Source organism: Spirulina major PCC 6313, assembly GCF_001890765.1.
Classification (GTDB): Bacteria; Cyanobacteriota; Cyanobacteriia; order Cyanobacteriales; family Spirulinaceae; genus Spirulina; species Spirulina major.
Genome location: NZ_KV878783.1, coordinates 4,421,667 through 4,479,337 on the forward strand (window position 1 = coordinate 4,421,667; position 57,671 = coordinate 4,479,337).

Below are 57,671 nucleotides of genomic sequence, written 5' to 3' on the forward strand. Positions count from 1 at the left end.
TTGCGCTTTTGGTATTTCTTCGCGATCGAGACCACGAGGCGCAAGTTAGCTTCGATCATCGCCCGCTTGGCTAGTTTGCCTTGGTTCAGTTGATCTTGCAGTTCCGTCTCGTTGAGTTGGGCGCGGTCTGCCCATTCAGCCAGGCTCGGCTCGCGATCGCACTCTTCGACCAACTGTTCTTGGTGGGCAAGCAGTTCCATCATCTGCTGAACTTGCTTCCCGTAACGGATTTCTTGCTCGTGGGTGAGCAAAGGAACACGCCCAATTTCTTGGAGGTAGGTACGCACCAGATCCGTGGAGACCGCTTTGGGTGCAGTTGAGAGGTTTGCTGTTGGCATGGTTGGCACAAGACTCCTTTGGTTGGGTCAGTAACTTCTATGGTGGGGGATAACGGCGATTTCTGGCGAGGGGGGGAATGGCGAGATCCCCGAACTTCAACCTTTAAGCCATCCCTAGGATTTCCGGGGTTAAGGGATGGGGAGGGCCAGCAATTAAGTCAAGACATCAAGACATCAAGCCAGCAATTTCCTCACTTAAGTTGACAGACTCAAAACCATTCGTTATTCTAATTATTGTGTGAGGAGCGAACAAGAAAAGGAACCGAGACGAAACACGGCAAGTCGTCGGTTCCTTTTCTGATCTCAACACTTTTCGGCATCGCTTCCATATCCTTAATTACTTGATTCATTGATTTTGCTTGGCAGTAGGGCGGCGGTGTGTCCCTCTGTTGACGCTCGTTTCATCCAGGGTAAATTGATAAGCTACCAGCCTACTCGGTATTGACGAGAACTCTTTCAACTCTTTATATTTTCTTCCACCTTGCTGAGACCTCACAACCTCCTTTTGGCAGATATTCTTCAACGACTGAGGGCAGATCAACGCCAGAGCACGTTGTGGAAATTTGCCGCTGTTAGGATCTGCTTTGGGGTTCAAATGCTTTATAGACAAGCCATTCACGCAAGCAAACTATCCTAATCAGGTCGGAAACTCACCAGACATCTACACCGTTAAAACGGCAAAACCCTTTTAGATCGAAATGTGACCTCTAGACGGCCGGCCCCCCATTATCGCGTTAACGGCGACGTTCGGCAAGTTTTTCGAGGACGGCGCGGAAGGGGACATTGTGGTGCGCAAGGGCAACGAGGGTGTGATAGAGCAGATCGGCGGCTTCCCCCGCGATCGCATCCGGGTCATCATCTTTACAGGCCATCACCACTTCGGCAGATTCTTCACCGATTTTCTTGAGGATTTTGTTATCGCCCCCGGCCAGGAGTGTGCAGGTGTAGGAGTCGGGGTTGGGGTGGTCACGGCGATCGCAAATCACGTCATAGAGTTCTGACACCATATTTGCCCCCGGTGCTTGTTTATCCCCACCCACTTGGTGGAAACAACTCCGTTCCCCGGTATGACAGGCGATATCTCCCACCTGTTCAATGGATAGGAGCAGCGCGTCGCTGTCGCAGTCGTAGCGCATTGACTGCACCCGTTGGAGATGGCCAGAGGTTGCGCCTTTGTGCCAGAGTTCTTGGCGGGAACGGCTCCAATACCAAGCCTCACCCGTTTCCAGGGTTTTGGCCAATGACGCTTGATTCATCCAGGCCAGCATCAACACCGTGCCGTCGAGGTGGTCTTGGGCGATCGCCGGCACAAGGCCCTGGTCATTAAACCGGATCTGATCGAGGGGGATAGCAGCGGAAAGGTGGGATGCGATCGTCATAGGTCAGCGGGAACGAGAAAGCCATGTATACATGGCGAGATTGCCTTTTTAATTGTCCCCTATTCCGGCCCCGGTGCAAGGCCAAACGATCCTAAGAGTGACGTTGGGGCTGGCGATCTAGGATGCCTGTTGGTTGAAAGCGGGACGGGGGATGGCGAAGTTCATGGAGCAGCGTGTAAAAGCAGGGGACAATCAGCAACGTTAACACCGTGGCGAGGGATAGTCCGGAAAAGACGACAACCCCCAGGGGTTGCAGAAATTCCGACCCCTCACCAATCCCCAGGGCGAGGGGAAAGAGGCCGAGGACGGTGGTGAGGGTGGTCATTAAAATCGGGCGGAGGCGTTGGGGGGCGGCGATCAGCATCGCGGCGCGGTGGGTGATGCGATCGCGCTCCCGGATTTGGTTCGCCAACTCCACCATAATAATCGCGTTATTCACCACAATCCCCACCAACAGCACCGCCCCGACGATCACCGTCGCCCCCACGGCCGTTTCAGTGACAAAAAGCCCCAAAATCCCCCCCGCCAACGCCAGCGGCACCGTAAGCATAATCACCAAGGGATCAAGGAGCGAATTATATTGCACCGCCATCACCACAAACACCAAGAACGCCGCCAGGCTGCCCAGCAGTTTTAACGAGGCTTGCAATTGTTGATTTGTCCCCGCAGCGGCACTGGGTAAGCGACTCACCCCCTCCGGTAATTGAACCTGACTCGCGATCGCCTCCAATTCATCCAGAGCCGCGCTCAAACTCGTGCCCTCCGTTAAACTGCCTTCAATGAGCAGAATTTGCCGCTGATTAATCCGTTGAATTTCTCCCGGTGCGGGGCCGATTGCAATGTCCGCCAGGTCGCCCAGTTGCACGGCTTGGGCATTGTCGGTAAAGAGGGGAAGGCTGCTGAGTTGGTTCGCCTGTTGAATGATGCCGGGTTGCAGTTGGACGCGAATATCCACAAGGCGATCGCCCCGCTGCAATTGGGTCGGCACTGAACCATCGAGGGCCGTTTGGATCGTCTCGCCGATTTCCTCCGCCGTTAACCCCAATTCCGTCGCCCGCTGCCAATCGGGGCGAATCTGGACTTCGGGGCGGGGTGGGACGGCATCGGGTTCGTAGCGAGCGAGGATGGCTTGCTGATCGAGGGCGGCGAGAATTTGCTCGCCGGCCGTGGCTAAGGATTGAGCATCTAAGCCCTGCAACACCACATCAATATCATCGCGGGTGGGGGAGTTACTGAGAATCAAGCCCCGCACCGAATCCGGGCGCATCCGAATCGATGCGCCAATTAAGCGAATTTGCTGGTTAATGAGGCCATTGACGCGATCGACATAGGCCCCCACGGCGGTATTGGGCTTGAGGGTGATCGTGCTCGACCCGCGCAGGGCATCGTTAACGGTGATATTGCCAAAGAGTGACCCCCCGGCGGTGGTGAATACATAGTCGGTTTCGGGTTGTTCGAGGAGGATTTGGTCAATGGCGGCCATGACTTGGCGGTTGGCTTCGATGGTGGTGCCGGTGGGAAATTGGGCGGAGAGACTGACTTGGCCGGTATTAATGCGGGGCAGGATTTCCTGGGGCAATTGCGGAGCCATCCACAGACTGCCACCGCCGAAAATGGCGATCGCGCCTAAAATCACCCAAACCCGATGGCGCAACACCCAGCGCAACACCCCCTGATAACTCCGGGTAAACCGTTCGACCCCCTGCTGAAACCCCTGAATGGGGCCGGTTTGCTGCACCCAGTTATTACTATTCGTCGCCAGCAAACGAGAGGAAAACGCCGGAACGACGGTCAGCGCAATGATTAACGACGCAGCCACGGCAAAACTCACCGTCAGCACCAATTCACTAAAAATCAGCGACAAAAAGCCGCCAATCAACAGGAACGGCAACACCGCCACTAAGTTGGTCAAGGTTGAAGCGAGCAGGGCCGATTCTAAGGATTGGCTGCTGCTTTCCACGGTGCGGCGAATCCAGCGGGGGGAGCGGCGCTGACGATTGGGGGGACGTGGGGTGTCGCGATCGGCGGTGAGTCCCTTGGCGATGGTTTCGAGCATCACAATCGAGTTATCCACCACAATCCCCACCCCCAACGCTAACCCCCCCAAGCTGAACACGTTCAAGGACAGGTTAAACATCCGCATCAGGATCAAGGCGGTGAGGGTGGCCAGGGGAATCGCGGCCACGATAATCAGGGTTTGACGGAAGGAGCCGAGGAAGAGGAGGACGACGATCGCGGCCAAAATTGACCCCGATAGACCTGCGATCGCCACATTTTGAATCGAATTGCGAATGAATTTCGACTCATCTAACGTCGCCGTCATCTCTAGATCCGCTGGCATCAGGTTCGAGGCTTGGAGATCCGCCAGCTTCGCCTTCACCGCGTCGATCACCTCAACGGTGTTCGCTTCGGGCTGCTTTTGAATGCTCACCTTCACCGCCGGGCTGCGGTTCAGGGTCACAAAAATGCGCTGCTCTTCGATGTCATCCCGAATCTCAGCCACATCCCGGAGGGTCACGGTGCGCGGCGTGTCGGCACTGCCCACATTAATCGCCAAATCCCGCACCTCATCCGCCGTTTGGAACTGCCCCACCACCCGCGTTAAGGATTCCGCATCGCCCCCCCGGAGCAAGCCCCCCGATGTGTCTACATTGCGTTCCCGCAAGGCATCGAGCACATCCACCACATCCAACCCAAAGGACTGCAAGCGTTTCAGATCTAAATTCACCTGAATTTCTTCCTGCACGCCCCCGGTCACATCCACATTGGCCACCCCCGGCACGCGAATCAATTCCCGCGCCAATTCCTCATCGGCAAAAATCCGCAAATCCACCGCTGTCAACGCGGGCGATGTGATTGCCAATTCATATACCGGCAGTTGAGACGGGTCAAATTTAAACAGGCGGGGTTGTTCGATCGTGTCCGGTAGGGTGCTGCGGGCACGGTTAAGGGTAGCGGTGGCATCGTTTAACGCCTGATCCACATCCGCACCGGGTTGAAAAAAGAGATCAATACTGATCCGCCCTTCGCGGGTTTGGGAAAAAATTTGCGTCACGCCTTCGGTGGCGGCGAGGGCTTCTTCGAGGGGGCGCGTCACTTCATTGACTGCTACTTCCGGCACTAGTCCCGGCGCATCGGCTCGCACCCCAATCCGAGGATAGGTAATGGAGGGGAGCAAGTCCACGGGCAACTGGCCGAGGGCAAAGGCTCCGAGGACGAGGAGTGCGATCGTCAACATCAGCGTGGCGATGTGACGGCGAATGGCAAGGATGCTCAGGCTGCTGGGGGGTGGGGAGGTCGTCATGGTGAGGAGTGGGAGCAGAGATGAGTTGATACAGTCGAGGGCTGAAAGTTACCGAGGGCTGAGCGGAGTCGAGGGCTGAGCGGAGTCGAGGGCTGAGCGGAGTCGAAGCCCGGCCGCTTACCCTAATCCCTACGGGAGGCTTCGCCAACGACTCCGCTCAGGGTGCGCTAGGTTCAGGGTGCGCTAGGTTCAGGGTGCCCTAGGTTCAGGGTGCGTTTTGCCCGGATCTGAACGGTCGGGATCACTGGGAGAGGAAACTGCGCTGGACGGTTTCGCCGCCGCTCAAGGGGCGATCGCTCTTCACGACAAAGGCTTCCCCCGGTTCGAGTCCCGATAAAATTTCCACCTCGCCATTGTTGCGCTGCCCCACCTGTACCGGGCGGGCTTCGACAACGGTGTCCGCCGTCTCCGTGCGCGGCACAAAGACTGTTCCCTCATCCCCCGCCGCTGACCAGTTCAACGCTGTTTCAGGAATGCGTAAGATCCCGCGATCGGGGGTGTTCACGGTGACGCGGGCGAGGAGACCGCTGCCGATGCCGCCGCCGGGATTAGCGATCGCAATTTCCACGGGGACAAGCCGCGCTGCGGGGTCAGTCACCGGGGAAATGGTGGTGATCTGGCCGGTAATCGTGCGACCCGGCAGCGCATCGAGCGTCACTTGCACGCCTTGCCCAACCCGGAACTGGGCTAAGTCGCGATCGGACACCTGGATCGTGATCTGAATCTGGCTGAGGTTGCCGATTTCTAAAATGGGTTGCCCCGGCTGCATAAAGTCCCCCGCTTCCACGGCGCGAGTCATCACCACCCCGGAAATTGGAGCATTGAGGCGCGTATCGTCGGAACGTTCGAGGCTTTGGGCAATCAGGGCGGCTTGGACATTAACGCGACGGTTGGCGGCATCCACGGCGCGGGATTGGGCTTGGACTTGGGCGGTGGCGGCTTTGTAGACTTGTTCGGTGGTGCGGCGTTCGGTGTCGGCGAGTTCGGCGGTTTGGAGGGAAACGACCTGATCCGCTGCCAGGGATTTGTAGCGTTCGGCATCAACTTTCGCCTGCTCCCAAGCGGCTTTAGCTTGTTCCACTTGAGTTTGAACGGCGGCGAGTTCGGCTTTGGCTTGCTCCACTTCAAACTGACGGGCGGCGAGTTCGGATTGGGCTTCGCTGATGTCGAGGCGTTGGACGGCGTTGTCAAGTTGGGCAATGAGTGCGCCTTGGGCAACGGTGTCCCCCACGTCAGCGGTGAGGCGAAGAATTTGTCCGGCACTGCGCGATCGCACCACCACCGTCTGAGTCGGCGCAGTGGTTCCGGAATAGGCCAAGGTGGATGGGGTGGAACTCGGAGCCGCGATCGCCACATCCACAAGGGGCAGTTGATTCTGTTCCTCACCAGGGCCTTGGGGTTGGGCTTGGCTACTGCGTTCCCACTGACAGCCGACGATCGCAACGGCCCACGGTAAAACAAGCCATACTTTCCACTGGAGTTTCAGTGTTTGCAACATGGATCATGACAGGAGGTTTTTCACAGTCTGACACATTTTTTAATATTAGCTGCATGGCGGAAGACTGAGCCGATCGAAGTCCAAGATTGGCAGAGTTCGACAGGCTCACCCCTCGATTTTGTGTTTGTGCGATCGCATCCTAACGCCGATACTCATCCCCACAATCACCAATCAAGGCAAACAGATCATCGCCTTGGGACAATACCGCCTCCAGTTGCCGATCATCGTCATCGTCCAGTTGAAACGTGAAGACGCGCAGATTTTCCGCAATATGTTCGGCAATACTCAACCGTGCGCCCACGATCGCCCCAGCTACCGCCTCTTGCTCCAACACATAGCGCACGGCAATATTGGCAATACTGACCTGATGTTTCGTTGCGATTTTTGCCAGGGTTTGCAACAGGTCTTGAAACAGTTGCCAACCATACCCCACATCCACCATCTGTTTATATTTGCCCAAACTGGCGGTTTTCAGTGACCAGCGGCTCGGCTCCCCTGCATTGAGAAATTGCTCCGTCAACAAACCACCGCCCAAGGTTCCGTAGGCCAACAACTTCACCCCCCGCGCCGCGCAAAATGGGGCCATTTTCACCAAAGGACGGCGATCGATGAGGGAAAATTGCACTTGATTGGAAGCGATCGCAATCCCCGCATCAAGAACTGCTTGTAAATGTTCGGTGTCGAAATTCGTCAGGGCCAGGTGTTTGATTTTCCCCGCTGTTTGTAGATCCGCAAGATGCCCCAAAGCATCGAAGTAGCGGCGATCGCCATAGTCCCACCAGTGAAACTGCATCAAATCCAAACAGTCCACATCCATCCGTTCCAGGGCGCGATCGACATTGCGTTCCACCACCTCACGGGACATCTCCCCCGGTCGAGGCACCCACTTCGTCAACGCCTGTACACCAGTCCAAGCCTCTGCCCCCCGTTGCGCGATCAGTTGCCGCCGAAATTCCCCGATTAAGTCTTCCGCTGGCCCGTAATGATCCGCCAAATCCCAGGTCGTCAACCCCGCATCCACATAGTCAAACATCTGGGCCACAGCTTGTTTGGGGTTAATCTTGCCATGGCCCCCGGACACTTGCCACATCCCATTCAGCAACGGACAGATGGCAAGGTCTTCGGTAAACTGGAATCGGTTCAAGGTAGGGTGTTGACTCATGGTGGATGCGGGCGACAATTTAATCGATTTTGATTCTTTATTTAACCAGATTGCTGAATTAGTGCTCTGTCATTCCCCCAGCGGCTTAGAGGGTGAGGTAGACCAGTACATTCTCAACAGGTTGCGGGCCTTGGGGGTGGACTATTGGCAAGACTCAGCGGGCAACATTATTGCCAAGTTTGCGGGGCGAGAACCGGGTTCGGTGGCGATTACGGCCCATAAGGATGAAATTGGTGCGATCGTCAAGGCGATTCAACCCAACGGTCGGCTAGCCGTGCGGAAGTTGGGCGGCTCGTTTCCCTGGATTTATGGGGAAGGGGTGATGGATATTTTGGGGGATCACCAAACGATTAGCGGCATTCTTTCTTTTGGCTCGCGCCATGTATCCCACGAATCCCCCCAAAAGGCGCAACAGGATCACGCCCCGGTGCAGTGGGAACAGGCTTGGATCGAGACGAAGCTTATGGTGGATCAATTGGCTGTGGCAGGGGTGCGGCCAGGCAGTCGCGTCGTGGTGGGGAAGCATCGCAAACACCCGATCCGTCTTCAGGATCACATTGCCAGCTACACCCTCGATAATAAGGCTTCCGTGGCGATTCTTTTGGCTCTGGCCCAGCGATTACGAGACAAAACACCCCGCCATGACACCTATCTCGTGGCATCGGCGAAGGAGGAAGTGGGGGCGGTGGGGGCGTTGTATTTTTCCCAACGGCAGCAGCTTGATGCGTTGATTGCCTTGGAGATTTGCCCCTTGGCGCGGGAATATGCGATCGCCGACAGCACCGCCCCGATCCTGCTCAACCAAGACGGCTACGGCATCTATGACGAAGGCTTGACCCAAGACCTCGCCGACCGGGCACGACGGGCTAACATCCCGATTCAACAGGCGGTGATTGCCGGGTTTGGCAGTGATGCGTCGATCGCGATGAAATTTGGCCATGTGGCACGGGGCGCTTGCCTAGGGTTTGCGACGGAAAACACCCACGGCTATGAAATTGCGCCCTTGGGTGCGATCGCCCACTGCATCACCCTCCTCGAACAGTACCTCACCTAAAATCAGGATCAAACGTGAGGCGCATCCCGGCGATCATCCCAGCCGCATCTCCCCCCAAACTATTCACCCTCCGGCAGTTCCAAGATTTCCGTTTCCATCGTAAACGCTCCCAAACGGCCAATCAGGTCTTCCTGGGCTTGGATGGCATTGGCGAAACTTTGTTCAAACGTGGCAAACTTTTTCCGCATCGCATCAAACTGCTTTTGGGCATTTTTTTGGCGCGTGATCACATGTTCTAATTGGTTCGCAAAATCGGCACCATTAACATAAGTCCAAAGATCAAGAGCATAGCGGTTACCAATCTCAATGGATTGACTTTTCTCTTGAATCTTGATCATCTGATTGCGCAACATTGACACCGCCAAACGGTACGAAAACCAATCCACAATCAAAATATTATCTTCAAATTTAAACCCTGCCTCTACTCCATCCGGCATCGTTTTCGTCAGGAGGACAGCACAGGTCGCTTTTTTTTCAACAATGTCTTTTTTGAGCTTGGGAATCCAATCTTTTTGATAGTTCTTCGTGTTTTTGATTTCGTGGACAATTAAACCGCAATTTTGACCGTTGTACATCACAGATTGATATAAATCAACACCGTGAGCACCCTTGGTGGTTTTGTCGATTTTGTCCGTGGGAAAGGTGGATTTAATCGTCTTGAGAGCAAGGTTTTCGAGGGCTTCACCTTCGAGTTCAGTGGAACCTTGGGTAGATTTTTGCTGAGCGTCTTCGAGGGATTTCTGTGTGCGAGTGAGTTGTTCAGTTAGTTCTTCGATTTTGAGATCTTTGCTGAGAGATTTTTGTTTATAGTCTTCTTGTACTTCGAGGTACGCCTGTTCTTTCCAGTTTGCAAGCTGCTTCACCCGTTCTTGTTCAAGAATTTCGCTCACTTGTTTTTGAATGGTGAGAGCCTGTTCTTCTTTTTCGGCTTGGAGTTGCCGTTTTTGTACTTCGAGGGCGGCTTGTGCTTGGGTCAGTTCTTGAGATTTTTGGCGTTGTTCAGCTTGACTTTTATCGAGCTTTTCCTGATACTCTTGTTCTAGCTTTTTTTGTTTGGCAAGCTGCTTCACCCGTTCTTGTTCAAGAATTTCGCTCACTTGTTTTTGAATGGTGAAAGCCTGTTCGTCTTTTTCGGCTTGGAGTTGCCGTTTTTGCACTTCGAGGGCGGCTTGTGCTTGGGTCAGTTCTTGGGATTTTTGGCGTTGTTCAGCTTGACTTTTATCGAGCTTTTCTTGATACTCTTGTTCTATCTTTTTCTGCTGCTTTTCGTTTTCTTTGTCCAGTTTTTTCTGTAATTCGACTTTTTCTCGGCTTAAAAAGTCTTGGACGGTTTCGCTCAAATCAAAGGTGTGGGAGCAGCTTGGGCAGGTGACTTTTGGCGTTTTGGCTGGCATGACGACTTTTCTGTACCATCTTGACTGGTTGAGATTATTATCTACCCCCTGAAGCGATTGGGTGAAATATTTTCAAGCTGTGTTTGAATGACTCGCATGTTCAGAGGGAGACGGAGCGCGATCGCATCCGTTCCTCTGGTGTGGGCCGCAATTACCACCAACGCAGGGTAAGGTAACCCCGTTCGGGTTCGTTGGTTTCTTGGTCTGTGGGCCATTCCACAACTTTGTAGGTGCCGAAGATGTGATCCCACCAGTCAACGCCGAGGCCAAAATTGTGGTGCCACATATTATGTTTGTGGTGAACGTAGTGGACGGGCATTTTCATCCAGAAGCATTTGGTGGGGTTTTCGTGTTGTAACTGGTGGGCGTAGGCGGAAAAGGCGGCGTAGGCGATCGCCCCCAGGAGCCAACCGAGACCCGCTTCGACGGAGACGAGAAAGACGGGAAGCATGGCCGCGAACGCGCCTTTAACATAGTCAAGAAATTCCCACAGCACTCCTTGGCCTTCGTTGCGGCGGTGGTGGTCGCGGTGGCGTTGACCGATGCGGGCGTTGGCGTGCATGAGGCGGTGAATCCAGTATTCAACAAAGCTTGAAAAGACGAATGCCGCGATGAATAGGAGAATAAAAACCATAGAATTTTTGTGTTCGGATGATACGAGGGGTTGCAAGTCTTGATTAAAGGAGTTGTAACCGAGGAGGATTGCGAGACTGAGGACAGTCTGAAGCCTGTCACGCCCTGAGTGAATCATTGCAACTAAAGTCTGCTATGATCCTAGCTCAAAGATTGTTACAAATTTTAACTAGGAGTATAGGATGGAACTGGCTCCAACGTTAACCGGTCAGACCGTGCAAAATCAGGTCAGGGAAGCGGGGATAAATCCAAATTATTGGTATCCGGTGGCCTGGTCAACGCGGCTCAAGGCAGGAGAAGTCATGCCAGTCAAGATTTGGGGGCAAGCGATCGCTGTCTTTCGTGATACCCAAGGTCAGCTACAGGCGTTAGAAGATGCTTGCCCCCACAAAGGGGTGGCCCTTCATAAGGGGGAGGTGAGCGGCGATCGCCTCCTCTGTCCCTACCATGGCTGGGAATTTAACGGTGCGGGCCAGTGCGTCAATATCCCCTATTTTCCATCCGATCAAAAGCTTCCCTGTGCCCAGGCCCGTAGTTATCCAGTGCAAGAGCAACTTAGCATCATTTGGGTGTTTCCCGGCGATCCGAGCGAGGCGGAACAGGTTCCCTTGCCCACCGTGCCGGAATATGATGACCCTAATTGGCTAATGGTCCCGATTCCGGGAAAATTCAACGCCCATTTTTCCATCTGTAATGAAAATACGATGGATGTCTTCCATGGGTTTCTCCATCGGAATTTGCAAGGTTGGTTCGATCCCAAACTTTTGCATTTGCATCAAACGGATACGGACGTAGAAGCCGATTACCAAGTATCTTATCAGGGGCGACTCAGCCAATTTTTAGGCATGAGCGATCGCGGCGATCGCGTGACGACTCGAATCATTTCGATTCGGTATCGTTATCCGCACTACTCGAACACACTAGAGGGGGTGTCTCGGATGTATTTAATGCGTTTGCCCGTTTCGCCGACAGAAACTCGGTCATTCACATTATTATTTTTGAAAATTCGCTTACCTCAAACCCTTGTAACCGTGGTTCGACCTTTACTGTCTCGCGTCATTTGGCGATTTTTATTAAAGCCATTTCTCGATCAAGATGTCGAAATGATCGAGAGCGAGCAGCGAACCTATGAAGGCGATCGCCAACGTCGTTATGTCGAAGTGAATCCGGCGATCATTGCCCTTCAGCGGGTCATTCTCAAACAGGATGGTGTTCAGTCATCTCACCCAACGTCGCAGTCTCCGCACGTTGATGATTCTGAACTCGCCTCCATCCCATGATTTCCATCATCCAAGTCATCCCACCTAGATCTAAAGCTAAGGAGTGAACGGTGCAAGTCGTTAAAGAATATATGCAGGGGCTACAGAGCCATAGCCTCTATCCCGAAAAGTTTATCTGCCACCAAAAGCACGGCAACATCATCGAAGTGGAGGAAGGGTCTACCGGAATCCGCCGCACGGTGCTCACGTTCTGCACCAACGATGTGCTGGGTCTGGTCCAGTCTGACGCTGTACGCCAAGCCTCCATTGATGCAATCTATCAGTATGGCACATCCAATAGTTCCTGCTCGGTGCTCAGTGGTCGTATTGATCTCCATCGCCAACTCGAAAACGAAATTTCCGCGTTTAAAGATCTGCCCCATACCCAACTGTTCCTCAATGCATGGATGGCGATGCAGGCGTTGATGGATGGGTTCTGTCATTTGGCAATGCCGGTGCCGGGGTTCCAAAATACCCGCGAAACCTTGATTCTCACCGATGTGCTCAACCACGGCTGCATTGTGTCGGCGGTGGTCAATGCGGATAATCGGTCGGGGAAGGTATTTAGCTACAGTCCGGATGTGCGGGTCAAGCCCTATCGCCATTGCGATATGAATGACTTGGCGCGGAAGTTGCGCCGCTATGCGAAGCCGGGCGATCGCATCCTCGTGGTGTCCGATGCGGTATTCTCCATGGATGGCGATCTCGTCCCCCTGCCGGATATGATCGATGTGATGGAAAACTACCCCGGTAGTGTCATCGTCATGGATGAAGCCCATGCCAGCGGAGCCCTCGGTCCCACCGGTCGCGGCATTTACGAGCATTTCGGGATCACCCCTCAATCGGTGATTGATCGGGGCATGGTGCCGTTGATCATGACCACGTTTTCCAAATTTGCTGCCTCTGCGGGGGCGGCGATCAGTAGCCACAGCCGCGAACTGATTGATCTTCTCGATGTGTCTCCCACGTCGATCGGCACAATCTCCCTGCCGCCACCGGTGACGGCTGCGGCCCTTGAAAGTATTCGTCAGGTGCGCAAATATCCGGAACTGGTGCAACGCCTCCAAGCCAATACTCGCTATCTGCGATCGCGCCTCGTCGAACATGAATTCGATGCGATCGGCGAAACCAACGTGGTTCCTGTCATCCTCCCCAGCGATTGTGACCCGAAAGCCTTTGCCCAACACTTGATGGTGGAACATGGCATTTGGGTATCACCCATTTGGTTCATCGCCAAGCCTCGACTCCGGATTACCGCCAATGCTCTCCACACCACCGAGGACATTGACAGCCTTGTGGCGGCAATGGTAGAAACCCGTGAAGCTCTCTATCCCGTCAAGGCCGCGACGCTCACAGCCTAGGTTCAAAATCACAGGTCAATCTCCCCACTGTGGAGATAGTCTACTTTACCGACAGGGTTACACCACCGTAACCCTGTTTCTCTTTGCACCACCGGCAACAGTCGGCAACGGGCGAGCCTCATCTCGTCGGAACGGGGAAGATCTTCCCCGTGGTGAACAATGAAGAATCCCCCCTAATTCTAAGGACGAGGAAAGGGTGCTGTTATAGTTGTAATAACAAAGAACACTTGGACTCAAACCTGTGTTGTGGAATCCATTGACGTGCAATGGGGGTAGCGCAAGCAACACAACCTTCATGATCACAGCCTGAGACTGGAAGCGATCTAGTCCTTGATTCTGTGCATCCTCCAACAATCTCGGTTTCCGAAATCCTTGCCATTCTTGTGCTGAAGTGGAAAAGACTATGTTTTCGCAACTGCTCCCAATTCAACCCGTCCTTGCTCAAGAGGCAGCGCCACCACCCGCCGCCCCTGCCGCTCCTGTTCCCCCCGCAGCGGAAGGGGGTGGCTTACCGATCCTGTGGATCGCCATTACGCTGGTTCTCTGCGGAGCCTTAGCCGGTGGAGCCGCTTACACGAAGTTCAAAATTTACGACAAGTTGCAAAAAGACCTCAAGTTTGAGCGGTATAAATCACAGGATTTACAAAAGCGACTGAAATTAGCCCTCAAGACCATCCAGAAAATGGAGGCAAACCCCGACCTCATCCACTCGCGGGAATTCAACCTGGATTATTTGCGGTTGCGGATGGATGAAGAGGTTTTCCACTATGCCATTGTGAACCAAATTAAGATTCGCGTGAAGCAGTTAATTAGTGTCGCCTTGCGTCCGAGCACCGCGAACCATCAAGTGGGGGTGGCGGCTACGGGGGGGCGGCAAGTGGATGAAATGTTTGATGTCACCTACGAAACTGAAACCCGAGGCAAGCGCACCAAGCGGGTTCTATTTCGTACCCAAATTAAACTCACTAAACTCCCCACCCAGTCCACATCGACAACGATCAACCAAATTATTGACTGTATTGAGAAGTTTCTCAGCCCCAACGAAGATCACGACACTTGGCAGCCGACGATTCAAGGGCGGGTGGTGTTGATGGATTGGGATCAAAAGGCTAAACCCACGCCGTTACTGGTGCTTGAACAGTCTGGTGAAGGGGTGAACGTGAGTTTCCGCACCAATCCTAATCGTCGAGCGGGAGGGGCTGGGGAAGAAGAGGACGGGATGGATATGGCGGTGGCTCCGAAGCCAAAATCTCCAGGGAGAACGCGCGATCGCAAACCTCCCGCTCCCCCCAACGGCGCGAAAGCTCGTCCCCGTGCAGCCGGTGGCAAAACGCCCCCCCGCCCCCCCTCTGCTGCTCGTCGCCGATCGTCATCAACAAAACCGCATTAATCCTGCATCTGGATTCCATCATTGCATAATGCAGAATCCTGGTGATGGGGGGCGATCGCTGCTAGCCATTAGCTCGAAACGAGGGTCGCTGAGGGATGGATTTCTGTCAGACGGCCATCTTCGAGGTGAACGAGGCGATCGGCCACATCAAGGATGCGGTTGTCGTGGGTGACGATCAGACTGGCGCAGCCCTGTTCTTTGGAGAGTTGTTGAATCAGTTCGACGACGGCGCGACCGGATTTACTGTCGAGGGCGGCGGTGGGTTCGTCGGCGAGGATCATTTTGGGGTGGCTGACGAGGGCGCGGGCGATCGCAACCCGTTGTTTTTGGCCGCCGGACATTTGGGCGGGGTAATAGTCGATGTGGTCTGCCAAGCCCACAGCGGTAAGCATTTGTTCAGAGCGTTGTTTCGCCACGGCTGATCGCAACGGTTGAAGTTCGGCGGACATTTGCACATTTTGCCGGGCGGTGAGGGAATGCAGCAGGTTATGGCCTTGGAAAATATAGCCAATATTGCGCCGAATATTGACGAGCTTCGCCTTGGGGGCGTTGACTAATTCTTGACCCAAAACCTGGAGGCTGCCGGTTTGGCACGATCGCAACGCCCCCATTAGGGTGAGGAGCGTAGTTTTCCCTGACCCAGATGGGCCTTTGAGTAACACCACTTCCCCGGCGTTGAGGGTGAGGGTGATGTCAAAGAGGATTTGTTTGCGGAGTTCGCCGCTGCCGTAGTAGTGGTTGAGGTCGTGAATGGCAACAATTGCAGACATCAGCGTTTTAGGGGGAATAACGTTGCGAAAGGGGGTTAAAAAATATCGGCAGGGTCGGCGGCGCTGAGTTTGCGGACGGCGATCGCGCCCGACCCCATACACATCACTACGGTCAAAAACAAGACGGTGAGGGCCTTACTAGCGGTCATCGCCATCGGTAAGCTGGTTCCCTGGGCTGTGAGGACGTAGAGCAGGCTGGAAATCCCCAGGCCCGGCGCATAGCCGATCAACGCGAGGATGATCGCCTGTTGAAACACCACCGTCAGCAGGTAGCGATCGCCATAGCCCATCGCCTTCAGCGTTGCATATTCCGGCAGATGATCCGCCACATCAGAATAGAGAATTTGATAGACAATCACCACCCCGACAATAAACCCCATCCCTGCCCCCAGGGTGAAGATAAACCCGATCGCTGTCCCCGTCTCCCAATAGTCTTTCTCAAAGGCAATAAATTCTGCGCGGGACAACACCAACACATCTTCCGGAAGGTGTTGTTTTAAGCGACGGATCACCGCCTCCGGATTCGCCGTCTCGGCTAACTCAATCACCCCAATTTCAATCTGGCCCGCGTCCCGATTGGTAAAAATATTGAGGAAGGTCGTTTCACTCGCAATCACATTGCCATCCGCCCCAAAGGAGGCCCCAAGATCAAACAAGCCCACCACCGTCAGACGTTTTTCATTGGCTTCGGTCGTGACGCTTTCTGCGGTGGCAAAGAGGTCGGGAATCGGGCCAAACTCCGGGCGAGAGAGGCGATCGAACAGCACCGCATCTTCCCGCTGGATCTGGTGTTTCGCGTCGGCCAGTCCCGGTAAATCTAGAAAATCATCCATGGGGTTGATGCCCAACACCATAATGCCCCGCGTTGCCTTAGTTTCAGGGTTTTTCCAGAGGGCAAAATCAATGTACAGGGGGTAAATCGCCTCCACTCCGGCTACCCCGGCACTTTGGTACAAACGACGATTGGAAAAGGAATCCATGGCGATCAGGGCGGTGCTTTCCGGGCTGAGGAGAAAAACATCGCCTTGGATGCGGCGATGGAGCACCACCGCACTTTCAAAGAGGGCATCTCGAAACCCAAACTGCATGAACATCAGGAGATTGGCAAAACCAATGCCCGCCATCGCAATCAGGAGCCGCATCCGCTCATGGGTGAGTTGGAGCCAAGCGAGGGGGATCTTCATGGCGCGGATTGATCAATTTCAACAAGGACTTTGGCGTTGGTGAGTCCGGCGACGGTGCGGCTATCGGCGGGATCGAGGCGAATTTCGACTTCGACGACGCGCACATCGATGTCGGCTTGGGGGTCGGTGTCGAGGACATCTTTTTTGCCGACTTGGAGGCCGATTTGGGAGACACGACCTTGTAATTCATCGGTGAAGGCGTTGTTTTCGCTGGTGATGCGGGCGGTTTGGTCGAGGGCGATGTTGGCGATGTCGCTTTCGTAGATTTCGGCGATGACCACCATTTGATCGGTGCGGCCAATGTCGAGGATTCCTGATCCACTGTCGATCGCTTCTCCCGGATAGACATTAATTTGCAGCACTTGACCGATGATGGGCGATCGCACCACCCCCAATTCTAAATCCGTAATCGCCTGCCGGACGACCGCTTGCGCTTGATCCACACGGGCGCGGGCTTGGTTCAAATCCACCGGGCGAATTTCGGCGATGCGATCGCGATCGGCTTGGGCCTCTTGAATTTGTCGCTCCAGGGTTGCATCGGTTTCCTGGGCTTGGGCTTCTGCCTCCCGCAAGGCTTTTTCCATCGTGGTCAGGGTCAACTGTCGCTGATCGCGCTCCGATGCTGACACCACCCCATCATCAAATAGCTGTTGATAGCGATTGTATTCCGTGCGGGCGTGATTCACTTCAGCTTGGCGGCGTTCGAGGATGGCTTGATTCGTCACTTCCTCCCCCTGACGCTGGGCCTGCAAACGCTCGATCCGCGCTGTGGCCGCCCGAATTTCCCCCACCTGCGCCCCGGCTGCCACCCGCGCTAGCTCGGATTCCGCCACTTTGACATCCTGCCGGGCTTTATCAAGGGCAGCTTGGAGGCGATCGTAGTTGTCAAGCTGGGCCACCACTTGATTCGCGATCACCGTCTGACCTTCTTCGACCAAGAGCCGCTCAACCTTGGCTCCCCCTAGGGCCGGTGGGGGCGATAGTTGAATCACTTCCCCCAGGGGTTCAATCCGACCGAGGGCGGTGATGGATTCGAGGGGGGCGATCGCTGCTTCTTCCCCCGCTCCCGCCTCGGTGTCCGGTTGACGCAGCAATTGGAGGCCATAAAACACAGTCAAGCCCAGGGTCAACAATCCCAGCAAAACCAAGCTGATTAGACCGTTGCGCCCCTTCAGACGCTTCACCCATTGTTCAACATTCACAAACACAGCTTTTGATCATCCATGGCGTTTCCCTTGCCTATTGTATCCAGATGCGATCCCCAGCGGGGATCTGGGGTGGGGCCTCACAAACGAAGAGCGATCGCTTCAGTGAAGCGATCGCTCTGCTCATCCCACAACCCTAGGCTGCGCCCGTTCTACGCATCGTAATAGAGCGCAAACTCATAGGGATGGGGCCGCAAGCGCATCGGGTTGATCTCCGTATCGATCTTGTAGGCGATCCAGTTTTCGATGAACTCCGGCGTAAAGACCCCCGTGCCCGTCAAAAACTCATGATCATTCTTCAAGCATTCCAACGCCTCTTCCAACGACCCCGGCGTACTCGGAATCTTGCTCAACTCCTCAGGGCTGAGATCATAAATATCCACATCCAAGGGAGAACCCGGATCAATTTGATTCTTGATCCCATCAATCCCCGCCAGCAGCATCGCCGCAAACGCCGTATAGGGGTTCGCCGTCGCATCGGGACAGCGGAACTCTAACCGTTTCGCCTTCGGACTCGGCCCAGACAGAGGAATTCGCACCGAAGCCGAACGATTCCCCTGGGAATAAGCCAAGTTCACCGGCGCTTCAAACCCAGGCACCAACCGCTTATAGGAGTTGATCGACGGGTTCGTAAATGCCAACAAAGCAGGCGCGTGCTTCAGAATCCCCCCGATGTACCACAGCGCCGTTTGGCTGAGGTTGGCATAGCCATCGGCACTAAAGAAGGTCGGCTCACCATTTTTCCAGATCGACTGGTGGGTGTGCATCCCAGAACCATTGTCATTAAACAGCGGCTTCGGCATAAACGTCGCCGTCTTGCCGTATTTCTTCGCCACATTTTTGACCACATACTTATAGGTCATCAGGTCATCCGCTGCTTGGATCAGCGTATTGAACCGAATGCCCAATTCGTTTTGTCCACCGGTCGCCACTTCATGGTGATGCTTCTCGATGGGAACCCCACAGGCTTTCATCGTCAGCAACATTTCGGTGCGGATATCCTGCTGAGTATCCGTCGGGCCAACGGGGAAATAGCCTTGTTTGTAACCGGGCTTATGTCCTAAGTTCCCTCCCGCTTCGATGCGGCCGGAGTTCCAACGACCCTCGACGCTATCAACGTGGTAGTAACCTTCATGTTCATTTTGGTCGAAACGCACATCATCGAAGAGGAAAAATTCCGCTTCAGGGCCAAAAAATGCTGTGTCTCCGATCCCGGTTGAACTGAGGTAGTCAACGGCTTTCATGGCGATGCTGCGGGGATCACGGGAGTACCATTCTCCCGTGCGCGGCTCCTTGATGCTGCAAATCATGCTCAAGGTTTTTTCTTTGTAGAACGGATCAATCCAGGCGGTTTTCGGGTCGGGAACCATGGACATATCCGATTCGTTAATCGCTTTCCAGCCGCGAATACTGGAGCCATCGAACGCCACACCATCGACAAAGGAATCTTCGTCGATTTGGTTTTGATAGAACGAGCAATGCTGCCACGTTCCGGGCAAGTCAATGAACTTGAGGTCAATGATCTGGATGTCTTCATCCTTGATCATCTGCAATACGTCTTGAGGGGTCTCTGGCATAGGGATAATCCTTCCTTCAGGAGTTTCAGCCGGTATTAAATCATCGAGAGTTATCCTAGAAAGCACGTCGATTGACTTTTGTATCAAAAATTACGGAATTTCATGGGATTCCCCGAAGTCATCCTAAAGCTTTGGCTATGGGCTGTAACTGATTCACCAACGCAATATACGTTGACAGTCTGTAATATTTTGCAAAGGTTGGGGGCAATATGTTACGAAACGTATCAATTGTGAGTCAATTTGGCGATCTTCTTAAATTCAACGACTCAGAGCGGTCTTCCCTATGGGATGATGGGGCGTTAGATTAGTGCCAGATTCCGAGCCTGTGATCGGCTACCTTTACCAAAAAAAATTTAGTGATTGGGAGCGCAGTTTAAATGAGAGATGCAGTCACCAGCTTAATCAGAAACTATGATGTCAGCGGCCGGTACTTTGATCGGGATGCGATGGATCGGTTGCAGTCCTATTTCGCCTCTGGGACGGATCGGATTGCTGTGGCGACGATGATTACGGCCAATGCGGCGGCGATCGTGAAGGCGGCGGGGGCACAATTGTTTGAGACCGTGCCTGAATTATTACGTCCGGGCGGTAATGCCTATACCACTCGTCGGTATTCTGCTTGCCTGCGGGATATGGATTATTACTTGCGGTATGCCAGCTATGCGTTGGTGGCAGATGATACCAATGTTCTTGATGAACGGGTGTTGCAGGGCTTGCGAGAAACCTATAACTCGTTGGGTGTGCCCATTGGCCCGACGGTGATGGGGATTCAAATCATGAAGGATGTGGTGAAAGAGTTGGCCACGGAAGCCGGGATTGTGGATGTGAGCTTTATCGATGCGCCGTTTGATCATTTGGCGCGTGATTTTAGTGAGCAGGATCTCTAGTGCGATGATTTAAGCGCCGTCACCGGATCGTCGCCCTAGGAACCGGAAGGGTTTTGGTCTTCGGGGGGCGATGGTGATGGGGCAGGGGCGATCGCTTTCTCCAGAGGGCGATCGCATTTTTTATGGCAATGACAGGAGCGGGGAAATGAGCGGCTTGAACCTCTGGCAATCGTTAGTGAGTTGTAGCACCAATGCCCTAAAAAGTGGGGCGTTACAACCCATCAGTACCCATCATGAGTTTTTGACGGCGGCGGGGCTGACGTTTTTGGTCCATGTGTCGGATAATTTGCAGCGCAAGACGGCTCTTGATACGTTGCTGCGATCGCGTGCTCCCGATTTCAATCCGTTTTTGCCCTACGAGGAGGCGCTCTTTGTGGCGGATCTCTCGCCGACCCACCTCTGCTTGTTGAATAAATTCAATGTGGTGGAGCACCATAGCTTGATTGTGACGCGGGCCTTTGAGGCGCAGGAAACCTGGTTGACGGTGGCGGATTTTGCGGCGATCGCTCACGCCCTCTCGGAAATAGAGGGGTTGGCCTTTTATAACGGGGGTCGCGATGCCGGGGCCAGTCAACGCCATAAACACCTTCAGCTCGTGCCCTATCCGCTTTTGCCGCCGGGGTACGACCTGCCCCTAGAGGCGGCGATCGCCGCCATGCCCGACCCCCACGCCCCGAATCCAATTCCCGCCTTCCGCTTTCGCCACGCCTTCGCCTCCCTCACGCGCACCATGACCCCGGCCGATCTTCATCGCTGTTATGGCGAATTACTGAGCACCGCTGGTCTTCACTATCAGGGCCAACAACAGACGGCCCCCTATAATTTTCTGATGACCCGCGCTTGGATGGTGATTGTGCCGCGATCGCGCGATCGTTATCAAGGCATTTCCGTTAATTCCCTTGGGTTTGCAGGCACGCTCTTTGTCGCCACCCCCGAACAACGCGCCACCTTAACCACCCTTGGCCCCCTCTCCCTCCTGGAACAGGTCGCGATTCCCCTGCCATAACCTCAGCATTCCCACTCAGTTTTTCCCCAACCTGTGGAAAACCCGATCGGGTTTTCCACAGGTTTTCCACATTGGGAACAATTGCTCTCTATTATCAATCCTGTCATGAAATCCAATCACATCAGTCTGTAATCAACATTAGATTTTGCTAAAGTGATAAGGAATGTAATAAAATTAAACCTTTTTGCAAAACTGCATCACAGGTGACTGAGTGGCATTTTTCGTAGCGGATGGACTTCTGTATGACACAGGCCTTAACATTGACAACCACGGCACAGGACACCCAGACCCTGAAGCAAGTGTGGCAGACTCTCGACGCTGAAAGCTGTCCCCATCACTACAACTTCCACCTGCACAGCCAGAGTTCCGACGGGCAACTGATTCCCGAAAGCATTATTGACCAAGCCCTCCGCATTGGCCTGAACGGCATGGCGTTGACGGATCATCACACCGTTGAGGGATATTATCGTGCTCAACAGTGGCTAGATGCCCAGGTTCCAGACTGTCGGCTTCATCTGTGGACGGGGGTTGAAATCACTGCCCGCATCCATGACACTGATGTTCATATTTTGGGCTACGGCTTCAATCCTGAACATCCGGCACTTCAATCGTATTTACAGGGCGAGGCCCCACGGGGCACAGCCGCCGAAGCGGCCTTTGTGATCGCGGCGATCCATGCAGCGGGGGGGTTAGCGGTATTGGCTCACCCCGAACGGTATCGTCGTTCGGCTCAGGAATTGATCCCGATGGTGGCCCAGTGGGGCATTGATGGTGTGGAAGCCTATTACAACTACCGGCGCACCAACCCTTGGCAGGCCAGCCCCAAGGAAACAGAGCGGGTGAAAGCCTTGGGCGATCGCTTCAACCTTTTCCAAACCTGCGGCACGGATACTCACGGTTTAGATTTGCTGCTGCGTTTGTAGGTGCTTTTGCGCGATCGCGGGGTGCTGGGGGTGCTTTTCGGACGTTGGCGGCGTTGCCATCGTTTATAGGCGGAACCCGTCCAATCTGCGAGGCTGTGGCTCATCGCCCCCAACTCTAAGCCGATAAACAGCGCCACACCGCCGAGGGCATGGGTTTGGGCGAAGGCTTGGCTCTGCTGCCAGGCTTGCCCCCAATCCCACGGCAGGTCAAAGAGGAGATGAGCGATCGCACCTCCCACCCCCACCCCAGCCCCCACAATCACCAAGAGATACACCACCCGAATCGCAGTGCCAATCAGAAACCCGTGGGAGTAACGGGAACGATGGCGCATTTTCTTTTGGTAGGGAAGCCAAATCCCCCGCAACAGCCCCCACCGCTTAAACTGCACCGAATGAATATCCAAATCGGGGCCGAACATCAGACCACTAAAGAGATACCCGCTAGCGAGTAGCAGCGTGATCTTCGCGTTGCGGGTCGCCAACATCGACAGGCCGACGATAACGGGCAAACTCCAGAGGGTGATGCGATCGTGGGTGCGGCCAGAGGGCATGTTGGATCTTGGTAAATTTTATGATAGTGTTATACATCGTATCGGACGGTTAGCTCAGTTGGTAGAGCTCCTGCCTTACAAGCAGGCTGTCACTGGTTCGAGTCCAGTACCGTCCACTTTTGAGAACTCCGATCAAAACCCGACCTAGGATGAGGTGGGGATGATGGTGCGATAGGCGGCGATCATTTGGGTGGCGATCGCATCCCAACTATAATCCTGCTGCACTAATTGCAAGGCATTGCGACCCCGGCGGGCCTGTTCGGTGCGATCGCTCAAGGCGGTGCGCAGGGAATCCGTGAGCGCCTCCACCTCCGGGCGCGTCACCCAGCCCGCCTCGGCCCGCTCCACGGCGGGCCAGAGGTCTACCCCATTGGACACCACAACGGACGTACCCACCGCCATCGCCTCCGCCACCGCAATCCCAAAATTTTCATAGTAGGACGGCAACACAAACAGATCCGCATCCTGGAGTAAAGCTGTTTTTTCAATGCCTTGGACAAAGCCTGCGATCGTGGTCTGGGGCAGGATGCCCGCTGCTGCGATTCGCTGCCGTAGTTCCTGTTCATAGCCGGGATCTTGGCTATTGGAACCCGCGAGGACGAAGTGAAACGGCACACCTTCGGCCTGGAGTCGCGCCAGAGCGGTGACTAATAATTCAATCCCTTTTTTGCGATCAAGGCGGGACATATAGACCAGAAGGGGCAGATCCGGAGCGATGTGCCAGTGCGATCGCGCCCGCCCCCGTTCCGGCAAGTCCGGCAGCGTCACCCCCAAGGGAATCACCCAATCTTGGGTCTTCACCCCGTAGCGATGGGAGGTTTTCGCCTCGGTGGTACTGGTGAAATGCACCGCCGCCGCCCCGGCTAAATTGGGCCGCTCAATCCCATAGCCATAGAGAGCTTTGAGCCAGCGTTTTTTTTGGAGATCTTGGGGGTCGAGGGTTCCCAAGGGTCGCAAAATATAGGGGCAGCCTTGCCAGCGGAGAATCGTCGCAGCGGCACTGCTGACCGGGGAAAAAAGAGCGTGAACATGGGCGAGATCATACTGATGGGCGTGGTGGTACAGCCATTGCAGCAGATCCCAGGAAAATTTGTAACGGCGAAAAGGGGCGCAGCGAAAATAGCGCACGGTGTAGCCATCTTCCGCTACGGGTTGATTGATGGGCACATCAAGGGGCGCTTGACCCACATCGCCATTGGCATCGGTGGTCAGAATCTCCACTTCAACCCCCTGCCGACTCAGGGCCGCCGATAGCCCCCGCACCATCTGACTCGGCCCCCCATACACCAGGGAAATGGAAGGGACAATGTGCAGAACTTTCATAGCAGGTGGGGGGTAGGCGTGGGGATTACCAGCCGGAGAGGGCAGGTAGGGGAGCGATCGCGGTGTTGGATTCCGGCGGCGGCACAGGTTCAGCGGTGCGGGCTTCAGCGCAGAAGGTGGCGGTGTTGAAGCCACCAAAGCGTTTCACAGTGCTGGTGCGGAGGCGGAGGTCAGGGGTGGCGAACCAAAAGCGTTCGATGACGCTCATGGTTTCGTATTCGGTGATCAGGTTGAGGGCATCATCGTCGTCCATTTCAAAGCGGCCGGCGACGGGGACGATTTCGGCGTAGCCCCGTTCGCGGAGGAGTTTGCCGTTGCGGGGGTTGTCGGGGTCGGGGATGAGGGCGAAAACGGTTTCGCCTTTGTGGTCTTCGCCTTCTTTATCCCAGGCCATGGCTCCGTTCCAGGTGACGAAGGAGCCGCCGACGCTTTGGGCGGGGTCTTCGTTGTGCATTTTACAGATTTCGATGATGCGGGGATCATCGGCGGGGAGGGTTTCGACGGTGATCATTGACCCACCGTTTTCAGCGCGGCGAAAGGGCAGGTGATGGGTGGTGCGTTGCGATCGCCACTGTCCTGCACTCTGCCGAAAAAATTCCATTGCATCCATAGTTTTTGCTGAATTGACTCCATCAATAAAGGGTGAACCAAGGCTAAATCCTGGCGATTCTGTTTCCCATTATGCCGTTTTCTGTTCCACGCCAAACCCAACGAGGCGCATTTCCGTCAGGGGTTCGCCTGCCGGGGGGCGGGTGTAGTTGAAAATGCGGCGGATGCGCAGGGTGGGGTTAATCAGGATAATGGAATCAACGGAGACGACGTGGGTGTATTGGGTGGTCATCAACAGTTCGCGGCTGCTGGTGTCGAAGCGAAAGTGAGAAACGATCGGGCGGGATTCTTCGTAGGCGCGATCGCGCAAATAATCCCCACTCAGATAAATACCCTCGGTTTGGGTGGGCACAAAAAGAATATTCAGGGTTTGGGAGACGCGATCGCCCTGCTCCGACACCGTTTGAAAAGACAGACTAAACCCTTCGAGTGTGGCTAGATCCGGCGGCGACTCGTAGGCATTATCGGTCAACACCTGTTGTTTCAGCTCTGGGGTGAGGCGGGCAATCTGAAAATCCGTGTGCGATCGCTCCACCTCCTGCCGCGTCAGGTAATGATAGGTACGCTCCGTACTCCAATCCCCCACGCAATGCTCAAAAAACTGATGAAAACTCCCGTAATCCACCATCCTGCTCCCTCAGCAACAACCCCCCCATTCTCTCCCATCGCACCCAATCCAAGCAATCCAAGCATTCTCACCCGTCACAGTCAACAGTAGACAGTCGTGGATGGCACAGCTAAAATAGTGCTTTATTGTAGAGTGGCTTAGGCGGCTAAAACACAGGCTATCACTGCATCTGACAATCCGCCGTAACCCACCAATGCCCTAAGTCGGGATTTCAATGCAAAACTCACTGCCCTCGCCCACCGTTGACGTGCAAGTCAGTTTACCCCCATGGCGTTCCGTCACAATGTGCTGACAAATGGACAGCCCCAAACCCGTACCTTGACTCACGGTTTTAGTGGTGAAAAACGGCTCAAAAATGTGCGATCGCACCGTATCCGTCATCCCACAGCCATTATCCTGAATCCGAATCCGAATTCGCGGCAATTGCCCCGCCAACTCATCCACAGGAACCACCTCAGTGGTAGTCGTCAATTGTCCCTGGATCGGAGTTTCGGTCATTAACCAGCGCATTTCGATCGCCTGAATCGCATTATTGATCAAGTTCATCATTGCCTGATTCAGTTGGCTAACATAGCACTGCACCTGCGGCAATTCACCGTAGTGTTTAATCACATCAATGCCCGGTGTATCGGTTTTCGCCTTGGTACGATGATGCAAAATGAGCAAAATACTCTCAATGCCCTCATGAATATCCACCGTTTTCAATTCGGACTGGTCATGATTTGCGAAGGTGATTAAGGCACGGACGACCTTATGAATGCGATCGGCCCCGGTTTGCATAGAACTAATTAAACGGGGAAAATCCGTAGACAGAAATTTTAAATCCACGGCATTTTCTTGAGCTTTAATTTCAGGACGATCGCCTGCAATTGTTTGATATACCGTGACCAAATTGATCAAGTCTTCAAAGTATTGCCGCGCATGTTTTAAATTACCGGAAATGAAATTCACAGGATTGGTAATTTCGTGACAAACCCCCGTGACTAACTGCCCCAGACCTGACATTTTTTCGGCTTGACTGAGTTGTAAATGAGTGTCTCGCAGCTTCGCCACTGTTGCCTGTAAGCTGGCTGTGCGTTCTTGTACTTGTTGTTCAAGATCACTGTTAAAGCGTCGAACGTGTTGATAGAGTTCCTGTTGGTGAATGGCGGCGGCGAATTCTTGGCCGAGGCGTTGTGCAAGTTGAAGATCGCCCTCCATCCAGGGTTGAGATTGGCCCTGTTTGGACTCTTTCCAGATGTCAAAGGAGAGGCGGGGTTGCATTTGACGCTGATCCGGGTTGAATTCCCCTGCCCATAGGGTTTCGGTGGCAATTTCAGGCCGAAAAATGGTCAGATAGCCAAAGGAATAGCGATCGCGCTTGAGTGGGAGCACGACCATGCCCCGAATCGAGGTCGCCCGGAATGACGGCTGCAGGTTACGAAATTGAGACACGGTGTAGAGATTTTCCACCGCCCAACTGGGTTGATCACAGGTTTGAAAGAGGCTATACCAGGCACTGGATTGCTCGATTTCGGTGAAGCGTTGGCCCGAAGGAATGGCGGGTTGTGTTCCTTCCGCAATCAGTTCAAACTGATCGAAGGGACAGGCCATAATTTCGGCATCGGATCGATGGGTAATGATGGCTTCAAGCATCGTGCGATTGATGAATAGACGACCGCCGCAACCGTCCAAGGCTTGCACAGTGGTGTTGAGGGCGGTTTTCAGATCAATCGTTGTGATGCTGTGGAGAGTGCGAGCCACCTGGTTGAGGATCGATTCCTGTTGAGCTTGAACGCTAGCCCGTTGCAAGAGGTGATCTTGAGCGATCGCCACCGCCAGTTGATCCACCACCATTTGAATCCCTTGCATTTGCGCGGGGGATGCCGCCCAGCGTTCAGAGTGATGCGCCACCAGCAGACCCCACAGATCATCACCCTGGGGAATGGGCACGACGAGAGAGGACTGAACCCCCATGGCCGTCAGGTAATCCTGATGACAGGGGTCAAGGGAACGAAAGCGAATGTCTTCATTAATCTCGGCCCCGGTTTCAGGATCTTGGCGAAAGCCTTGGCCAATTTGCGCCTCTGCCACATTCACCACAGACCGCATCCGAGCCGTTTTGAACAGGACACGGGCCTCTTCTGGAATATCATCGGCGGGGAAGTTTAAGCCCAGCAGAGACGGGAGACGATTTTGATCAATCGATTCAGCGATGACTTGACCGTCACCGTTGGGAGAAAAGCGATAGAGTTTGATCCGATCAACATCTAAAAATTGCCGAACTTCTGTCGCAGTCACCGCCAAAATATTGTCAAGCTCTAGGGAGCATAAAATTTGGCGACTAATCCGATTCAGTAATATTTCAATCTGGACAGAATCCTGATTTTTTAGGTCGGGATTGAAGAACTCAGTATACATAATCTGATCCGTATTTTCTTAAGGTTTGGATATATTGGGAAGACAGGACACCCCATCCACACATCGCATTAACAATTGTTTTGAAGATTTAGACGTTGAAGATTTAGACAGGTTTGATCTGGACCCTTTTTTTGAAGAACTCAAAAATTGTAGTCGGCTTTGTGGGCAATTAAGCGGCTAAATCTAGTCAAAAATCTAACTGTGGCTAGTGTTTTATCTCTCCAGTTTCCTTGATTATTCCTAGATTTGGTTCCACCATCATGGGTAGATGATCCCAAAAACAAGATTGACGATGCAGTAATGGGTAGACCAGCTTTGCTTCAGAACAGACAAGGAATTGCGACAACCTCAAAACGTGGCCACTCTTTCCCAAGGAGGTGTGACCACGTAATGTGTCTATTATTCAGTATAAACGATTGCTTTTCAGGATTATTCGTCCGATGCGTCCCTGTAGGCATCCATGCCGACGCAGGAACAAACGAGGTTGCGATCGCCGTAGGCATTGTCCACCCGGCCCACCGTGGGCCAGAATTTATGGGACTTGAGCCAGGGCGCAGGATAGGCCGCCACCTCGCGGCTATAGGCATGGTTCCAGTCACCGCAAATCACCACCGGGGCCGTGTGGGGCGCGTGCTTGAGGGGGTTGTCTTGCGGGTCGGCGTTGCCTTGGATCACGGCTTCAGCTTCGGCGCGAATCGACAACATTGCCGTACAGAACCGATCCAACTCACTTAACGACTCGCTTTCCGTGGGTTCGATCATCATCGTGCCAATCACGGGCCAGGACATGGTTGGCGCGTGGAAACCATAGTCCATCAGGCGTTTGGCGATGTCGTCCACTTCAATGCCGTGCTTTTTCAAGGGGCGGAGGTCGATGATACATTCATGGGCAACGAGGCCGGATTCTCCTTTGAACAGGATGGGATAGGCCGCGTCGAGTTGCTGGGCGATGTAGTTGGCACTGAGGATGGAGATTTTGGTGGCATCGGTGAGGCCGTCGGCTCCCATCATCGCGATATACATCCAGGAGATCACCAAAATGCTGGCACTGCCCCAGGGGGCGGCGGCGATCGCACCAATGGCCTTTGCATGGCCTAACTCTGCGATCGGATGACCCGGCAGGTAGGGCAATAAATGGGCCGCCACGCCAATCGGCCCCACCCCAGGGCCGCCGCCCCCGTGGGGAATACAGAAGGTTTTATGGAGGTTGAGATGGCACACATCCGCGCCAAAGTCGCCGGGCCGACAGAGGCCCACTTGGGCGTTCATATTTGCTCCGTCCATATAGACTTGCCCACCGGCAGCATGGATCGCCGCACAAATTTCGGTAATGCCCGCCTCAAACACGCCGTGGGTGGAGGGATAGGTGACCATCAAGGCGGCGAGGTTGTCGCGGTGTTTTTCAAGTTTTTTCGTCAAATCCGCCCGGTCAATATCGCCATTTTTGTCGCATTGCACCGAGATGACTTTCATGCCACACATGACGGCACTGGCGGGGTTCGTGCCGTGGGCGGATTCGGGAATCAGGCAGATATTGCGGTGGAAATCGCCGCGATCGCGATGGTAGGCCCGGATCACCTGTAACCCGGCATATTCCCCCTGAGATCCGGCGTTGGGCTGCAACGACACCCCGGCAAATCCGGTAATTTCCGCGAGCCAGGTTTCCAGTTGTTCAAAGAGGATTTGATAGCCTTGGGTTTGCGATCGCGGCGCAAAGGGGTGAATTTGCCCAAATTCGGGCCAAGTCACCGGGAACATCTCCGCCGCTGCATTCAGTTTCATCGTGCAGGAACCGAGGGGAATCATCGAGGTGGTGAGGGAGAGATCCTTCTGTTCGAGGTGGTGAAGATAGCGCAGCAGTTCGGTTTCGGAATGGTGACTGTTGAAGATCGGGTCTTGTAAAAAGGCACTCGTCCGCGTCAAGTCAGCGGCATAATGCCCCAAGGCTGTCACCTCAAAATCCGCAACGCTAAAGGGCAGATCGTCACGATTGGCAAAAATCCGCCACAGGGTTTCAATCTCGGCCTCGGTGGTCAATTCATCGCAGGCAATGACGATGTGGCCCGATTCCATCAAGCGCAGGTTAAAGCCTTGTTCAGCCGCTGTCTTGAGCAGAACAGGGGCACTCGCTTCCCCCACCCCTACACAGACCGCATCGAAAATGGGCAAATCGGGGATGGAATAATTGAGACGGCGAAGACCAGCAGCCAGGAGGACGGCGCGATCGTGAATGGTTTGGGCGATCGCCTTCACGCCATCGGGCCCGTGATACACCGCATACATCGACGCAATCACCGCCAACAACACCTGCGCCGTACAAATATTACTCGTCGCCTTGTCCCGGCGAATATGCTGCTCACGGGTCTGCAACGCCAAGCGCAAGGCCGGTTGACCCTGGGCATCCCGCGACACCCCAACGATCCGCCCCGGCACTTGCCGTTTATAGGCCTCTTTCGTCGCAAAATAGGCCGCGTGGGGGCCACCAAAACCGAGGGGAACCCCTAACCGCTGGGTACTCCCGACGGCAATATCAGCACCCAATTCACCGGGCGGCGTTAACAGGGCTAAGGCCAAGGGATCAGCGGCGAGGGTGACGAGTCCGCCCACCCCATGCACCTGTTCAATGCAGGGGCGATAGTCCAAGACAATGCCGTCGGTGGTGGGATATTGCAGCAACGCCCCAAATACAGGAGTTGCGGTAAAGTCCATCTCGCCATGATCGCCAATGATCACCTCAATACCCAAGGGTTCCGCTCGTGTGATCACCACGTCAATGGTTTGGGGGTGGCAGGCTTCGGAGATAAAGAAGCGGTTCGATTTGTTTTTGCTGATGCCGTAGCTCAGGGTCATGGCTTCGGCGGCGGCGGTGCCTTCGTCGAGGAGGGAGGCATTGGCAATGTCGAGACCCGTGAGGTCAATGATCATCGTTTGGAAATTGAGCAGGGCTTCGAGGCGACCTTGGGCAATTTCCGCTTGATAGGGGGTGTAGGCGGTGTACCAGCCGGGGTTTTCTAAGATGTTGCGCTGAATCACCGGGGGGGTGATGCAGGCGTGGTAGCCCATGCCGATCAAGGAGCGATAGACCTGGTTTTTCGCGGCGATCGCTTTCAAGCTCGCCAGCGCCTCATGTTCCGATTTTGCGGGGGGGAGATGGAGCGATCGCTGCAACCGAATCCCCTGGGGCACGGCATGATAAATCAACTCATCCACACTCTGATAGCCCAACGCCTTCACCATCTGGGCTTCCGTCTCTGGCGTAATCCCAATGTGACGTTTCGCAAAGCCCTGGCGGGGTGCGATCGGGCTGCTCATCCCTAGCGGATCGCCGAGCAATGGTGTTTCGAGGGTCTCAGGGGCAAGGTTGAGGTCAGGCATAGGGGCTGTTCGCTGCGGGATTGAAGATTCATAATTTGTTGTAACAAATTATCACAATCCCCTGGGTCTCGCTGCACCCATTCTCGCGATCGCCGCCCCATCTTCAGAACCACTTGGCGCGAAACAGCGATCGGTGGCCGCCCCCTGTTTTTCAGAATCCTCTGTCGTCACCAGCGAAGCAGGCTATAATCGCCACATATTCCAAATTCCCCTGTCCTCCAGATCGATGATTGCACAACCGTGATTGCCATCTACCCCGGCAGCTTTGATCCCATCACATTAGGACACCTTGACATTATTGAGCGAGGGAGTCGCCTCTTTGAGGGCATTATTGTTGCTGTCTTGTGTAATCCTCAAAAGTCGCCGCTGTTTCCTGTACCCCATCGACTTGTCCAGATCGAAGCCTGCACCCAGCATCTACCCAATGTCACGGTTGAGAGTTTCTCAGGGTTAACAGTAGACTATGCAAGGTTACGCAAGGCGGGCGCAATTTTACGGGGGCTACGGGTTCTCTCTGACTTTGAAAAAGAGTTACAAATGGCCCACACGAACACAACGCTGTGTAAAGAGTTGGAAACCATTTTTTTAGCTACGTCAACCGAGTATAGTTTTTTAAGTAGTAGCGTGGTTAAAGAGATTGCCCAGTTTGGTGGTGTTGTCGATCACCTTGTTCCTGTCAACGTTGCCCAAGATATCTACCGATGCTTCAACAAGACTCCCCCCGCAGTGACGCTGAATACAACAATCAAGTGAATCCTCAAATGCCCCTAGGTGAGTCGCATCCGCTGGGCTACGATGTGCAGACGGAGTTGAACCGCCTCGAAGAACTCATTTTAGATAATCCTCGCGTGCCGTTTACCCGCAAAACGGTGGTGGACGAGGAACAATTGCTGGATCATTTAGATGTGATCCGGGTTAATTTGCCGGCGGCGTTTGAGCAGGCGATCGCGATCATTCGCCAAAAAGAAGAAATTCTTCTCCAAGCTGAAGAATACGCCCAGGAAATTATCGCCACGGCCCAAAACCAAGCCGCCCAACTCCTCAATGACAGCGGCCTGGTGCGCCAAGCCGAAGCCGAAGCCGCCCAAATTCGCCAACAGATCCAACAGGAATACGAAGAACTGAAGCAGCAAACAGCGGCGGAAATTGAGCAAATGCGGATGCAGGCGATGCAAGAACTCGAACAAATGCGCCAAGACGTTCTCTATGAGTGCGATGACATCCAAGATGGTGCGGATGACTACGCTGACGCTGTGCTCACCCGGTTAGAGACGCAGTTAAGCGATATGCTGCGGGTAGTGCAAAACGGTCGGCAACAGTTGCGAGAAGAAATCGCCGCAGCGGATAACCCAAACATTAACTAAGCGTCTTCAGTCGGGGCAGGTGGGGTATGGCACAAGCACGGAAGCCAGGGCAGCGGCAAAGTACCGCCAAAGGTTCTGCTGATGAACAGTATATTTCGCTGTCGGATTTGATGGCGGTGTTGTCGGGGGTGGTGGGAGATGGGGCCCGCCGGGATGAGACGATCGCACCTCCGATTCAACCCACCCAACGCACCCCGCGCCGCAAGAGCAGCTTGACGGATGTCCCTACCCCCCAAGCCTCAACACCTCGAAAAAAGGCGCATCTCGTCCCCCTGCCCCATCCCAATGATCGTACCCCAGAGGAAACCCCCGCTACGCAGCATCCGGGGGCCTCTGCGTTGATGCGCCTTGCCGATGGTGAGGCGAAAACCGTCGAAGACCTCTCCCAGGATCTGTGGGAAATGAAGTTGGTGGCGTTGTCGGATTCGGACTATTACAATCGGGAAATTTTGCAATTGAAGCGGCGGTTTCTCTGGTTGGCGGGGTTGGCGGCGGGGGCGATCGCAGTCTTAGGCGGGGCGCTCGGTTGGGCGATCGTCAATCTGAAAGATGCCCAAATTGCGGCGGCTCGCTACGATGATGCGATCGCCACCAATCGCCGCCAACTCGAACAACTCGAAACCGAAACCCTCAGCACCCTCGAAGCCCGTATCGAGCAACTCCAAACCAACGTCCCGGAAGACCTCGCCCAAGACATCGACAGCGCCCGCAAAGACGTTGACGTGATCAAACTGCAACTCGACGACATGGAAAACACGATCAACGCCCACGACAAAGCACTTTCTGTCCTGGTCAATGCGATGCAGGGGTTAGTCGGTAAAGACGAAGACTAGCCCCAGCGCATCGAACCCATAGCACCCTGGTTGACTGACAAAAGTGATAGCTCTCACCCCCAATCCCTTCAATTTTTAACCCCCATCAGCGTCTTGTTTCAGCGGTTCTGAAGATCCTCACTGCTCTGCTGCACGCGAGATCATGACTTACAAGGGAGTCATCGAAGGCGAACAAGGGTCTGATTGTTTCGGTTGAACCCTAGAAATCAATGGACTGAATTGCAATTCGTTTTCAGAATTGGGCTGTTGGTGGGAGAAGAAAGACTGTGAAGAATTGCCGGAAGTAGGTTGAGATTGCATCGAAACATGAAGTAATACTGTCATTGTCATCGCAAGAATTAAGCGTTCCCACATTTTGATAATCTCCTCTCCCCACACTGTACGTTCAGTATAATTGACATTCTCTGAGCAAGGAATATTTATTATGATTCTGCAACATACTGCTGCTCATGCGCCGACGTTATAACCAAAGGCGGCTAGATCAAGGCCGGTCAATGCCATCGTGTGGCGGTTACTTTCTTGGTAGCGATCGCCCAAAACAGCATCAATATACTGTTTCATTTGCCGTTCTTTCGGTTGATGCCACGCATGGGGAATGATGCGGTCAACTCCTTTCGTGACGGTTGAGGCAAACTGCCAGCTTTTAGGTGGGCCACCGGGCCCAAAAAATCCCGTTTCACAAAAGAAGTTTAAATAGCGCCGAAACACCAATGTCCAGCCCAAATATCCCACATTCCTGGCGTTACCCCTCTGGATTTTGTTCACCTCACGCTCCCCCTTGGCATGGGCAAAGGTTTGAAAGGTTTGAAGGGAGGTGGCTAAGTCCTGTTTGAACTGTTCAAAGGGCCAAACAAGAATGCGATCGCGTCCAAAAAGATCTTGATAATAAGCAATCAAATGATGGTAGTTCAGCATTTCAAGCTGACAACCGGGCCGAAAGCCTGGCCATGCCGCTGGCAACGAGAGAAAACGCTTTAACGTCATACGTTCGCCCTTTTTAATATGCTGACGATACAGCGATAACACCATAGCCCGTTGTTCTCGGATGAGAATTAAAATCCGAGACTGGGGAAACACTTGATAAATACGGTTAGCAGCCTGACAACTCCAATCCCATTTTTGTAATGGATCACCGACTAGGATTTCATGGGAAATGACGGGCACGGTATCGGATGCAATGGCTTGCTCAATACCCGCCTGAAAATCTCGATATACTTGCTCAGGATCAAACACATATGGATTACTTAAAACAAAGTGTTCAATGGATTTTGCATTGGGCATTTCCCAAGGAGAGGAGAAGCCAAATTTTGGATCATTAAAAATATTTTTTTGCAGCCAAGTTGATGCGGTTTTTGGATAGCCTAAATGAAAAAGAGGCGTGCTTTTCATGATTTGTCTGAAGAGAGGAAATGTCAAACCACTTTAAATAGCAGCGTGAGCTTATCCCAAAACAGACCAGGCTAAACCCTCATTTTATGAATGTATTCGTTTATTTTAGCAATTGTTAGGGTTCTGGACGAAGGAAAATATTAGCGATCGCACCCTGAATCCCTGGTTGACTGACAAAATTAGCCAGATCCTGGCAAGCCCTCACCCTAGCCCTCACCCTAGGGGAGAGGGAACTGGAAAAATGGATCAGCTCCCCTCACCCAGAGGGTGAGGGGTTACAGGGCGGTGCGATCGCGGGACCTCAGGTCACAGGGTGTGAAACTGAGAACCCAGACAGGGAGAGACATCAAGCCGCGATAAACTCATTCCATTTTTGGATCAGGTAAGTTTGCTCATCCATCACGGAGTTCCAGCAAACCACGTTACCCATCCGTTCATCAAAGGAACCACCATCGCGTACACTTCCTTGGTCAGCGATTTTCTTACCGAAGGGATCAACGATATCTTCGGCGGCTTCTTTCCCTTCATACCAGTAATCCCATTCAAAGGGTTCCATGAAGGCCTTGGATTTTTCGGGGGCGGCGCTGTAGTAGCCTTGGCGACTGAGGAACGCACCCAGCCAACCATCGAGCATCCATTCGAGGTAAGCATAGGCGGCATCGAGTTCCATCCCGGAGAGACTGCGGGAAAAGCCAACGCCACCGCCCCAACCGCGATAGCCTTCCTTGAGGGGGCCATAGGTGCATTCAATCCCCTGCGATCGCACTGCCGTCACCGCTGGCGACCACATCGACTGCAACACCACTTCCCCCGATGTCATCAAGTTCACCGACTCATCAAAGGTCTTCCAGAATGCCCGGAACTGACCCGCATTTTTGCGATCGATCAGGATTTCGGTCACCTGGTCGAGTTCTGCTTTAGTCATGTTGCCCTTGTCGCCGAAGGTCATCAGCCCCGACGCTTCCAGCACCATTGCCGCGTCCATAATCCCAATCGAGGGAATATCAAGAATCGAGGTTTTACCGGCAAAGTCATCATCGAACAACTGGGCCCAGGAGTTAATCTCTTTGCCCACCAAGTCCGGCCGCCAACCGAGGGTATCCGCGTTGTATTGGAACGGAATCAGCGTCGCCCAATCCGTCGGCTCATCGGCGAATTCGCTGGATTCGGCATCTTTGAGATACATCACCTTCCGGGGGGCCGTGCCTTGGGAGGTGTTAACGGGAGCGCCATCGTAGAGATTGCCCGTGGTGAAGATCGAGACAATCTGATCAAAGGATTTGAGGCGTTTAATATCAATGGGTTGTAAATTTCCCGAAGGCACGACCAGAGGCAAGCTGAAATATTCCCCGTCGAAAATATCGTATTGTCCCGGTTGAGTGATGGCAATTTGGTTATTTTCTTCGGTACTCAGGGCCCGCATTTCCAGTTTAAAACCGAGGTCTTTTTCGGCTTGTTCGCGAATTTCGTTGATTTGCGAAACACCTGTGCCAATGAAGCGGAGGGTCACGTCTTTGCTGTTATTGGCGTTGAATTCTGGGCTTTTGGGGCCGTTGTCAGTGGTGGTGGTTTCTTCGGGGGCTGCGCCGCAGCCTTTGGCGGTGAGGAAGGCCCCGGCAGCGAGGCCGGTTTGAATGAGTTTACGCCGTGAAATGTTGGACATGATGGTTTGATGAAATAAAGGGTATTGGTGTGCGTGATGCTCAACGGAGGAGGTGAGGAGAAAGCGGGGGGCGCGATCGCTGCCTAATGGGGCAGAAAAATACAATCCGATGGGGCCCAACTGAGGGTCACGACTTGACCTTCTTGATAGTCCGTGGCAAGCCAGGCCTCGGTTTGGGCTTTGTACAGCAGTTCTTGACCGTTGTTTTCTTGCAGGAGGGAAATCCGGGTAATGTAGCCGGTGAATTCCACGGCAACGATGCGGGCGGTGAGGTGGTTCGGATGGGGAGCGGGGCTATTGGGGTCGCTGATCTGGAGTTGATCGGCGCGGATGCAACAGGCAGCGGCTTGACCCGTGGGGGAGGCATGGCCGATACAGTGGATGGGCCCCACGTCGGGGACATCGAGACCAATGCGATCGCGCCCCGTTTCCCCTGGTTCCGACTCCCGCACCGTGCCGCGAAAGATGTTGTTATCCCCGACAAACTGCGCCACGAAGGTAGAGGCGGGCTGGGTATAAATTTCCATACCGCTCCCCACTTGATCCACCCGCCCATGATCCATCACCACGATCACATCCGAGAGGGAAAAGGCCTCATCCTGGGCATGGGTGACTTGAATAAACGTCATACCAAACTTTTTTTGGAGGCGGCGCAGTTCGCTGCGGGTTTTGATCCGGAGGGATTCGTCAAGGGCGCTCAAGGGTTCGTCCAAGAGCAGCACTTGGGGACGGTTGGCGAGGGCACGGGCGAGGGCAATCCGTTGCTGTTGACCACCGCTGAGTTGGGTGGGTTTGCGGTGGGCGAAGGATTCCATGCCCACGAGGGCGAGCATTTCTTCAATGACGGGAGTGCGATCGCGCTCCGGTACGCCCCGCATTTTCAGGCCAAATCCCACATTATCCCAAACCGTTTTATGGGGAAAAAGCGCGTAGTTTTGAAACACCATGGCGGTATTTCGTTGGGCGGGCGGTTGTTCCGTTACTCGCTCAGTGCCAATGAAAATATCACCGGATGTAACCGTTTCATGACCCGCCAACATTCGGAGGGTGGTGGTTTTTCCGCAACCACTGGGGCCGAGGAGACAACAATATGATCCGGCCGGAATGTCGAGGGTGATATTTTCAACAGCAGTGAACAAGCCATACTTTTTGGTTACCGATCGCAGTTGCACTCCCTTAGCATCAGCATGCAAAGCAGTTGAGGGCGGTGATGGTTTCGTTAGGGGGGGAGTTCCCGTCATAGCAGCATCGTTTTTCAGTGGGCTGGAATTGTTCAATCGTACCTAACCCTTGTATAACGTTAGGAGTGACGGGCTTAATGTATCGGAATCTACCGTTTTTTGACGAGGTGAGAGTATTTTTATGAGCGACACAGAAATCACGCGGGTTTTTATTTGCGGTTCTGCTTTACGGGGGCAACCCGATCACGGCACGATCGCAGAAACAGAATTTCTCGGTGCGGTGAAAACCCAACCCAACTATCGACTGCATTCAGTTTATGATCAGCATCCGGGTGTGTATGAAGTCGAGACTGATGGGATTGCGATCGCGGGGGAACTCTACGCCATGACCCCGGCACAATATCAGCACCTCCTCGATAACGAACCGCCAAATCTCTATCCAGGGCCCGTCACCCTCGAAGATGGCAGCGACGCGACGGCGATGCTCTACCCCCAAGACCTGATCGAAGCCAACAACCTGCCGGATGTGTCGCAGTTTGGCGGCTGGACGGCCTATAAAGCCTCATTAGGGTAATGAAACGATGGATGCAACAAATGGTGCGATCGCTCATTGTGGGCGGTGCGCTCTTTTTCCTAGCATCCACCCTCCGCCACCATTGGCAACAGATTACCCCCCTAACCACGGCAGCAATCCAATGGCCCTGGATCGCTGCCGGATTTGTTGTGACCCTGCTCGCCCATAGTTGGTCCGGTTGGGTCTGGGGCTGGATTCTCGCCGAGCTTGCACCCCAGATTTCCCCCCGCTGGGCGATCGCCACCTATCTCCAAACCACGATCGCCAAATATATCCCCGGCAACGTCTGGCATCTCTACGGCCGCATCCACGCCGCCCAAACCCAAGGCCTTTCCCTCACTGCCGCCACCTTCTCCACCCTGATCGAACCCCTCCTGATGGCCGCCGCCGCCCTCCTCGTCGCCCTCCTCACCTGGCCCGTAGGGATCACCCTCTGGCAACCCATCGCCCTCCTGGGCATTTTGATCGCGATTCATCCCCAGGTGCTCAACCTCGGCCTGTGCTGGCTGGCCCGCTGGAAACGCAGCGACCAAGCCCCGATGCAGATCCACCGCTACCCCTGGCGGCCCTTTGGCGGTGAGGTGGTTTTTGTGGCGTTGCGATCGCTGGGCTTCTATTGCACCGTGGCGGGGTTGATGCCCGTGGCGTTGGGAGAATTACCCCGCGTGGTGAGTGCCTTTGCGATCGCTTGGGTGTTGGGGTTGGTGTTGCCCGGTGCGCCAGGGGGGTTGGGGGTGTTTGAATCGGTGGCGGTGGCTTTGTTGTCGAGTCAGTATTTTTTTGCGATCGCCCTCTATCGCCTCAGTAACACCCTCGCCGAAGCCGTCGGAGCCGGGTTAGCCTGGCTCCTGCCATCCGAACATCAATCCGGGCGATGATTGTCGTGCCATAACTTCATTACCTAGTAAATGAAGGAATACTTCACTGACTATAATAAGAAAGTCGAGCTTAAGAGAAGAGCATTAGCTATGGTTTGGCATATGCAAACAGGCGATCGAGTTCTGGAAGGATTTGAAGCGCAATTCTATTTAGAAATTTTGCAAGATTCCTTCTTGTCAACTTTAGAATTCACTAACTGGCAATATGATGACCCTAAAGATTTTCAGCTTTTTGCTGATACAGGCAATGGTTTTTTTTGTCGGGCTAGTTTCAATCAACAAATTTATTTGATCAACCTCTGCTTAAAAGCCTTACTTAAGCCAGATATTCCGATACCTCCACTAGATCACCTGCTAGAAGCGGCTGCCTTCTATCCATTTGCCTATCTTCATCAAATGATTTTGGAAGAAATTCCAGAGCAACTCAATTCAGATCAAGATAATGACACGGAGGATCATGAATATCATTACCATTATCGAAAAATTGCTTGGCAAGCCTTTGAAAAATTGATCTTGCCGGACTTGATGGAAAATGAGAAAAAGAACAAAGAATATGATGAAGACGAGGAAGAAAACGAACCAGATTTCATGGAAATATTCGTTCAGAAAAAGCACAAATCAACTAATGTAAAAGATTGGGAGTTTGCCGTTGATTGTTTGGCAGATATAATTTTTGAGGATCGAGATTGGTTTTTTACCACAGATTGGCCCCAGTATCTTGATGGTGGTATGGAGCCAGTCAGGGCTGCATCTTTGGGAATAACTGAAAATTACTTTACCAACAGATTACCAAAGGTGACTGATAAAGAAGCCATGCAGCTTCTGCACGAGATTATGGAGTGGGAGTTATAACAAAAGGAAGAAGGAAAGATGAAAAGGTGTAAGGATTCAGGTGGGGGGGGGTTGACAAATCAGAAAAAACAGCTAAGTTAGCACAATGAAGCCCATCGAGATTCCCCCAGCCGTCGAACGAGAGCAACTGAGACAAGCATCATCAGAGGTGCTGGTGGAACTGGTGTTGCGGCAACAAGAGATTATTCAGCAACTAGTCTGGGAAATAGAGCGGCTCAAGAACAACGCCAACAGCGATAGCGAGAGTTCATCGAAACCCCCATCAAGCGACATCCACAAACGCTCAGAACACCAACCCCCAGAAAAAGAGCCACCAAGCCAAGGAAAACGTAAACCCGGTGGGCAACCCGGTCATCAGGGAAAAACTCGCAAAGGGTTTGGCAGAATAGACCGCTACGAAATGGTGCGAGCACAAGTGTGTGGGTACTGTGGGAGCCAAGAGTTGAGCCTAGTCCCCCGAAAAACGCGCCGCCATGAAGTAGCCGAGTTAATCCAACCCGCCATAGAAGTAGTGGAGTATGAGCAGCAGTGCTGCTGTTGTAGCCGATGCGGACAGGAAACATGGGGAGAGTTACCGCCGCAAGTGCTGGGAGGTCAAAGCTTAGGAGTCGGGCTGCAATCCCTGTTGGTGTGGTTGGGGAACTACGCTCACATGAGCTATGAAAAGCAGCAGGAATTCCTAGAGGAACTGGGGAATATCACCGTGGGAGTAGGGACATTACAAGCGACCAACGAAAGGGCATCCCAAAGCGTTAAGCCGACAGTAGAGGAACTGGGAAACTGGGTGAAACACCAAGACTACGCCCAAGTGGATGAAACACCATGGCTAGTCAAGGGAGTGAAAGAGTGGATGTGGGTAGTGTGTGGGGTGGGTTTTTTGCCTCTTCCACGCCGCTGATACTCGTTCAAGGGCGGAATTAGAGACCCTATTAGGTCGAAGCTTTGATGGTGTACTCGTCTCTGATGACTTCAGTGTGTACAACGGTTATGAGGTGAAAGCCCAGCAGAAGTGCTTGGCTCATCTAAGGCGGCACTTCAAGAAAGTCTGCAAGCTCAGGCATGGAAAAAATCCAGAGTTGGCGAAGGCATTCCTGGATTTGATTGACACAGCCTTTGAGCAGCATCGTCAGTGGCGTGAAACCGAGGATGGGGCTGCCTATCATCAATGGGCGGCGGGCTTTATCTATGAGGTGAAGGCGGCTGTGGAGCATTGGCTCCCCCTGGCTGGGCATGAGGCGGGCTTGTTATTGCGCTCTCTACGCGATAAGGCAAATCAGTGGTGGTATTTCCTGTCCCATCCAGAAATTCCCCCGGATAATAATCGTGCGGAACGCTCGTTGCGGTTGGCTGTAACCAAGCGTAAGGTTTGTGGTGGCTCGCGTTCGATGGCAGGTTTTGCCCAGACGGCAAGGTTACTGAGTGTGATTCAGACTTGTCGGACTCAAGGGCGTTCGGTGTTGAGTTTCTTGAAACAAGCTTTGATGGCGACGGCTTCTCCTGAGCAAGTCTCCATGCCTTCCCTCATCCCTGCTACCTGAATCCTTACGAAAAGGTTTTCTGTAATGAGACTTCGGCTTAGAGTAGTGTTCTCTAACCCCTTTGCTTACTCATCAATCATTGAGGATTGCTGTTTTTCATAAATCATCAATACCTATGGACTCATAGGTGGAGTCTCGGTGAGATTCAGACCGCGATAAAGTGACTCAATGGGAAAGCTGAGGTTAATACTTTTCAGTTCAATTACATCCCCCGGTTGGTAATTCAGAATCAACCAATCACCGGCATCATTTTTGTGATATAAGTCAACTACAATGCTCGTAGAACTGACTAAGAGATAATCGATGAGGGCCGGATTTTGACGATAGCGGCGGAATTTTTCGCCTCGGTCGTAGGCTTCGGTACTGGGTGAAAGCACTTCAACAATTAAGCAAGGATAGCGAATATATTGGGTTGTGGTTTGATCGCGATCGTCACAGGTGACACTGACATCAGGATAGGTGTAATCATTGCTTTCTAAGAGGTTAATGGGTAGATCTGATGTGGCAGTATCGCACCGACTGCCTTCTAAATGAACAGAACATAACGTAATCAATCGAGCCGCGAGTAAACTATGGTTTTTACTGCCGCCGGTCATCGCATCCACTTGACCCCTTAGATGCACTCGACCGTCAATCAGTTCATGCTTTTCGAGTTGTTGTTCTTCCCAGGCGAAATATTCCTCCGGGGTGAACGTGGGAAAATTCTCTTTAGCGGCAATCATGATTGTTCCTCATCTCTAAAGCGTTGCATCGGAAAATTCTGGATAGTGGGGTGAAACATATTCGCCCTCATGCTTTCGTAGGGATTTAATCCACTCAGATTAAGCGTCCCCCCTATAGTATCCCTGAGCTAACGATGCGGTGTACAGTAGAGAGCGGCCGTTGTAACCCTTGCCATGGACATTTCCCCCCTCGCCCCTGATGTTTCCGTTGTTGTGCCGATCTATAACGAAGTGGAAAGTGTGGAGCGGTTGGTGAATGCGATCGCCGCCAGCCTCCAGCCCACCAGCCTCCGCTATGAAATCCTCTGCATTGACGACGGCTCCACCGATGGCTCTGGTGAACTCCTCCGCAAACTCGCCCAAGAACGCCGCTACCTTCGCGCCATTATCCTCCGCCGCAACTACGGCCAAACCCCCGCCATGGCCGCCGGTTTCAAACACGCCCAAGGCTTAACCATCGTCACCCTTGACGGCGACCTCCAAAATGATCCCGCCGATATCCCCATCCTCCTCGCCAAACTCGAAGAAGGCTACGACCTCGTCAGCGGGTGGCGCAAAAACCGCCAAGATGCCGCCCTCACCCGTTTATTACCGTCCAAAATTGCTAACTGGCTGATTGCCCGCATTACCGGCGTGCGCGTCCATGATTACGGCTGCTCCCTCAAGGCCTATCGCGCCGAACTCGTGGCGGATATGAACCTCTACGGTGAACTGCACCGCTTCCTCCCGGCCTTGGCCTTTATTGAAGGGGCCCGGATCGCAGAATTGCCCGTGCGCCACCAGGCCCGGCAGTTTGGTCAGAGCAAGTACGGCTTGGGGCGAACGTTTCGGGTCGTGCTGGACTTGATGACGATCTTTTTTATGAAGCGCTTTTTGACCCGGCCGATGCATGTGTTTGGCGTGGCTGGACTGGTTTCGACATTGTTGGGGGTTGCCTTGGGGCTTTATCTGACGGTGTTAAAGTTTGCCCTCGGACAACAGATTGGCGATCGCCCCCTGCTCATTCTCGTCGTGATTTTAATTTCCATTGGCGTTCAGTTCTTTAGCATCGGTCTCCTGGGGGAACTTCTGATGCGTACCTATCACGAATCCCAAGGCCGCCCCATTTACCGCATTCGAGAAATCATCTAGCGATCGCCCCTCGTTCGCTTGCTCAATTGATAGGAAATACTTATTGTTTTGATTAAAGATCGCAGTGCCTGGTTGCACGCTTGGGGGTAGATCGATGTATCCCTTTCCATTACTATTGACTTTAATCAATCCAACTCTCTAAAACATTGACATTAATCGATAGATAAGGGCGATCGCCCCCATCTCTTTCACACTCGATTTATACCCTGACTGTTTGAACGTTCCATGAAACTCCTATGATGCTACTTCCCCATCTTCCCTGGCCCAGTGCCCTCCTCCTCGAAGCCGCACCGGCTGAAGCAGACTCCTCCCTAATCTTGGCGGGTGTCCTGCTCAGTTTAGTGGTCATCTACTTCGCCAGTAAACTTGGCGGCGAACTCTCCAAACTCGTCAACCTCCCCCCCGTTTTAGGTGAACTCGTCGGCGGGGTCGTGGTCGGTGTCTCTTTTCTCCATCTCCTGATCTTCCCCGAAGGTGGAGCCACCGCCAGTGATTCCCTCTTGATCACCGTCCTTGAAACCGTTGCCGGTCTGACTCCGGAGGCCGCCGCAGGTGTGTTTCAGAGTCAAGGTGAAGTAGTTTCTGTCTTAGCAGAATTGGGAGTCATTGTCCTACTCTTTGAAATTGGCCTAGAATCTGATCTCCGCGAATTACAAAAAGTCGGGTATCAAGCCGCCCTCGTTGCGATCGTCGGCGTGGTTGCGCCCTTCGCCGGGGGAACCTTGGGCTTGATGTTCTTCTTCCATGTCACCGCCATTCCCGCCATTTTTGCCGGGGCCGCCCTCACCGCCACCAGCATCGGCATCACCTCTAAAGTCCTCTCCGAAATCGGCCGCCTCAAGTCCACCGAAGGTCAAATGATCGTCGGTGCAGCGGTGATTGACGATGTGCTGGGTATTATCGTCTTGGCCGTTGTCGCCAGTCTCGCGAAAACCGGTGAAGTAGACCTCGTTAATGTGGCTTGGTTGATCGTCAGCGCCACCGTGTTCCTCTTAGGCGCGATTTTCTTGGGTAAATTCTTTAACCGCTCCTTTGAGGCTGTGGCGCAAAGCCTGCAAACCCGTGGAAATCTCGTCATTCCGGCGTTAACCTTCGCGCTCATTATGGCGTTTTTGGCCAATGTGATTCACCTCGAAGCGATTCTAGGGGCGTTTGCCGCTGGTTTGGTGTTGGATGAAACGGATCTGCGCAAGGAGTTAGATCGTCAAATCATGCCGATCGCAGATATTCTCGTCCCGATCTTCTTCGTCTCTGTGGGGGCAAAAGCTGACCTGGGCGTGCTGAATCCCTTTGTGGCGGAAAACCGCGCCGGATTGGTGATTGCGGTGTTCTTGCTGGCGATCGCGATCGTCGGCAAACTAGTCACCGGCTGGGTCGTCTTCGGCACACCGGGGATTAATCGGTTTGCGATCGGCGTGGGCATGATCCCACGGGGTGAAGTGGGTCTCGTCTTCGCGGGCATCGGTTCAGCCAGTGGCGTGTTAGATAAACCCCTCGAAGCCGCGATCATCATCATGGTGATCCTCACCACCTTCCTCGCCCCGCCCTTCCTCCGCATCGCCTTCCAACAATCTCCACCCCTCGACCCCACCCCCGACCCCAACCCCGCAGCCTCCTAAGCACAATCACCCCCACTGCCAGGGTCTTACTCTCTCCGTCATACGATGCGATCGCCGTCCCCCTAGCTGCTCCGGCACGCTAGGGGGCATTTTTATCATCGGCTGTCCTGTGTGGAATCTGAACAGAAAGCCCTCAGACAAGATGAGGCTTTGGATGGTCGTCCCGTTCGTCCAGACGATTCTCGGTGTCTTCACTCTTAGTACAAGACAAACGTTGAAATGTGTGACAAAATCTGAAGTTTGAAGGGAGTGGGAGCATCCTGCTCCCTGTTTTATCTAAAATTCCAGCGGGCAATTTTATCTAAATTCCAGCGGGCAATTTTATCTAAATCCCAGCGGGCAATTTTATCTAAAATCCCAGCGGGCAATTTTATCTAAATCCCAGCGGGCAAGATGCCCGCACTACAGAAAATAGATTGTGATCGAATGTGTTGGGGTTCGCGATGACTCAACCCAACCGACGACATGAGCCGGGTTTCAACCTAAATCTGGTTTTTTGTCCTGTACTCAGCGCGATCGCGCATACCGCACAATTCACAAGGTCATACCGCGAAACATCGATAGGCTAGAGATATTTCCCTGGGTGACCCTCGCGTTCAGCGATCGCAAACCAGCATCCGGTTTGATCAGACCCAACCAACAAATGAGCAGAAATTGGAGAATTTTATGATCGATCAAGCAACATTATTCACATATTTAGTGATCCTGCTGGGTTTTGTTTTTATTCCGGGGCCAGCGGTATTATTGACCTTAGCCCGTTCCACCAGTTCCGGAGTCCGAGTGGGCCTCGCCACTGGATTGGGCATTGCAGTGGGGGATGTTCTGCATACTGTCTTGGCTGTGGTCGGAGTCTCGGCGGTGATCCTCACCTCTGCCTTGATTTTCAGCGTCGTCAAATATTTAGGGGCAGCCTATTTGATCTATTTGGGAATCAAGGCCATCGGCACAAAAATTGACCCGAAATTACCCATCACAACCAATACGCTCGATGCCAAAACAGCATTTCGGCAAGCGGTTTTCTTGGAAGTTTTGAACCCAAAATCGGCGATGTTTTTCTTGGCGTTTTTACCGCAATTCGTGAACCCGGAGAATGGTTTTATTGCCGTTCAACTCCTCACGCTCGGCTTGCTCTTTGTGTTGATGGGCCTGTTTAGCACCGCCACGGTCGCCTTCAGTGCGGGTCATGTGGGGACGTTTCTGCGCCGGAATCCAGTCGTCATGCGTTGGCAAAATAAAACGGTGGGGGGTATCTATTGTGGTCTGGGCATTCGGCTGGCGTTACAGGAACAATAACGGTCGTTTTTGCTCTGACGTTGCCGTCTAATCGGGTGGGCAACGGCCCACCCTGTGTTAATGAGGCAGTTAGAAACCGTCGATGATCGCTTGGGCGAATTCGGAGCATTTCAAGGGTTCGACGGGGGGGGTCAGCATCCGGGCGAGGTCGTAGGTGACTTTTTGGGAGGCGATCGCAGCATTCGTCTGAGTTAAAAAGCCGATAAAATAACTCATATCTACCCATTACCAGTACGTTGACGAGATTTGAGTTCATAGTGGATGGGCCACCTGTATCGCAACAGACTCGTAGGCGTGAGCGCCTTAGAGAGTGGCAAGGAGTGGTACGACAGGAGGCAGAAAAATATTGGCCACCAGGACAAAAAGTGGCTACACGTTCAATGATGCTACAAATAACCTACTTCTATGATACTGGTGCAATCGATGTGGACAATATCATCAAGCCGATCCAGGATGCCATAATTGGATTAGCCTACATTGACGATGATCAAGTCACTGATGTTCTCGCCAGGAAGCGGAACTTATCGGGTAACTTTAAAGTAAAAAATATGACCGTAACCTTAGCAGAAGGCTTTTCTCGTGGCAACGAATTTCTGCACATTATTGTCGCTGATGCTCCTGACCAAGAGGTATTGATCTGATGGTAACTTCAAGTGAGATCTTAGAAAGAAAGCAATTACTGAAACTAGCAGAAGAATATCGTAATCAGGGTTATGAGGTTTCTTTTCATCCAAATCCTGAAGACTTACCTGATTTTCTTGGGAATTATCGCCCTGATATGATAGCGCGCAGGGGAGATGAATCCGTAGTCATTGAGGTGAAGTCACGACGTTCACTGGACTTTTCCTCTCGACAACAACTGCGAACTTTAGCCCAATCTGTAGAGCAGCATTCCGGTTGGCGATTTGAATTCGTGATGACTAATCCAGAGGATGCTGTCTATTTTCCCGCAGCTGAACACTCTCTTCAGCAAGATGAAATAACAACAAGACTCTCAAGAGCAAGGCAACTGACAACACAACATCCAGAGTCAGCGATCCTTTATGCTTGGTCTCTTGTTGAGGCAACCTTAAGGCTTGTGACGGAATATGAGGGGCTGAGTTTGCAAAGACTGGATTCGCTTTATTTGGTGAAACAGTTAGTCACTGAAGGTGTGATTTCTCGACCTGAGTATCAGTTATTGATGAATGCCCGTTCATTACGGAATATAGTTGCTCATGGCTTTAAAACAGCTCAATTGACGCAAGAGTCTGTATCTGAGCTGATCGATATGACAGAGCAACTATTGAATGCTTTGCACTCAAACACAGCGGCAAACTAATAACTCAAATGCAGCAGACAGTTGCAAGTTATGAAGAGAATTTGGAGGGTGGGCGATCGCCCACCCTCCATTTGTTAGGCAGTTAGAAACCGTCGATGATCGCTTGGGCGAATTCGGAGCATTTCAAGGGTTCGACGGGGGGGGTCAGCATCCGGGCGAGGTCGTAGGTGACTTTTTGGGAGGCGATCGCATCCCCTAAGCCCTGCTTAATTAAGTCTGCGGCCTCTTGCCAGCCCATGAACTCCAGCATCATCACCCCAGAGAGAATCACCGAACCGGGGTTAATCCGATCCAAGCCGGCGTGTTTCGGTGCGGTGCCGTGGGTGGCTTCAAAGATGGCGCAGGTGTCGCCAATATTCGCCCCTGGGCCCATCCCAAGACCGCCCACGATCGCAGCGGCGGCATCGGATAGATAATCCCCGTTGAGGTTCATCGTGGCGAGGATGGAATATTCATCGGGGCGGGTTTGGATCTGTTGGAAGATGCTGTCAGCGATGCGATCGTTCACCATCACCTTCTCTTTCCACTGGCCATCGCCGTGGCTGTCCCAAATTGCTGCAAGGACAGATTTCACCTCTTCACAGATGACCTGTTGTTTTTCCGGGGTAAGAGAATCATAACCGGGGTCGATCTGGTGGGCGTTGGCTTCGATGGAAATATCGGGATTCGCTTCTTTGTTGCTCAAAATCCAGGATTCCCGTTCCGTGACGCATTGGTCGCGAAACTCCGTCGTGGCCAATTCATAACCCCAATCCCGAAACGCCCCTTCGGTGTATTTCATGATGTTGCCCTTGTGGACGAGGGTCACCTGTTGTTTGGCGGGGGGCAGACGCAGGGCGTGGAGGATGGCGCGGCGCACGAGGCGCTGGGTGCCGGTTTTACTGATCGGTTTAATCCCAATCCCGGCATCGAGGGGAATTTGTTTTTTGCCATGTTCGGGGGTGGCGGGGATCAGGTCGTCGTTGAGGTAGGCGATCAGTTTTTGGGCGATCGCACTGCCTTCGCGCCATTCAATGCCGAGATAAATATCTTCGGTGTTTTCCCGATAGACGATGATGTCGAGTTTTTCGGGGGTTTTGTGGGGGGACGGTGTGCCGGGGTAGTAGCGACAGGGACGGACGCAGGCGTAGAGGTCGTTGATCTGCCGCAGGGCGACGTTGAGGGAGCGAATCCCGCCGCCGACGGGGGTGGTGAGGGGGCCTTTGATCGCGATCCCGTAGTCTTTGATGGCGGTGAGGGTATCTTCGGGCAGGTATTGATAGGTGCCGTAGAGGTCACAGGCTTCATCGCCGGCGTAGACTTTGAACCAGTGGATTTTGCGATCGCCCCCATAGGCATGGGCCACCGCTGCATCAATGACTTTTTCCGTGGCGGGCCAAATATCGACCCCCGTGCCATCGCCACGAATAAAGGGGATAATCGGATCATTCGGCACAATCGGGTTGCCGTTTTCAAATGTGATGGGCGTGCCAACAGTCGGGGGAGTGATTTTTTCGTACATAACCCTAAAAACTTTGGATTCAGGTTGCGGCTCGGTGAGCCTGGGCTGATTGTCCCGAAGCTCTCATTAAAACGCTGAATCCAGGATTACGCAACTGAAAACCTTAGGCTGAATTTAAGAATTCCACCGGACTCAATCCTAGATAAGACTCGTTCACATCTTGCATAATCTGCCCGAATCATGAAACTCTGGCCAGATAAAATACGTCTGTTGGCCGTTAGGTGCGCCTGTGGTGCTCTGAACGTCTCTAGTTCCATCCATCTAAGCCCGAATCCTTCCCCCTGAAAGAGTTGAGTACTTGCCCCCTATGAAACGAATTCTCTTGGTTGATGATGACCACACGCTCCGCAACAACCTCAAAGACTATCTTGAGGAGGTGGGCTATCAAGTGGAGGGGGTGAGCGAACCTCAAGCGGCGATCGCGCTGCTGGAGAAAACCCCGCCGGACTTGATTATTTCCGATGTGATGATGCCGGCCATGAATGGCTTAGAGTTTTGTCGGCAGGTGCGGGCGATTCCGTCGGGGCAGTTGATTCCGTTTATTTTCCTGTCGGGTAAAAACGAACTCGAAGATCGGATTCGCGGCCATGAGATGGGGGCGGATGACTACATGACGAAGCCCTTTGTGCTGCGAGAATTGCTGGTGAAAATTGAGGCGCAACTGGAGCGATCGCGCCGCATCCACAGTGAAATTGTCCGGATGATGCAACAAATGAGCGGCACAGCGGGCATTCATTCCACCTCCCTCGGCATTGAAACCACTACGCCCCCGGAACCTCTCCCCCTCACCCCCGCTGAAGAGCGGGTTTTTTGGGAAGTGATCCAGGGCTTCACCAATAAACAAATCAGCGATCGCCTTTTCATCTCCCCCCGCACCGTCCAAAGCCACCTGAGCAACATCCTCAGCAAGCTCAACCTGGAAAACCGCGCCCAACTGGTAAGATTTGCTTACGAACAGGGGCATCGCGCCCCCCAGACAAACTCAGAATCCTAAGCCCGTCCTGCCCGGAATGTCATCACTTTATACGCTAGATCGGCTCCAAGCTGCGATCGCCACCCACCCCGATCACTGGCGGCCGTTGGTCTTCACCAACGGCTGTTTTGATCTCCTCCATGTGGGCCATCTCCGCTACCTCACCGCCGCCAAAACCCACGGCAAACGCCTTGTGGTCGGCCTGAATAGCGATCGCTCCGTTGCCCAACTCAAGCCCCCCCAACCCGGCCAACCTCCCCGCCCGATCATTCCCGAACAGCAACGCGCCGAACTCCTCGCCGGACTCAAACCCGTCGATGCTGTCATCCTCTTTTCCGAACTCCGCGCCACCCCCTTGATCAACGCCCTCCAACCCGATATCTACGTCAAAGGCGGCGACTACACCCCCGCCACCCTCCCCGAATATCCCGACGTGATCGCCTACGGGGGGCGCGTTGCACTGATCCAAGTCGAAATTCCCACCTCCACCACCGGGATTATTCAGCGCATCCGAGGGACAGGGCAAGATACAATCTAGAACGGGACAGCAAAAAAACGTTACATGAGCGACCAGAACAGCACCGCCTTACCCCCCAATCCTGACGAACTCGCCGCCGAACTAGAGCAAGCCTTCACCACTGGCACGCTCAAAACTCAACTTGCCACGGTGGATCGCCTCACGGCTACGGGTGAAGAGGGTTTAAACGCGCTACAGACCTACCTCCTCGATAGTGAAGACAGCCCCCCCACCCCGGCACGGGGCAAGATCTACCAACGCTTGATCCAGGCGGAGAATGGTGCGATCGCAACCCTCCTCGAAGCCACCTATCCCGACGGCATCGTCACCCCCCAATCCGAGCGCGATGTAGACTATCAAACCCTCCAAGATGCCCTGATCGTCCAAGACTACCTCACCGCCGATCGCCTCTCGATCCAACTCCTCTGCGAACTCGTTGGCCCCGCCGCCGTCCAGCGCAAATGGCTCTACTTCTCAGAAGTGGATAAAATCCCCATCCCCGACTTCCAAACCCTGGATCTCCTCTGGCAAACCTATTCCGAGGGCAAATTCGGCTTTTCCGTCCAGCGCAAACTGTGGCTCAGCCTCGGCAAAAACTTCACCAAACTCTGGGAGCGCATCGGCTGGCGACAGGACAACAACTGGACGCGCTACCCCAACAGCTTCACCTGGAATCTCACCGCCCCCCAAGGCCATCTCCCCCTTTCCAACCAACTCCGGGGTGTCCGCACCTTCGAGGCGATCTTGAATCACCCCGCCTGGCAAACCTCCGCCCCCTAAACTCCTCCCGTTCACACCATCGAGTGATCATGAATGCAAAAACAAAAACCCCTCCCCGCGATCGCTCCCGATAAAAGCATTGTCCTGTTGTTGTCATTTTTGTAGTTTCATGATTCGTTGCATTATTACCGACATTGAAGGCACAACCACATCGATTAGTTTTGTCTTTGATGTGTTGTTTCCCTACTTCCGATCGCACCTGCCCACCCTCGTCAATCGCACCCAAGAGCCGGAAATTGCTGCGGTTTTAGCAGAGGTGAAGGCGATCGTTAAAACCGAAGAAGGGCGAGAGATTGACGATCGCGCCGCCCTTGAACAGTTGGATGGGTGGGCGAAGTGCGATCGCAAAATTGCCCCCCTCAAAACCCTCCAAGGCATCCTCTGGGCCGAAGGCTTCCACAGCGGCGCATTCCAAGGCCATATCTATGACGACGTGCCCGCCAACCTCAAGGAATGGCACAGCCAAGATATTCAACTGGGCATCTATTCATCCGGCTCTGTCGGGGCGCAAAAATTATTGTTTGGCTATTCCCAATGGGGGGATTTAACGCCCTATTTTAGTCATTATTTTGACCTGGCCGTGGGGGGTAAACGGGAAACGGGGTCCTATCAAGCGATCGCCGCTGCGGTGCAATGTTTACCCGACGCGATCCTCTTCCTCTCCGATGTGGAAGCCGAACTCGATGCAGCGGCAGCAGCAGGCTTGCACACCCTACAATTAGTGCGCCCTGGAACCGCTGCAAGTTCCCGCCACGCCACCGTTAACAATTTTGACGAAATCACCGCCCAACTCCCCACCCTCGGCCTTGAACAAGGGGCTTAAGCCCCTTGCCTCATCGGTGTAAAACTTAGTCAATATTGATCGAGTGGGGCGTATCCGTGGCGAAATCAGCACCGCTACCGCTCAGGGGTTGGCGGAAATCGGCATAGAGGCGATCGCGCCACGCAAAAAACGGTTCATAGGCCGGATTGTCCGCCAGACCCGGAATCCCATTTCCCTTTAACTGTGCCGGAATATCCAGATAATTCCCCTCTGGATATTTCAAAATCACACTCAACCCCGCCACCGCAAAATCCGCCAACGTCGGCAAATCCCCCAGCAAATAGGGCGAATCACTCAACATCAAGCACAGGGCTTCGAGGTCTTGTTTCAAACTCGCTTCGGCAGACTTCATCGCATCGCCTCCCATCCCCACACCAGCCCCCAGCACATCCAAAACATTCCCCGGCATTGCCCCCACCATGGTTTTGACAATATCCGGCACATCCGGCGGCAAAAACGAGGTGCGAAACGCTTGATTCTTATTCAACGCCCCGATCAAGGCCTTGCGCCCTTTCGTACCCATGGACTCATCCGCCCATTCTTCGAGAGCCAAGCAAAATCCTTTTTTCTTCGGAGTTGTGGGAATGATCGGCTTGTCAGGATACTTGCGTTCAAGGTAAAGGGCGATTTCCGTGGAATCGGGAATGTAGGTATCGCCATCTTTCAAGACGGGAACTTGGCGCTGGCCGGACTTTTGGAAGAGTTCGAGTTGACCCATGCCCGGCGTGACCTCGATTTTGCGATAGTCGAGGCCTTTGTAATCTAAGATCAGCCGAACTTTTTCAGAATAGTGAGAGAGTTCAAATTGGTATAACTCCAGCATGGACAAGCCTCCTAGTATTTCGGCCTATTCAGTATAGAGTATGTGTCGAGGTACAGGGGATGGGGAAAAGGATTAATTTAGCCCATCGGCATAACATAGACATAGCCGTCTCTATAGATTTTCTTCGCACTCTTGACATACTGTGTCAAATAATTACGCAGTGCAATGATCTCCTGCAACCCAGAAAACTGAGGTGAAATATCATTATCTAGTAGTTTTTCTGATGACAGACTCAAATTGAATTTTTTAAGGTAGCGCACCAGATCTTCACATAGTTTTTCAAGGGCAGTCTGATCTAAATCTTTCGCTTGACAAATATACACTTCCCCCGATAAGCCCCGCAAATAATTCGTCGCATTATCTGGGTTCTGTTCAACTAAGCCCATCATCTTAAACGATTGGATAAATTCTTCAAAGCTCGTAATCAGATCCGGCACAGAAATTGAAATGGGATTTTCTAGTAAGCTCTCTGGATCATAAATCACGTTTTCTTGATCATCTTTCTGGAGATTGATTGAAAAACTGAGGTAAGGATTCAGGTGGGGGGGGGTTGACAAATCAGAAAAAACAGCTAAGTTAGCACAATGAAGCCCATCGAGATTCCCCCAGCCGTCGAACGAGAGCAACTGAGACAAGCATCATCAGAGGTGCTGGTGGAACTGGTGTTGCGGCAACAAGAGATTATTCAGCAACTAGTCTGGGAAATAGAGCGGCTCAAGAACAACGCCAACAGCGATAGCGAGAGTTCATCGAAACCCCCATCAAGCGACATCCACAAACGCTCAGAACACCAACCCCCAGAAAAAGAGCCACCAAGCCAAGGAAAACGTAAACCCGGTGGGCAACCCGGTCATCAGGGAAAAACTCGCAAAGGGTTTGGCAGAATAGACCGCTACGAAATGGTGCGAGCACAAGTGTGTGGGTACTGTGGGAGCCAAGAGTTGAGCCTAGTCCCCCGAAAAACGCGCCGCCATGAAGTAGCCGAGTTAATCCAACCCGCCATAGAAGTAGTGGAGTATGAGCAGCAGTGCTGCTGTTGTAGCCGATGCGGACAGGAAACATGGGGAGAGTTACCGCCGCAAGTGCTGGGAGGTCAAAGCTTAGGAGTCGGGCTGCAATCCCTGTTGGTGTGGTTGGGGAACTACGCTCACATGAGCTATGAAAAGCAGCAGGAATTCCTAGAGGAACTGGGGAATATCACCGTGGGAGTAGGGACATTACAAGCGACCAACGAAAGGGCATCCCAAAGCGTTAAGCCGACAGTAGAGGAACTGGGAAACTGGGTGAAAACACCAAGACTACGCCCAAGTGGATGAAACACCATGGCTAGTCAAGGGAGTGAAAGAGTGGATGTGGGTAGTGTGTGGGGTGGGTTTTTGCCTCTTCCACGCCGCTGATACTCGTTCAAGGGCGGAATTAGAGACCCTATTAGGTCGAAGCTTTGATGGTGTACTCGTCTCTGATGACTTCAGTGTGTACAACGGTTATGAGGTGAAAGCCCAGCAGAAGTGCTTGGCTCATCTAAGGCGGCACTTCAAGAAAGTCTGCAAGCTCAGGCATGGAAAAAATCCAGAGTTGGCGAAGGCATTCCTGGATTTGATTGACACAGCCTTTGAGCAGCATCGTCAGTGGCGTGAAACCGAGGATGGGGCTGCCTATCATCAATGGGCGGCGGGCTTTATCTATGAGGTGAAGGCGGCTGTGGAGCATTGGCTCCCCCTGGCTGGGCATGAGGCGGGCTTGTTATTGCGCTCTCTACGCGATAAGGCAAATCAGTGGTGGTATTTCCTGTCCCATCCAGAAATTCCCCCGGATAATAATCGTGCGGAACGCTCGTTGCGGTTGGCTGTAACCAAGCGTAAGGTTTGTGGTGGCTCGCGTTCGATGGCAGGTTTTGCCCAGACGGCAAGGTTACTGAGTGTGATTCAGACTTGTCGGACTCAAGGGCGTTCGGTGTTGAGTTTCTTGAAACAAGCTTTGATGGCGACGGCTTCTCCTGAGCAAGTCTCCATGCCTTCCCTCATCCCTGCTACCTGAATCCTTACAAACTGAGATTATATTTCATGATTTGAATTCCAATAGTTTATCGTTCAATAATGGTGATTTTAATCGGATAGGATTCAATGTCTGCATATACTGTTTTTGCTGCGGATCGATAACGCACAATGAGTTCAGTGGCATCTGGATTGCTCCGCATCTGGGCCTCAACAATCTGATCTAACATTGGACGAGTTAAATGGCGATCCTTAAACTCCAAGGCAATCTTACGCCGACCGACCACTAGGGCCTGTCATCAGTTAAGCCAAACAACAAAGGCTGCCAGGTAGATAGCCCCCAAAAAGTTGCGTGCTGTTTTGTCATAACGAGTGGCAATGGCACGATACTGCTTGAGTCGAGCGAAGAAATTTTCAATCAGATGTCGTGATTGATAGAGATGCTTATCGTAAGGATAAGGTTGTTTGCGATTCGACTTGGACGGAATCACGGCTTCACATTTCTGATGCACCAGTCGTTGGCGCACCCGCTCATCAGCATCATAGGCCTTATCCGCCAGTAGAGCTTTGCCTTGAAAATCATCAAGTAGGACATCAGCACCGTCGAGGTCGTGGGCTTGTCCACCGCTCAGAAAGAATCCGGTGGGATTTCCCAACGCATCACAGGTTGCATGAATCTTGGTACTCAATCCTCCTCGTGAGCGACCAATCGCTTGGTCTTCAGGTTCTACTGCATCGGCTAAGGTGTTTTTTTTGCTTCTGCACTGTGTTGATGAGCTCTGACAATCGTCGAATCAATTGAGCCATATTCGTTGTCTGCCTCCTCGGACAGTACCGTGAAAATTCGCTCCCACACTCCACTCTTCGACCAGCGGCTATGTCTTGTATGGACGACTCGAAAATCTCCGAATCTCTCAGGTAAGTCTCGCCACGGTATTCCTGCTCTGTAACGATATAGAACAGCTTCGACAAACAAGCGATTATCCTTTGCTGTTCCACCCACATGACCTTCCCGACCGGGCAGCAGGTCTTTGATTTTCTCCCATTGGTCATCTCTGAGGGCGTATCTTTTCATCTCTTAGGCTTTTTTCAGTTCACCTATTCTATTCTCTCTAACTGATGACAGGCCCTAATTTCTATGAATACGGTCTTGCTGGATCTCATGCGTGTTACGGGAGCGATCGCACCCCGATCCCGATCCTCATTCCCCTAAAACCTATAGGCCAAGCTGAAGTAGATGCCGTCATCTTGGAGATCGGTTTGGCGGTCGTCCAGGTTGACCAACGGCAGCGCAAAATCGAGCCGCAGGGTTAAATTATCTTGGGGTTGGATGATGATCCCGGTTCCGACACCGGCTAGCACATGCTGCCCCGAAATTTGGCTAGGATGGTCGGCATTATTCCACACCACGCCATAGTCGAAGAAGGGCGCGATTTGGAGCAATGCGCCATCGCTGGCATGGCGCAGCACCGTGATCCGATCTTCGATGGAGATGCGCCATCCCGCGTCGGAACTTCGCGCCCCTTGGCGATAGCCCCGCAGGGTTTGTTGACCCCCCAGACTGAAGCTCTCGGAGGCGAGGAGGTTATCGCCTGAGAGTTGTAAATCGCCTTGGATGATTAGGGTGTGGGTATCATTCAACCGTTGCACCCGTGCCATTTGTCCGAGCCAGGCGAAAAACTGACCGTCGGGGGTTGCTCCGCTGTTTTGGGTCGCATCGAAGAGTTCAGTGCCGAGGCTGAATTGCGATCGCAAACTCCACGCCCCATTCAAATCACGTCTTGTATAATCCTGACCAAACCGCAACACTGAAGTTTTTGTCGTGCCATCCGCTTCCGCCCCGACGCTAAAGGGCTGACCAAGATTGTTAAACAAAAACGTTTGACCATTCTTATAGGTGAAACCGAGGGAAAGGGCGAATTCTTCTCTGACCGTCCGCACCAGTGGCTGACGGAAACTGATGCGATAGGATTCCGATTCTCCCCGAATCCCTAATTCATCAAACGGTGAGGAAATAATTTCATTCCGATTCAGCGAGCCGCCGATTTCTAACGTGCCATTCATTGGATTGAGCGGCAGGCTATAGCCCAAATCAAAAATGTCCAAACCATTGGCAAAGGTTTGGGTATAAGCGAAGCTCAACACATCCCCCATCCCCGCCAAATTCCGATAGCCCAGATTCAAACCGCCACGAGTTGATCCCACACTCCGCGCTGAATAGTTATCCACAAACACCGTCCCAAAAAACGGTTTTGTTTCATCCATCTCCAACAGCAAACGACTGGTTCCCAATTCATCCCCACTTTGCAACGACACATCAAAATCATCAAAGTTGGGGTCAAGTTGCAACAAGCGCAATTGTTCTTCGAGATCATTCACATTCAAGGGCGTATCAATCCCCAAACCCAGCCGGGACGTAACGTAGGACTCGTTTAAGCGGCTCAGTCCATCAACGCTGATGTTGTTTAATGTGCCTTCGAGGACTTCAATTTGGACAATGCCTTGGTCAAGGCGTTGGGCGGGCAAGATGGCGTTGGAGGTGAGGTAGCCTTGCTTGATGTAGAGTTGCGTGATTTGCTCTACGGCAGCATTGAGCGCCCCTAGGGTCGTATTGCCTAAAACCGGGTCAAGGATGGGGGCAAGGTCGGCATCGGTGAAGACTGTACTGCCCGTGACATTAATGCTGTCAATG

Annotated in this window: 49 protein-coding genes, 1 tRNA gene and 2 pseudogenes (2 of these 52 cut by a window edge); 25 read left to right on the forward strand and 27 right to left on the reverse strand. The window is 53.2% G+C overall.

What is annotated here, in order from left to right; translation table 11 throughout:
* The 5 genes from SPI6313_RS19635 to SPI6313_RS19655 all read right to left on the reverse strand — a co-directional run.
* A protein-coding gene (locus SPI6313_RS19635; RefSeq protein WP_072622516.1) for an RNA polymerase sigma factor, RpoD/SigA family crosses the window boundary here: on the reverse strand, positions 1–338 show its start. It extends 640 nt beyond the left edge of the window; the window shows 338 of its 978 coding nt (coding positions 1–338); it begins with the start codon at positions 336–338; the stop codon falls past the left edge of the window.
* Between the two features lie 734 nt (positions 339–1,072).
* Positions 1,073–1,717 carry a bifunctional phosphoribosyl-AMP cyclohydrolase/phosphoribosyl-ATP diphosphatase HisIE gene (hisIE, locus tag SPI6313_RS19640; protein WP_072622517.1) on the reverse strand — a complete coding sequence of 215 codons (645 nt, stop codon included), beginning with the start codon at positions 1,715–1,717 and terminating at the stop codon, positions 1,073–1,075.
* 91 nt (positions 1,718–1,808) lie between these two features.
* A complete protein-coding gene (locus tag SPI6313_RS19645) occupies positions 1,809–5,021 on the reverse strand; it encodes an efflux RND transporter permease subunit (protein WP_072622518.1) in 3,213 nt (1,070 codons plus the stop codon).
* Positions 5,022–5,262: 241 nt separating this feature from the next.
* Entirely contained in the window at positions 5,263–6,519 is a 1,257-nt protein-coding gene (locus SPI6313_RS19650; RefSeq protein ID WP_072622519.1) for an efflux RND transporter periplasmic adaptor subunit, read from the reverse strand.
* A 139-nt stretch (positions 6,520–6,658) separates the two neighbouring features.
* Complete coding sequence (locus SPI6313_RS19655) at positions 6,659–7,681, reverse strand: aldo/keto reductase (protein WP_072622520.1); 1,023 nt, start codon at positions 7,679–7,681, stop codon at positions 6,659–6,661.
* On the opposite strand from SPI6313_RS19655, the gene SPI6313_RS19660 reads away from it, so the two are divergent.
* Complete coding sequence (locus tag SPI6313_RS19660; protein WP_072622521.1) at positions 7,680–8,735, forward strand: M42 family metallopeptidase; 1,056 nt, start codon at positions 7,680–7,682, stop codon at positions 8,733–8,735. The two genes, SPI6313_RS19655 and SPI6313_RS19660, sit on opposite strands and share 2 nt — an antisense overlap.
* A gap of 59 nt (positions 8,736–8,794) precedes the next feature.
* Here the strand turns inward: SPI6313_RS19660 and SPI6313_RS19665 are convergent, their stop codons facing one another.
* Positions 8,795–10,129: a DUF2130 domain-containing protein gene (locus tag SPI6313_RS19665; protein WP_072622522.1), complete on the reverse strand. Its 1,335-nt coding sequence runs from the start codon at positions 10,127–10,129 to the stop codon at positions 8,795–8,797.
* A gap of 151 nt (positions 10,130–10,280) precedes the next feature.
* On the reverse strand, positions 10,281–10,763 hold the full coding sequence (locus tag SPI6313_RS19670) for a sterol desaturase family protein (RefSeq protein WP_072622523.1): 483 nt from the start codon (positions 10,761–10,763) through the stop codon (positions 10,281–10,283).
* Positions 10,764–10,944: 181 nt separating this feature from the next.
* Between SPI6313_RS19670 and SPI6313_RS19675 the strand changes: the two genes are divergently transcribed.
* The 3 genes from SPI6313_RS19675 (at position 10,945) to SPI6313_RS19685 (ending at position 14,772) form a co-directional block, all read left to right on the forward strand.
* On the forward strand, positions 10,945–12,042 hold the full coding sequence (locus tag SPI6313_RS19675) for an aromatic ring-hydroxylating dioxygenase subunit alpha (RefSeq protein WP_072622524.1): 1,098 nt from the start codon (positions 10,945–10,947) through the stop codon (positions 12,040–12,042).
* Positions 12,043–12,092: 50 nt separating this feature from the next.
* Positions 12,093–13,382, forward strand: coding sequence for an aminotransferase class I/II-fold pyridoxal phosphate-dependent enzyme (locus SPI6313_RS19680; RefSeq protein ID WP_072622525.1), 1,290 nt, complete (start codon positions 12,093–12,095; stop codon positions 13,380–13,382).
* A 403-nt stretch (positions 13,383–13,785) separates the two neighbouring features.
* Positions 13,786–14,772: a hypothetical protein gene (locus tag SPI6313_RS19685; protein ID WP_072622526.1), complete on the forward strand. Its 987-nt coding sequence runs from the start codon at positions 13,786–13,788 to the stop codon at positions 14,770–14,772.
* A gap of 68 nt (positions 14,773–14,840) precedes the next feature.
* Here the strand turns inward: SPI6313_RS19685 and SPI6313_RS19690 are convergent, their stop codons facing one another.
* From SPI6313_RS19690 to glnA, 4 genes are all read right to left on the reverse strand, one after another.
* On the reverse strand, positions 14,841–15,542 hold the full coding sequence (locus tag SPI6313_RS19690; protein WP_072622527.1) for a DevA family ABC transporter ATP-binding protein: 702 nt from the start codon (positions 15,540–15,542) through the stop codon (positions 14,841–14,843).
* 35 nt (positions 15,543–15,577) lie between these two features.
* Entirely contained in the window at positions 15,578–16,726 is a 1,149-nt protein-coding gene (gene devC, locus SPI6313_RS19695) for an ABC transporter permease DevC (RefSeq protein ID WP_072622528.1), read from the reverse strand.
* Positions 16,723–17,934 carry an efflux RND transporter periplasmic adaptor subunit gene (locus SPI6313_RS19700; RefSeq protein WP_139276704.1) on the reverse strand — a complete coding sequence of 404 codons (1,212 nt, stop codon included), beginning with the start codon at positions 17,932–17,934 and terminating at the stop codon, positions 16,723–16,725. The genes devC and SPI6313_RS19700 overlap by 4 nt, the downstream gene beginning before the upstream one ends.
* 149 nt (positions 17,935–18,083) lie before the next feature.
* Entirely contained in the window at positions 18,084–19,508 is a 1,425-nt protein-coding gene (gene glnA / locus SPI6313_RS19705) for a type I glutamate--ammonia ligase (protein ID WP_072622529.1), read from the reverse strand.
* Positions 19,509–19,885: 377 nt separating this feature from the next.
* On the opposite strand from glnA, the gene apcB reads away from it, so the two are divergent.
* The 3 genes from apcB (at position 19,886) to SPI6313_RS19720 (ending at position 22,324) form a co-directional block, all read left to right on the forward strand.
* Positions 19,886–20,395 (forward strand): allophycocyanin subunit beta, encoded by a 510-nt coding sequence (gene apcB / locus SPI6313_RS19710; protein WP_072622530.1) that lies wholly within the window; start codon positions 19,886–19,888, stop codon positions 20,393–20,395.
* A gap of 70 nt (positions 20,396–20,465) precedes the next feature.
* On the forward strand, positions 20,466–21,401 hold the full coding sequence (locus SPI6313_RS19715) for an ATP adenylyltransferase family protein (RefSeq protein ID WP_217650679.1): 936 nt from the start codon (positions 20,466–20,468) through the stop codon (positions 21,399–21,401).
* Positions 21,402–21,643: 242 nt separating this feature from the next.
* On the forward strand, positions 21,644–22,324 hold the full coding sequence (locus SPI6313_RS19720) for a PHP domain-containing protein (RefSeq protein WP_072622531.1): 681 nt from the start codon (positions 21,644–21,646) through the stop codon (positions 22,322–22,324).
* Here the strand turns inward: SPI6313_RS19720 and SPI6313_RS19725 are convergent.
* Complete coding sequence (locus SPI6313_RS19725; RefSeq protein ID WP_072622532.1) at positions 22,294–22,875, reverse strand: metal-binding protein; 582 nt, start codon at positions 22,873–22,875, stop codon at positions 22,294–22,296. The two genes, SPI6313_RS19720 and SPI6313_RS19725, sit on opposite strands and share 31 nt — an antisense overlap.
* Before the next feature lie 43 nt (positions 22,876–22,918).
* Between SPI6313_RS19725 and SPI6313_RS19730 the strand changes: the two genes are divergently transcribed.
* A tRNA-Val gene (locus SPI6313_RS19730) sits at positions 22,919–22,991 on the forward strand.
* A 28-nt stretch (positions 22,992–23,019) separates the two neighbouring features.
* Here the strand turns inward: SPI6313_RS19730 and hpsP are convergent.
* The 5 genes from hpsP to gcvP form a co-directional block, all read right to left on the reverse strand.
* Positions 23,020–24,198: a hormogonium polysaccharide biosynthesis glycosyltransferase HpsP gene (hpsP, locus tag SPI6313_RS19735; RefSeq protein WP_072622533.1), complete on the reverse strand. Its 1,179-nt coding sequence runs from the start codon at positions 24,196–24,198 to the stop codon at positions 23,020–23,022.
* 25 nt (positions 24,199–24,223) lie between these two features.
* On the reverse strand, positions 24,224–24,808 hold the full coding sequence (locus SPI6313_RS19740; RefSeq protein ID WP_072622534.1) for a phycobiliprotein lyase: 585 nt from the start codon (positions 24,806–24,808) through the stop codon (positions 24,224–24,226).
* A gap of 69 nt (positions 24,809–24,877) precedes the next feature.
* Positions 24,878–25,435, reverse strand: a complete 558-nt coding sequence (locus tag SPI6313_RS19745; RefSeq protein WP_072622535.1) for a phycobiliprotein lyase — start codon at positions 25,433–25,435, stop codon at positions 24,878–24,880.
* A gap of 198 nt (positions 25,436–25,633) precedes the next feature.
* Positions 25,634–27,835, reverse strand: a complete 2,202-nt coding sequence (locus tag SPI6313_RS19750) for a GAF domain-containing sensor histidine kinase (protein WP_072622536.1) — start codon at positions 27,833–27,835, stop codon at positions 25,634–25,636.
* A 429-nt stretch (positions 27,836–28,264) separates the two neighbouring features.
* Positions 28,265–31,210: an aminomethyl-transferring glycine dehydrogenase gene (gcvP, locus tag SPI6313_RS19755; protein WP_072622537.1), complete on the reverse strand. Its 2,946-nt coding sequence runs from the start codon at positions 31,208–31,210 to the stop codon at positions 28,265–28,267.
* 240 nt (positions 31,211–31,450) lie between these two features.
* Between gcvP and coaD the strand changes: the two genes are divergently transcribed.
* The 3 genes from coaD to SPI6313_RS19770 are packed head-to-tail and all read left to right on the forward strand — an operon-like array spanning position 31,451 to position 33,407.
* Positions 31,451–31,963, forward strand: a complete 513-nt coding sequence (coaD, locus tag SPI6313_RS19760; protein WP_072623247.1) for a pantetheine-phosphate adenylyltransferase — start codon at positions 31,451–31,453, stop codon at positions 31,961–31,963.
* Positions 31,912–32,574, forward strand: a complete 663-nt coding sequence (locus SPI6313_RS19765; RefSeq protein WP_072622538.1) for an ATP synthase subunit B family protein — start codon at positions 31,912–31,914, stop codon at positions 32,572–32,574. Before coaD ends, SPI6313_RS19765 begins: the two co-directional genes overlap by 52 nt.
* 26 nt (positions 32,575–32,600) lie before the next feature.
* On the forward strand, positions 32,601–33,407 hold the full coding sequence (locus SPI6313_RS19770; protein ID WP_139276706.1) for a hypothetical protein: 807 nt from the start codon (positions 32,601–32,603) through the stop codon (positions 33,405–33,407).
* A gap of 447 nt (positions 33,408–33,854) precedes the next feature.
* On the opposite strand, the gene SPI6313_RS19775 is transcribed toward SPI6313_RS19770, so the two are convergent.
* The 3 genes from SPI6313_RS19775 to SPI6313_RS19785 form a co-directional block, all read right to left on the reverse strand.
* Positions 33,855–34,796, reverse strand: coding sequence for a hypothetical protein (locus SPI6313_RS19775; protein WP_072622540.1), 942 nt, complete (start codon positions 34,794–34,796; stop codon positions 33,855–33,857).
* A 346-nt stretch (positions 34,797–35,142) separates the two neighbouring features.
* Positions 35,143–36,459 (reverse strand): ABC transporter substrate-binding protein, encoded by a 1,317-nt coding sequence (locus tag SPI6313_RS19780; RefSeq protein ID WP_072623248.1) that lies wholly within the window; start codon positions 36,457–36,459, stop codon positions 35,143–35,145.
* An 83-nt stretch (positions 36,460–36,542) separates the two neighbouring features.
* Positions 36,543–37,652 (reverse strand): ABC transporter ATP-binding protein, encoded by a 1,110-nt coding sequence (locus SPI6313_RS19785; RefSeq protein WP_217650681.1) that lies wholly within the window; start codon positions 37,650–37,652, stop codon positions 36,543–36,545.
* A 169-nt stretch (positions 37,653–37,821) separates the two neighbouring features.
* Here SPI6313_RS19785 and SPI6313_RS19790 point away from each other — a divergent pair, with 169 nt between their 5' ends.
* From SPI6313_RS19790 to tnpC (SPI6313_RS19805), 4 genes and pseudogenes are all read left to right on the forward strand, one after another.
* Positions 37,822–38,214 (forward strand): allophanate hydrolase-related protein, encoded by a 393-nt coding sequence (locus SPI6313_RS19790; RefSeq protein WP_072622542.1) that lies wholly within the window; start codon positions 37,822–37,824, stop codon positions 38,212–38,214.
* On the forward strand, positions 38,214–39,092 hold the full coding sequence (locus SPI6313_RS19795; RefSeq protein WP_072622543.1) for a lysylphosphatidylglycerol synthase domain-containing protein: 879 nt from the start codon (positions 38,214–38,216) through the stop codon (positions 39,090–39,092). Before SPI6313_RS19790 ends, SPI6313_RS19795 begins: the two co-directional genes overlap by 1 nt.
* Before the next feature lie 30 nt (positions 39,093–39,122).
* On the forward strand, positions 39,123–39,944 hold the full coding sequence (locus tag SPI6313_RS19800; RefSeq protein WP_072622544.1) for a hypothetical protein: 822 nt from the start codon (positions 39,123–39,125) through the stop codon (positions 39,942–39,944).
* A gap of 85 nt (positions 39,945–40,029) precedes the next feature.
* Positions 40,030–41,482: pseudogene (gene tnpC, locus SPI6313_RS19805) on the forward strand (IS66 family transposase).
* A gap of 113 nt (positions 41,483–41,595) precedes the next feature.
* Here the strand turns inward: tnpC (SPI6313_RS19805) and SPI6313_RS19810 are convergent.
* Positions 41,596–42,204, reverse strand: a complete 609-nt coding sequence (locus SPI6313_RS19810) for a Uma2 family endonuclease (RefSeq protein WP_072622545.1) — start codon at positions 42,202–42,204, stop codon at positions 41,596–41,598.
* A 174-nt stretch (positions 42,205–42,378) separates the two neighbouring features.
* On the opposite strand from SPI6313_RS19810, the gene SPI6313_RS19815 reads away from it, so the two are divergent.
* From SPI6313_RS19815 to SPI6313_RS19825, 3 genes are all read left to right on the forward strand, one after another.
* Positions 42,379–43,335, forward strand: a complete 957-nt coding sequence (locus tag SPI6313_RS19815; RefSeq protein ID WP_072622546.1) for a glycosyltransferase — start codon at positions 42,379–42,381, stop codon at positions 43,333–43,335.
* 236 nt (positions 43,336–43,571) lie between these two features.
* Positions 43,572–44,954 carry a cation:proton antiporter gene (locus SPI6313_RS19820; RefSeq protein ID WP_072622547.1) on the forward strand — a complete coding sequence of 461 codons (1,383 nt, stop codon included), beginning with the start codon at positions 43,572–43,574 and terminating at the stop codon, positions 44,952–44,954.
* A 666-nt stretch (positions 44,955–45,620) separates the two neighbouring features.
* On the forward strand, positions 45,621–46,247 hold the full coding sequence (locus SPI6313_RS19825) for a LysE family translocator (protein ID WP_072622548.1): 627 nt from the start codon (positions 45,621–45,623) through the stop codon (positions 46,245–46,247).
* Positions 46,248–46,316: 69 nt separating this feature from the next.
* Here the strand turns inward: SPI6313_RS19825 and SPI6313_RS23740 are convergent, their stop codons facing one another.
* Positions 46,317–46,463 carry a hypothetical protein gene (locus SPI6313_RS23740; protein WP_175551024.1) on the reverse strand — a complete coding sequence of 49 codons (147 nt, stop codon included), beginning with the start codon at positions 46,461–46,463 and terminating at the stop codon, positions 46,317–46,319.
* 41 nt (positions 46,464–46,504) lie between these two features.
* On the opposite strand from SPI6313_RS23740, the gene SPI6313_RS19830 reads away from it, so the two are divergent.
* Together SPI6313_RS19830 and SPI6313_RS19835 are read left to right on the forward strand one after the other, a co-directional pair.
* Positions 46,505–46,888 (forward strand): RusA family crossover junction endodeoxyribonuclease, encoded by a 384-nt coding sequence (locus SPI6313_RS19830; protein WP_281248435.1) that lies wholly within the window; start codon positions 46,505–46,507, stop codon positions 46,886–46,888.
* Positions 46,888–47,568 carry a hypothetical protein gene (locus SPI6313_RS19835; RefSeq protein ID WP_072622550.1) on the forward strand — a complete coding sequence of 227 codons (681 nt, stop codon included), beginning with the start codon at positions 46,888–46,890 and terminating at the stop codon, positions 47,566–47,568. The genes SPI6313_RS19830 and SPI6313_RS19835 overlap by 1 nt, the downstream gene beginning before the upstream one ends.
* An 82-nt stretch (positions 47,569–47,650) precedes the next feature.
* On the opposite strand, the gene SPI6313_RS19840 is transcribed toward SPI6313_RS19835, so the two are convergent.
* Entirely contained in the window at positions 47,651–49,069 is a 1,419-nt protein-coding gene (locus tag SPI6313_RS19840; RefSeq protein WP_072622551.1) for an NADP-dependent isocitrate dehydrogenase, read from the reverse strand.
* A 307-nt stretch (positions 49,070–49,376) separates the two neighbouring features.
* Here SPI6313_RS19840 and SPI6313_RS19845 point away from each other — a divergent pair, with 307 nt between their 5' ends.
* The 4 genes from SPI6313_RS19845 to mtnC all read left to right on the forward strand — a co-directional run bounded on the left by SPI6313_RS19845 (position 49,377) and on the right by mtnC (position 52,162).
* Positions 49,377–50,063 (forward strand): response regulator transcription factor, encoded by a 687-nt coding sequence (locus tag SPI6313_RS19845; RefSeq protein ID WP_072622552.1) that lies wholly within the window; start codon positions 49,377–49,379, stop codon positions 50,061–50,063.
* Between the two features lie 16 nt (positions 50,064–50,079).
* Positions 50,080–50,580 (forward strand): adenylyltransferase/cytidyltransferase family protein, encoded by a 501-nt coding sequence (locus tag SPI6313_RS19850; RefSeq protein WP_072622553.1) that lies wholly within the window; start codon positions 50,080–50,082, stop codon positions 50,578–50,580.
* A gap of 24 nt (positions 50,581–50,604) precedes the next feature.
* Positions 50,605–51,339: a GUN4 domain-containing protein gene (locus SPI6313_RS19855; RefSeq protein ID WP_072622554.1), complete on the forward strand. Its 735-nt coding sequence runs from the start codon at positions 50,605–50,607 to the stop codon at positions 51,337–51,339.
* A gap of 109 nt (positions 51,340–51,448) precedes the next feature.
* Entirely contained in the window at positions 51,449–52,162 is a 714-nt protein-coding gene (gene mtnC, locus SPI6313_RS19860; protein ID WP_072622555.1) for an acireductone synthase, read from the forward strand.
* Between the two features lie 25 nt (positions 52,163–52,187).
* Here mtnC and SPI6313_RS19865 read toward each other — a convergent pair whose 3' ends face one another.
* A complete protein-coding gene (locus SPI6313_RS19865) occupies positions 52,188–52,985 on the reverse strand; it encodes a glutathione S-transferase family protein (protein WP_072622556.1) in 798 nt (265 codons plus the stop codon).
* Between the two features lie 77 nt (positions 52,986–53,062).
* The gene (locus SPI6313_RS19870; protein WP_175551192.1) at positions 53,063–53,620 is read right to left on the reverse strand and encodes a hypothetical protein; all 558 of its coding nucleotides are present in this window, start codon (positions 53,618–53,620) and stop codon (positions 53,063–53,065) included.
* Here SPI6313_RS19870 and tnpC (SPI6313_RS19875) point away from each other — a divergent pair.
* Positions 53,570–55,022 (forward strand): annotated as a pseudogene (gene tnpC, locus SPI6313_RS19875) (IS66 family transposase). The gene SPI6313_RS19870 and the pseudogene tnpC (SPI6313_RS19875) sit on opposite strands and share 51 nt — an antisense overlap.
* Positions 55,023–55,278: 256 nt before the next feature.
* On the opposite strand, the gene SPI6313_RS22535 reads toward tnpC (SPI6313_RS19875), so the two are convergent.
* Both SPI6313_RS22535 and SPI6313_RS19895 read right to left on the reverse strand, forming a co-directional pair.
* Positions 55,279–56,054 (reverse strand): IS5 family transposase gene (locus tag SPI6313_RS22535; protein WP_425443111.1). Its coding sequence is split into 2 segments (ribosomal slippage): positions 55,279–55,737 and positions 55,740–56,054, totalling 774 coding nucleotides; the frame shifts between segments, so codons are not numbered across the junction.
* 134 nt (positions 56,055–56,188) lie between these two features.
* Positions 56,189–57,671, reverse strand: partial view of a ShlB/FhaC/HecB family hemolysin secretion/activation protein gene (locus SPI6313_RS19895; RefSeq protein ID WP_245788910.1) — the 3' portion only. 299 nt of this gene lie beyond the right edge of the window; 1,483 of the gene's 1,782 nt are visible here — the last part of the coding sequence; its start codon lies beyond the right edge, outside the window — the gene reads right to left on this strand; the stop codon is at positions 56,189–56,191.

Bases quoted from the DNA above. Each gene is read 5' to 3' on its own strand.
- hisIE (WP_072622517.1), bottom strand. From the start codon at position 1,717: ATGACGATCGCATCCCACCTTTCCGCTGCTATCCCCCTCGATCAGATC.
- SPI6313_RS19645 (WP_072622518.1), bottom strand. From the start codon at position 5,021: ATGACGACCTCCCCACCCCCCAGCAGCCTGAGCATCCTTGCCATTCGC.
- SPI6313_RS19650 (WP_072622519.1), bottom strand. From the start codon at position 6,519: ATGTTGCAAACACTGAAACTCCAGTGGAAAGTATGGCTTGTTTTACCG.
- SPI6313_RS19660 (WP_072622521.1), top strand. From the start codon at position 7,680: ATGGTGGATGCGGGCGACAATTTAATCGATTTTGATTCTTTATTTAAC.
- SPI6313_RS19655 (WP_072622520.1), bottom strand. From the start codon at position 7,681: ATGAGTCAACACCCTACCTTGAACCGATTCCAGTTTACCGAAGACCTT.
- SPI6313_RS19665 (WP_072622522.1), bottom strand. From the start codon at position 10,129: ATGCCAGCCAAAACGCCAAAAGTCACCTGCCCAAGCTGCTCCCACACC.
- SPI6313_RS19670 (WP_072622523.1), bottom strand. From the start codon at position 10,763: ATGGTTTTTATTCTCCTATTCATCGCGGCATTCGTCTTTTCAAGCTTT.
- SPI6313_RS19675 (WP_072622524.1), top strand. From the start codon at position 10,945: ATGGAACTGGCTCCAACGTTAACCGGTCAGACCGTGCAAAATCAGGTC.
- SPI6313_RS19685 (WP_072622526.1), top strand. From the start codon at position 13,786: ATGTTTTCGCAACTGCTCCCAATTCAACCCGTCCTTGCTCAAGAGGCA.
- SPI6313_RS19690 (WP_072622527.1), bottom strand. From the start codon at position 15,542: ATGTCTGCAATTGTTGCCATTCACGACCTCAACCACTACTACGGCAGC.
- devC (WP_072622528.1), bottom strand. From the start codon at position 16,726: ATGAAGATCCCCCTCGCTTGGCTCCAACTCACCCATGAGCGGATGCGG.
- glnA (WP_072622529.1), bottom strand. From the start codon at position 19,508: ATGCCAGAGACCCCTCAAGACGTATTGCAGATGATCAAGGATGAAGAC.
- apcB (WP_072622530.1), top strand. From the start codon at position 19,886: ATGAGAGATGCAGTCACCAGCTTAATCAGAAACTATGATGTCAGCGGC.
- SPI6313_RS19715 (WP_217650679.1), top strand. From the start codon at position 20,466: ATGGTGATGGGGCAGGGGCGATCGCTTTCTCCAGAGGGCGATCGCATT.
- SPI6313_RS19720 (WP_072622531.1), top strand. From the start codon at position 21,644: ATGACACAGGCCTTAACATTGACAACCACGGCACAGGACACCCAGACC.
- SPI6313_RS19725 (WP_072622532.1), bottom strand. From the start codon at position 22,875: ATGCCCTCTGGCCGCACCCACGATCGCATCACCCTCTGGAGTTTGCCC.
- hpsP (WP_072622533.1), bottom strand. From the start codon at position 24,198: ATGAAAGTTCTGCACATTGTCCCTTCCATTTCCCTGGTGTATGGGGGG.
- SPI6313_RS19740 (WP_072622534.1), bottom strand. From the start codon at position 24,808: ATGGATGCAATGGAATTTTTTCGGCAGAGTGCAGGACAGTGGCGATCG.
- SPI6313_RS19745 (WP_072622535.1), bottom strand. From the start codon at position 25,435: ATGGTGGATTACGGGAGTTTTCATCAGTTTTTTGAGCATTGCGTGGGG.
- SPI6313_RS19750 (WP_072622536.1), bottom strand. From the start codon at position 27,835: ATGTATACTGAGTTCTTCAATCCCGACCTAAAAAATCAGGATTCTGTC.
- gcvP (WP_072622537.1), bottom strand. From the start codon at position 31,210: ATGCCTGACCTCAACCTTGCCCCTGAGACCCTCGAAACACCATTGCTC.
- SPI6313_RS19765 (WP_072622538.1), top strand. From the start codon at position 31,912: ATGCTTCAACAAGACTCCCCCCGCAGTGACGCTGAATACAACAATCAA.
- SPI6313_RS19770 (WP_139276706.1), top strand. From the start codon at position 32,601: ATGGCACAAGCACGGAAGCCAGGGCAGCGGCAAAGTACCGCCAAAGGT.
- SPI6313_RS19775 (WP_072622540.1), bottom strand. From the start codon at position 34,796: ATGAAAAGCACGCCTCTTTTTCATTTAGGCTATCCAAAAACCGCATCA.
- SPI6313_RS19780 (WP_072623248.1), bottom strand. From the start codon at position 36,459: ATGTCCAACATTTCACGGCGTAAACTCATTCAAACCGGCCTCGCTGCC.
- SPI6313_RS19790 (WP_072622542.1), top strand. From the start codon at position 37,822: ATGAGCGACACAGAAATCACGCGGGTTTTTATTTGCGGTTCTGCTTTA.
- SPI6313_RS19795 (WP_072622543.1), top strand. From the start codon at position 38,214: ATGAAACGATGGATGCAACAAATGGTGCGATCGCTCATTGTGGGCGGT.
- SPI6313_RS19800 (WP_072622544.1), top strand. From the start codon at position 39,123: ATGAAGGAATACTTCACTGACTATAATAAGAAAGTCGAGCTTAAGAGA.
- SPI6313_RS19810 (WP_072622545.1), bottom strand. From the start codon at position 42,204: ATGATTGCCGCTAAAGAGAATTTTCCCACGTTCACCCCGGAGGAATAT.
- SPI6313_RS19815 (WP_072622546.1), top strand. From the start codon at position 42,379: ATGGACATTTCCCCCCTCGCCCCTGATGTTTCCGTTGTTGTGCCGATC.
- SPI6313_RS19820 (WP_072622547.1), top strand. From the start codon at position 43,572: ATGATGCTACTTCCCCATCTTCCCTGGCCCAGTGCCCTCCTCCTCGAA.
- SPI6313_RS19825 (WP_072622548.1), top strand. From the start codon at position 45,621: ATGATCGATCAAGCAACATTATTCACATATTTAGTGATCCTGCTGGGT.
- SPI6313_RS23740 (WP_175551024.1), bottom strand. From the start codon at position 46,463: ATGAGTTATTTTATCGGCTTTTTAACTCAGACGAATGCTGCGATCGCC.
- SPI6313_RS19835 (WP_072622550.1), top strand. From the start codon at position 46,888: ATGGTAACTTCAAGTGAGATCTTAGAAAGAAAGCAATTACTGAAACTA.
- SPI6313_RS19840 (WP_072622551.1), bottom strand. From the start codon at position 49,069: ATGTACGAAAAAATCACTCCCCCGACTGTTGGCACGCCCATCACATTT.
- SPI6313_RS19845 (WP_072622552.1), top strand. From the start codon at position 49,377: ATGAAACGAATTCTCTTGGTTGATGATGACCACACGCTCCGCAACAAC.
- SPI6313_RS19850 (WP_072622553.1), top strand. From the start codon at position 50,080: ATGTCATCACTTTATACGCTAGATCGGCTCCAAGCTGCGATCGCCACC.
- SPI6313_RS19855 (WP_072622554.1), top strand. From the start codon at position 50,605: ATGAGCGACCAGAACAGCACCGCCTTACCCCCCAATCCTGACGAACTC.
- mtnC (WP_072622555.1), top strand. From the start codon at position 51,449: ATGATTCGTTGCATTATTACCGACATTGAAGGCACAACCACATCGATT.
- SPI6313_RS19865 (WP_072622556.1), bottom strand. From the start codon at position 52,985: ATGCTGGAGTTATACCAATTTGAACTCTCTCACTATTCTGAAAAAGTT.